This window comes from Pseudomonas sp. QLc11A, assembly GCF_052112305.1.
Lineage (GTDB): Bacteria > Pseudomonadota > Gammaproteobacteria > Pseudomonadales > Pseudomonadaceae > Aquipseudomonas > Aquipseudomonas laurylsulfatiphila.
Map to the genome: position 1 here is coordinate 1 of NZ_JAVAJJ010000004.1, position 57,267 is coordinate 57,267.

Here is a 57,267-nt window from a genome sequence, read left to right on the forward strand (position 1 = left end):
GTATGAAAGTCTTATGGGGGCTGGGGCGGTTGTTGACCCTGCTGTTCTGGTTGGTGGTGCTGGTCAATCAGCTCACGCCATTTGTCTTTCCGCTGCACCTGTTGGTCAATCTGGCCGGCGGCCTGTTGGGGTTCATCCATCTTCTGGAAGCACTGTTGTGCTATCGCAGCCTGCGAGGTCGCGCCCATCCCTGGCTTGACCGCCTGAAGATCGTCATTTTCGGTGTATTCCACCTGCAAACCATTCCAGCCCCCGGCGCTTCGAAGGCTTCCCATGCGTAAACTCTGTCTGCTCGCTGCACTCATCAGTCCATTGGCCAGCGCACAGGTGGTGAGTGTCGAACCCAACTCGCTGATGCGCTTGCCCAACACCGCCAGCACCCTGCAACTGGAACGTCTGGAAGTGGCCGATTACGGCACTTTGCTGATTCCTTCGAACGTCACCGAAGTCACCGTGGGTGAGTTGCATCTGGGACGTGAAGCGCGCATCGCCATTGTGCCGGGAGAGCAGGCGCTGGCGCTGAAGGTCCGTCGCGCTGATTTGTCCGAAGGCAGCCAGATCACCGCGCGTGGCGCGCCCGGGACCTATCAGAAAGCCGCCCGCTCCGGGCGCAATCTTGATTTGCAGATCAGGACACTGAATGCACCGCAATTGTTGGTGGACGCACGAGGCGGCGCAGGCGCACCGGGATTTGTCGGCCTGGATGGCGCCAACGGTCAGGACCCTGGCTGCACCTGGGGCCAGGCCGGTCGCGGTGCCGATGGCAGTGATGGCAGCAATGGTCAACCAGGCGCGCCGGGTGCGTTGGTCAGGCTGGCAGTGCCCCACGACTTTCCGGCAGACCGGATCAAGGTGCAGGTGGCTGGCGGTGCCGGTGGCCTGGCCGGCCCGGGCGGCAAACCGGGGGCGGGCGGCAAGGCCAAGGGCTGCCTGGTCTACAAGGCCGATGGCGGCAAGAGCGGCAAACCTGGCGTCGACGGGCAGCCGGGGTCTGAAGGTGCCGCGGGTTCAGTGACGGTTCAGCGGTTATAAAGTTAACCAAGAACTACTGTGGCGAGGGAGCTTGCCTGTGGCGAGGGGGCTTGCCCCCGTTGGGCCGCGAAGCGGCCCCAATTCCGGCAATCGCAATACTGCTGAAGGTTAGCGGTGTCTGGTTTTACGACTGCTTCGCAGCCGAACGGGGCGGTGCGGCGATCCGACAAGCCCCCTCGCCACAAAAGCGCTTTAGATTCAAAACATCGGTCGAGCCGCCGCAATCGCCACCACAGCCAACCCCACCAACAGATTGATCCCCACCAACCGGCGAATCTGCCCCAGTATCGCAGCACCCGCCGGCCAATCCTGTTCGGCCACGGCGGTGCGCAGTTCCGGCAGCATCAGCGCCTGAATGCGGATAAACAGCGCGGTCATTACCACATACAGGCCCATCATCACTTGCACATAGCGCGGTGCGGCTTCAAAGCCGTTGAAGTGCATATGCAGCATGCCCACTCCGCTGACCGGCAACAGCACCACCGCCACCCAGACCCAGCGGAAAAAACCTTGAAACACTTCTACCCACAACTTCAGCCGGGCAGGGCCTTCAAGTGCCGTGATTGCGGCGGGGCGCAGGACCATCCAGGCGAAAAACATGCCGCCGACCCAGACCAGGGCAGCCAGTACATGCAGGCTATATATGAGGCTAAAAGGTGTCATTCGGGTACTCCGTTCTGCGCAGGATTCATTAGCGGGGTATGATAGCCGTCGATCCGAACCACTGAAAATTTATCCAGCGTTTTTTGCGCCCGACAATCCATGATCAGCACCGAACTCAAAACCACGATCCAGGGCGCCTACTCGCGTTTTCTCGAAGCCAAGAGCCTCAAGCCGCGCTACGGCCAACGCCTGATGATCGCCGAAATCGCCAAGGTCCTGGGTGACATCGACACCGACGACGAAGGCCGGCGCAGTGGCGACCCCGCGATTGTCGCGGTGGAAGCCGGCACCGGTACCGGCAAGACCGTGGCCTATAGCCTGGCGGCGATTCCCACGGCCAAGGCCGCCGGCAAGCGCCTGGTGATCGCCACGGCCACCGTGGCCCTGCAGGAGCAGATCGTCTACAAGGACTTGCCCGACCTGATGCGCAACAGCGGGCTGAACTTCAGCTTCGCCCTGGCCAAGGGGCGCGGGCGCTACATGTGCCTGTCCAAACTCGACATGTTGCTCCAGGAAGGCCACGCGCAGACTGCCACTGCGCAACTGTTCGAAGAAGAAGGCTTCAAGATCGAGGTCGACGAGGCCAGCCAGAAGCTGTTCACCAGCATGATCGAGAAGCTCGCCGGCAATAAGTGGGACGGCGACCGAGACAGTTGGTCCACCGCCCTGGAAGACGCCGACTGGGCGCGCCTGACCACCGATCACAGCCAGTGCACCAACCGTCATTGCCCGAACTTCGGCCAGTGCGCTTTCTACAAGGCCCGCGAAGGCATGGGCAAGGTCGACGTGATCGTCACCAACCACGACATGGTCCTGGCCGACCTGGCCCTGGGCGGCGGCGCCGTACTGCCGGACCCGCGCGACACCATCTACGTGTTCGACGAAGGCCATCACCTGCCGGATAAAGCCATCGGCCACTTCGCCCATTACACACGCCTGCGCTCCACTGCCGACTGGCTGGAAACCACCGCCAAGAACCTCACTAAACTGCTGGCCCAGCACCCGTTGCCAGGCGACCTGGGCAAGTTGATCGAGCAGGTACCTGAGCTGGCGCGGGAGATCAAGACTCAGCAGCAGTTCATGTTCACCGCGTGTGAGCAGATCGCCGATTTCAAACCCGGCGAAGACGTCGAAGGCCGCGAGCGCCCGCGTCACCGATTCGTCGGCGGGGTGATTCCCGAGCACATGCGTGAAATGGGCATCGAACTGAAGAAAGGCTTCGCTCGGCTGACCGACGTGTTCACCCGCCTGACCGACCTGCTCAAGGAGGGTATGGACGGCGAGGTCAACATTGGCATCGCCAGCAACCAGGCTGAGGAGTGGTACCCGCTGTTCGGCAGCCTGCTGTCGCGCTCTTCCGGCAACTGGGAGCTGTGGACCGCCTTCACCGTCGAAGACCCGGAAGACAACCCGCCCATGGCCCGCTGGCTGACCCTGGCCGAAAGCGGTTCGCTGTTCGATATCGAGGTCAACGCCAGTCCCATCCTCGCGGCGGAAATGCTCCGGCGCAACCTGTGGAACGTGGCGTATGGCTGCCTGGTGACGTCGGCGACCTTGACCGCCCTCGGTACCTTCGACCGCTTCCGCATGCGCGCCGGGCTGCCGAAAAAAGCCGTGACGGCGGTGGTGCCGAGCCCCTTCCATCATGCCGACGCCGGTGTGCTGCGGGTGCCGAACCTGAACGCCGATCCCCGTGATGCAGCGGCACATACTGCCGCGATCATTCGTGATCTGCCGGAACTGGTCGAGGGCTCGCGGGGCACGCTGGTGCTGTTTTCCTCGCGTAAACAGATGCAGGACGTGTTCGATGGCCTGGACCGCGACTGGCGCAAGCAAGTGTTCATTCAGGGCAACCTGTCGAAGCAGGAAACCCTGAACAAGCACAAGGCGCGGGTCGATGGCGGGGATTCCAGCGTGCTGTTCGGCCTGGCGAGCTTCGCCGAAGGGGTCGACTTGCCTGGTGCCTATTGCGAGCACGTGGTCATTGCCAAGATTCCATTCTCGGTACCCGATGATCCCGTTGAGGCGGCGCTGTCGGAATGGATCGAAGCACGGGGCGGCAATCCGTTCATGGAAATCTCCGTACCGGACGCTTCGCTGAAACTGGTCCAGGCCTGCGGTCGCTTGCTGCGCACCGAAGAAGACCGCGGCACCATCACCTTGCTCGACCGGCGCCTGGTGACCCAGCGCTATGGCAAAGCCATCCTCAACGCGTTGCCGCCGTTCCGTCGAGAAATTTCCTGAAGCACCGGTGGGCAGTTTTGCCCACCGCGTTGTCTATCTCTCTGCCACCGCTTTTTCACTGGCCCATTGAGGTCGTTAGGGAGAATTTCGTTCTCATGATTTGCCGTTCGTTGCCTGCCGTATTTGCCCTGTTGTTCGCAACACCGCTGTTGGCCGCCCCCGCCAGCCAGCAGACGCTGTTCAACTTTGTGCGCCCCGCCGACGTGGTCCAGGTGGCGACACAGGACGCCAGCCTGCCGCAATCCAACGCCGAGCAAACCCCTGAAGGCGAAGTGTTGCGCCGGGTGACATTCAACCCGGTCGCCCGGCCGACGTTGCGCCTGACCCCGCAAACCGGTGCCTGGGACTGGTCGCAGTCGGGTGTGATGAGCCTGCGGATCCAGAGCGCGATGAACTGGGCGTTGACCCTGTACGTGACCATCCAGAGCAACGACGGCAAGACCCTGGTCAGTCGCGTCGATTTGCCAGCCGGGCCTGCGCAAACCCTGTTGGTGCCGCTGCAAGCGACATCACCGCTGAGCCAGGGCATGAAGGCCGGCCCGCCGATGCCGATGACCGTTGAGGGCCAGCGTGTGTTGCTGGCCAGCAGCACCGGTGAACTGGATCGCAGCCAGGTGGTGTCCGTGACGTTGTCGATGGACCAGCCCAAAGCCGCGCAAAGCATCCTGTTGGAGCGCTTTGGTGTGCAGGACGGCGAGTCTGTCAGCCAAGTCGTGTATGGCGGGTTGGTGGATGCGTATGGCCAGTCGACCCGGGCCAGATGGCCGGAAAAAGTCAGCAGCGACGAGCAGATGAAAAGCGCCGCCGCCAAGGAGCAGCAACAACTGAAAACCTGGCTCGCTGAGCGTCAGAAGTCTTCGCTGGACAAATTTGGCGGATTGACCAAAGGCCCGTCGTTCAAGGCCAGCGGCTTTTTCCACACCGAGAAGCGCAACGGTCGCTGGTATCTGGTGACACCTGAAGGCCATCCGTTCTATTCCCTTGGGGTCAATACCCTGGCCCCGGATGTCAACCAGACCTATGTGGCCGGTCGCGAGTGGATGTTCGAGTCCCTGCCCAAGGCTGACGAGGCGCTGGCCAGCCACTACGGCGAAGGCGACAACCGCGGCGGCAATGGTGCCGATCAAGGGCGCGGCTACAATGCCGGGCGCTGGTACGACTTCTACGGTGCCAATCTGCAACGTTTGTATGGTGATCCTTGCGCGTTGGGCAGCGAAACCAAAGCGGGAGTCGCCGCAGCAGCCAAGGCGGATGCGGTTGAAGCGACAGCGACCAAGGCTGCGGAGCAACCCGTCGCTCCTGCAACCGTCGAGTCCGGCGTCGCCGAAGCGGCCAAGACTGAAGCGACGGTAGCAACAGCGGCAGAGCCAACATCTATCGAACCGTGCAAAACGTTGTTCGACGAGCAGCGCTGGGCCAGTCACACCCTTGATCGCCTGCAGGCCTGGGGCTTCAACACCATCGGCAACTGGAGCGCCCCGGTACTGGGCAACGCCGATCGCGTGCCATACACCTTGCCGCTGTCGATCGTCGGCGACTACGCCAGCATCAGCACCGGTACCGACTGGTGGGGCGGCATGCCCGATCCGTTCGACCCGCGTTTTGCCATGGCCACCGAGCGTGCAGTGGCGATTGCCGCCCGCGACCATCGTGACGATCCGTGGCTGATCGGTTACTACGCCGACAACGAACTGGCCTGGGCCGGTCCCGGGGATGATCCCAAAGCCCGTTATGCCCTGGCGTACGGCACCTTGAAAATGACCACCGACGTGCCGGCCAAACGTGCATTCCTCAAGCAATTGCGTGACAAGTACCGCAATCAGGCGGGCCTGTCGAAGGCCTGGGGCATTGATCTGCCCGCCTGGGAATTGATGGAAGATCCGGGATTCGTGCCACCGCTCCCGAGCCCCGAGCACCCGGAAATCGAAGCCGACTTCAAATACTTCCAGAAGGTCTTCGCCGACACTTACTTCAAGACCATTTCCGACTCACTCAAGTGGCACGCGCCAAACCAGCTGCTGCTCGGTGGCCGTTTCGCCATCAGCACGCCGGAAGCCGTGGAGTCCTGCGCCCAGTATTGCGACGTGCTGAGCTTCAACATGTACACCCTGCAACCCCAGGATGGTTACGACTTCGCCAAACTGCGCAGTCTCGACAAACCGGTGCTGATCACCGAGTTCAATTTCGGCTCGGCTGATCGTGGGCCGTTCTGGGGCGGCGTCACGCCGTTGGCGAAAGAGGAGGACCGTGGTGCGGCGTATGCCAACTTCCTCAAGCAGGCAATGAGCGAGCCGTCGATTGTTGGCGTGCATTGGTTCCAGTATCTCGATCAACCGGTCACCGGGCGCCTGCTTGACGGTGAAAACGGTCACTTCGGGTTGGTGGGCATCACGGATCTGCCGTTCCAGGGCTTTGTCGACAGTGTGCGCAAGAGCAACCTGGCGACGGTTGAACAATTGGGCAAAGAGGTCGGGAAGGCTGCAGTTGACGCCGACAAAGCCAGCCACGACGCCGAGGGCGGTCGCAAGGCCGAGGCCGGCAAGGGGCCGGGGAAGGGCGCGGGTGGGCATTCCGGCAAAGGCCATTAATCGCTGAAACCGCGTCATCGTTCTTCGCGAGCAGGCTCGCTCCCACTTTGGAATGCATTCTCCTGTGGGAGCGAGCCTGCTCGCGAAGGCGTCATTAGCATCACCACCGCATTTCAAGTTGATGTCAGAGCGACCGCCCAGCCCAACCCTGTTCCCAAAACCCTCAAGGGCTGGAACAATGCCCGCCACTTTGTAGAGCGTTAATCCGGGGAGTTGCGGGTGCAGATTCAGGGTCATTACGAGCTTAAGTTCGAAGCGGTGCGAGAGGCTTTCGCAGCGCTGTTCGACGATCCCCAGGAGCGTGGCGCAGCATTGTGCATTCAGATTGGTGGCGAAACCGTCCTTGATCTGTGGGCCGGCACCGCCGACAAGGACGGGGCCGAGGCTTGGCACAGCGACACCATCGCCAACCTGTTCTCCTGCACCAAGACCTTTACCGCCGTCACCGCGCTGCAACTGGTCGCCGAAGGCAAGCTGCAACTGGATGCGCCGGTGGCGCGCTACTGGCCAGAATTTGCCGCTGCCGGCAAAGCGTCCGTCACCTTGCGTCAACTGCTCTGCCATCAAGCCGGCCTTCCGGCATTGCGCGAGCTGCTGGCCCCCGAAGCCCTCTACGACTGGCAAACCATGGTCGACGCCCTGGCCGCCGAAACGCCGTGGTGGACGCCGGGCGAAGGCCACGGGTATGCGGCGATCACTTATGGCTGGCTGATCGGCGAATTGCTGCGCCGTGCCGACGGTCGTGGGCCGGGGGAATCCATTGTCGCGCGGGTCGCCAAACCGTTGGGCCTGGACTTCCATGTGGGGCTGGCCGACGAAGAGTTCTATCGCGTGGCCCACATTGCGCGGGGCAAGGGCAATGTCGGCGATGCCGCCGCCCAGCGCCTGCTGCAAGTGACCATGCGTGAGCCAACGGCCATGACGACTCGGGCGTTCACCAACCCGCCGTCGATCATGACCAGCACCAACAAGCCCGAGTGGCGACGCATGCAGCAGCCGGCCGCCAATGGCCATGGCAATGCCCGTAGCCTGGCCGGTTTCTACGCCGGTCTGCTCGACGGCAGCCTGCTGGAAAGCGAAATGCTCGATGAATTGACTCGTGAGCACAGCCTCGGCGAGGACAAGACTTTACTGACCCGAACCCGTTTCGGCCTGGGTTGCATGCTCGATCAACCGGACGTTGCCAATGCCACCTTCGGCCTTGGCCCGCGGGCGTTTGGTCATCCTGGTGCCGGCGGCTCCATCGGCTTTGCCGACCCGGAGCACGATGTAGCCTTCGGATTTGTGACAAATACCCTGGGCCCCTACGTCTTGATGGACCCGCGTGCGCAAAAGCTGGTGCGGGTTCTGGCCACTTGTCTGTAAGGGCGGCTATCGGTCACCAGGGCTGGAACCCGATAGCCTTTTCAGTTTCCAAGCGTCAGTTTGTACGGGCCGACGTGGCCTGATTTTTTTGACTTCATTCTTGTGGATATCCAATGTCATCCAATAAAACCCTCGCCTTGGCCCTGTGCTTCGTCATTACCGGCTGCGCACAGACTCCACAGAAAGACGCGACGGCACCTGTCGCCAAGACTGAAAGCGGCAGCCACTGGTACTGGCCATTCGGTTCCGACGACAGCGCCGGCAAGCCCGTGGCCAAGCCGGAGGTGAAACCTGAAGTCAAACCCGTGGAGGTGGCCAAGGCCAAGGCCGAAACCGATAGCGGCAGCAAGTGGTGGTGGCCGTTCGGCGGCAGCAAGCAGAGCGCCGCCAAGGCTGTGCCGATGCCAGACCCGAAAGTCACCCAGGCCTGGCTTGACGACTACGAACCGCGCCTGCGCGAGGCGGTCAAGGGCAGCAACCTGCAACTCGAGCGCCGCGAAAACGTGCTGGTGGTGACTGCGCCGGTCGAAGGCTCGTTCAACCCTGATCGTCCGGCCATGCTGCTGCCGGTCACACTCGGTCCGTTTACCCGCGTTGCCAAGATCCTTGAAGCCGATCCAAAGACCGCTGTCTTGATCCTCGGCCACAGCGATACGTCCGGCGCGGCGCCTGCCAACGTCAAACTGAGCCAGGAGCGTGCCCAGTCCGTTGCGGCGATTTTCCGTCTCAGTGGTTTGCAGCGTGATCGCCTGATGCTGCGAGGCCTGGGCGGTGATGCGCCGCGTGCCGCCAACGACAGCGTGGAAGGTCGTGCGTTGAACCGCCGCGTGGAGTTGCTGGTGACCCCGCAAAACACCATGGCCGCACTGCTGAGCAAGTACAACATGCCGGCACCGGCCCCTGTGACCAAGGTCACTACCGCTGACGCCAAGCCGGTCGCCAAACCGGTTACACCGGCCCCGGCGGCTAAAAAGGCTGCTGTTCCAGCAGCGAAAAAAGCCCCCGCGAAAAAAGCACCGGCCAAGAAAACACCTGCGAAAACCGCAACGCCGGCAAAAAAGACCACGCCAGCCAAAGCCTCCGCGGCTGACAAGAAAGGCGCCGCCACCGATACTGCAAAGCAGTGATTCGTTAACCAAAAGGAATGCGCCATGACCCAGGGCCTGGCTGATATGCGTCGTGACTACACCCGTGATGGCCTGACCGAGGCGCAAGCCCCGGCCGAGCCGTTTGCGTTGTTCCACCATTGGTTCGCCGACGCGGTGAAAACCGAACAGGCACCGGTGGAGGCCAACGCCATGACCCTGGCCACCGTCGACCAGGACGGTCGACCGCACTGTCGCATTCTGTTGCTCAAGGGCCTGGACGAACTGGGTTTCACCTTCTTCACCAACTACGAAAGCGCCAAGGGCCAGCATCTGGCCGCGAATCCGTTCGCGGCCATGACGTTTTTCTGGCCGGCGCTGGAGCGTCAGGTGCGCATTGAAGGGCGGGTGGTGAAGGTGACGCCTGAGGAGTCCGATGCCTATTATCAGGTCCGTCCTCTGGGCAGTCGCCTGGGAGCCTGGGCATCGCCGCAAAGCCGCGTGATCGCCGATCGTGGCGAGCTCGAAGCGCTGCTCAAGGACACCGAGCAACGTTTCAGCGACTCCCAGCCGCATTGCCCGGAACACTGGGGCGGTTATCGCCTGTTGCCGGAGCGCATCGAGTTCTGGCAGGGCCGCCCAAGCCGCCTGCACGACCGCCTCAATTACCGCCAGCAGGGCGCCGACTGGATTCTTGAACGTCTGGCACCCTGAGCAGTCTACCGATCGGGATAGCCTGCCGCAGCGGCCTCCAGCCACTTCGGCAGGTCTCGACGCTTGATCTTGTGCGCCTGAGCACTCGCCAACTGTTCGAGCATGAAGGCTTTTTTCTGCTCGTCCTTGCCCGCCAGCGCTAGCGCCAGGTCGCGGTCCATCCAGCGTTTGATTCGCACGTACAGCCACCAGTGGAAGTACAGTCCAGCGACGGTAGTAACGAAAATGATAAAGTAGTCCATGAAAGTCCTTGGCCGGTAGGGCAGTTTCCGATTTTGCCGCTACTGTGCGAGTTCGTGAAGGCACCTTAACGGAGCCTGAATCAAAGCAATTTTACCTGGGCGGTGCCGTGACAAGCGTCAAGCTGCGGAGTTTAATGAACATCTGTTTCTTTGGAGTTGATGCTATGCGTAAGTCTGTTCTGCTGGTTGCTTCCTTTTCCACGATGGCGATGTTGCTCACTGGTTGCCAATCGAGCCTGACCGGTGACTCCTACTCCCGTGACGAGGCGCGTCGGGTGCAGACCGTTCGCATGGGTACCATCGAAGCATTGCGTCCGGTGAAAATCGAAGGCACCAAAACCCCGATCGGTGGCGCTGCAGGCGCAGTGGTTGGCGGCGTTGGCGGCAGCGCCATCGGTGGCGGCAAAGGCAGTATCGTCGCTGCGGTCATCGGCGCAGTCGCTGGCGGCCTGATCGGTTCGGCCGCAGAAGAGGGCATGACCCGCACCCAGGGCGTGGAAATCACCGTGCGCGAAGACGATGGCAGCATGCGCGCCTACGTTCAGGAAGTTCAGCCGAACGAAGTGTTCCGTGTTGGCGAGCGTGTTCGCATCGCCAGTGTGAATGGCACCAGCCGCGTTTCGCACTAAGCGCAAACACCGGATAAACAAAAACCCGATCAGGTGACTGATCGGGTTTTTTGTTTTCGCGGTTTATCAGGAGGCCAGGTCGGAGCTCTTGCGACTCGCCATCGCGGTCACCCCATAACCGATCAGTGCGGCGAGAATCGAACCGGTCAGGATTCCCATGCGATCCATTCCGGCGAAATCGCTTACACCCGGTTCAAAGGCCAGTGAGCCGACAAACAGACTCATGGTGAAACCGATACCGCAGAGAATCGCTACGCCCAATATCTGGCCCCAATTGGCGCCTTGGGGCAGGGCGGCGATACCGGTTTTCACGGCCAGCCAGGTCAGGCCGAAGACACCGACAGCCTTGCCCAGCAACAGCCCGATGGCGATACCCATGGGAACGTGATGAGTGAAACTTTCGACGGTGACGCCGCTCAGGGACAGGCCGGCGTTGGCGAAGGCGAACAGCGGCAGGATGCCGTAGGCGACCCACGGATGCAGGGCGTGTTCCAGGGTCAGCAGTGGCGAAGGTTCGGCATTTTTTGTGCGCAGTGGAATGCAGAAAGCCAGGGTTACGCCGGCCAGCGTGGCGTGGACACCGCTCTTGAGCACGCAGACCCAGAGAATCAGACCAATGATCATGTACGGCCCGAGCTTGACTACGCCAAGCCGGTTCATCCCGATCAGCGCAGCAATACAGGCGGCGGCCAGCGCCAGGGACAGGGTCGACAGGGCACCGGAATAGAAGATCGCAATGATGATGATCGCGCCGAGGTCGTCGATGATCGCCAGGGTCATCAGGAACAGTTTCAGCGAAACCGGAACCCGTTTGCCAAGCAACGCCAGCACGCCAAGGGCGAAGGCAATGTCGGTCGCGGTCGGGATCGCCCAGCCGTTGAGGGCCGGTGGCGTGTCGCGGTTGAGGTACCAGTAGATCAGCGCCGGCACCACCATGCCGCCAATGGCCGCCGCGCCAGGCAGGACGATTTGCGACGGTTTGGACAACTGGCCGTCGAGGACTTCGCGCTTCACTTCCAGGCCGATCAGCAGGAAGAACAGCGCCATCAGGCCGTCGTTGATCCATAGCAGCAACGGCTTGGCGATTTTCAGTGCGCCGACCTGGGCCACCACCGGAGTGTCCAGCAGGCCGTTGTACAGCCACGACAGCGGTGAGTTGTTGATAATCAGAGCCAGAACGGCAGCGGCGATCAGTAACAGACCGCTGGCAGCTTCCAACTGAAAGAAACGCGTGAAAGTGCTACGCAGAGGCAAGGTCGCTCTCCATCTGTAAATTCAAAAGGTGTTACACCCTAACAAGTACTGTTAGTTGTTAAAACAAAAGTTATATTCTTTTTTGTTATATCCCGTTACAGGGCGATCCTTCGCCACCGAGCTGAGCCTAGCAGTTGCCGGACGTATTGGATCGCAGCTGTACCTGTGCCGGATGCAGGATTTTTCCTAAGCTGGTTGGATGGGCCTCGTACATAGGCCAACTCCTGCCCGATTCAACGAGAAAACCATCATGAGCGACAACCGACAGTGGTCCCGCGAGGCGATCCGGATCATCGAAGCTGATTATCAGCGCAGCGCCGACACCCACTTGATCCCCTTGCCGCTCCCGGGTTTTCCGGGCATCGAGTTGTATTTCAAGGATGAGTCCAGCCATCCCACGGGCAGCCTCAAGCACCGCCTGGCCCGATCGCTGTTCCTGTATGCGCTGTGTAACGGCTGGCTCAAACCCGGTGCACCGGTCATTGAGGCTTCCAGCGGTTCCACGGCGATTTCCGAAGCGTACTTTGCACGCATGCTGGGCTTGCCGTTCATTGCGGTGATGCCGGCGACAACCTCAAAGGAAAAGATCGCGCAGATCGCCTTCTACGGTGGCCAAAGTCATCTGGTCGACGACCCGACCCAGATCTACGCCGAATCCGAGCGTCTGGCTCGTGAGCACGACGGGCACTTCATCGATCAGTTCACCTACGCTGAGCGCGCCACCGACTGGCGAGCGAACAACAATATTGCCGAGTCGATTTTTCAGCAGATGCGATTCGAGCAGCATCCCGAGCCGAGCTGGCTGATTTCCAGCCCCGGTACCGGAGGCACCACGGCCACACTGGGCCGATACGTGCGTTATCGCCAGCATTGCACTCGCGTGCTGTGTGCCGATGCCGAGCGTTCGGTGTTCTTCGATTACTACCAGACTGGCGATGCCAGCCTGCGACTGGACCACGGTTCGCGCATCGAGGGCATTGGCCGGCCGCGTGTGGAGGCGTCGTTTCTGCCCAAGGTGATCGACGCCATGGTCAAGGTGCCGGATGCCCTGTCACTGGCGGCCATGCACTACCTGGCGGAACGCCTGGGACGCCATGTGGGCGGGTCGAGCGGGACCAACCTGATCGGCGCCCTGATGGCCGCTCAGCACATGAAAGCGGCAGGGGAGACGGGGTCGATGGTGGCGATTCTGTGTGACAGCGGCGAACGCTACGCCACGACCTATTACGATCCGCAGTGGCTCAAGGCCCAAGGGTATGAGTTGAGTGGTTTGATGGCTGCGGTCGCGGCGACGGTGGAGCGGGGTGAGCCGCTGCCGGACTCGGTTCTGCGCGCCAATATCTGACACACAGAAGATCAAATGTGGGAGCGGGCTTGCTCGCGAAAGCGGTGGATCAGCCAACACATATGTTGGATGTGAAACCGCCTTCGCGAGCAAGCCCGCTCCCACATCAGGCTGGTATCAGGCGTCGAGACCGAGGATATCCCGGGCCACTGCTTCTGCAATCCGAATCCCGTCCACACCCGCCGACAGAATCCCGCCCGCATAACCGGCACCTTCACCGGCCGGGAACAAGCCTTTCACGTTCAGGCTCTGCATCGACTCATTGCGGGTAATACGCAGCGGCGAGGAGGTGCGGGTCTCGATGCCGGTCAACACCGCGTCGTGCAGCGAGTAGCCACGAATCTGCTTCTCGAACGCCGGCAAGGCTTCGCGAATCGCTTCGATGGCGAACGCCGGCAGTGCCAGCGCCAGATCACCCAGGGCAACGCCTGGCTTGTAGGACGGCTCGACACTGCCCAGTTCGGTGGACGGCTTGCCTGCGATGAAATCGCCGACCAGTTGCGCCGGGGCTTCGTAGTTGCTGCCACCCAGCACAAAGGCGTGGGATTCCAGGCGTTCCTGCAGTTCGATACCGGCCAGCGGGCCGCCCGGATAATCGACTTCCGGCGTGATGCCGACAACGATTCCGGAGTTGGCATTGCGCTCGTTACGCGAGTACTGGCTCATGCCATTGGTGACCACGCGGTTCGGCTCGGACGTCGCCGCCACCACGGTACCACCCGGGCACATGCAGAAGCTGTAGACCGAACGGCCGTTCTTGGCGTGGTGCACCAGTTTGTAGTCGGCGGCGCCGAGTTTCGGGTGCCCGGCGTACTTGCCCAACCGCGCGCGGTCGATCAGCGACTGTGGGTGCTCGATACGGAAACCCACCGAGAAAGGCTTGGCCTCCATGTACACGCCACGGCCGTGGAGCATGCGGAAGGTATCGCGGGCACTGTGGCCGAGGGCGAGGATCACATGTTTCGAATGGATCTGTTCGCCGCCATTGAGCTCGACGCCGACCAGTTGGCCGTCTTCGATCAGCACGTCGGTGACACGCTGCTGGAAGCGCACTTCACCACCCAGTGCACGAATCTGCTCACGCATGTTTTCCACCACGCCGGTCAGGCGGAACGTACCGATGTGCGGCTTGCTGACGTAGAGGATTTCTTCCGGTGCGCCGGCCTTGACAAACTCGTGCAGGACCTTGCGACCAAGGAACTTCGGATCCTTGATCTGGCTGTAGAGCTTGCCGTCGGAGAATGTCCCCGCGCCGCCTTCGCCGAATTGCACGTTGGATTCCGGGTTGAGCACGCTTTTGCGCCACAGGCCCCAAGTGTCCTTGGTGCGCTGGCGGACTTCGGTGCCGCGTTCGAGGATGATCGGCTTGAAGCCCATTTGCGCCAGCAGCAGCCCGGCGAAAATCCCGCACGGACCGAAGCCGACGACGATCGGACGTGCGCTCAGGTCGGCCGGTGCCTGGCCAACCATTTTATAGCTGACATCCGGCGCTACGTTGACGTTACGGTCATCGGCGAACCTGTGCAGCACCGCCGCCTCGTCGCGAACTTCAAGGTCGATGGTGTAGATGAAGCACAGCTCGGAGGACTTTTTACGCGCATCGTAGCTGCGCTTGAACAAGGTGAAGTCGAGCAGGTCATCGCTGGCAAGCCCTAAGCGCTGCACGATGGCAGGGCGCAGGTCTTCATCGGGATGGTCGATCGGCAACTTGAGTTCGGTGATTCGTAACATGGCGGGATCCGGTTCGCGGGGCGCACAACTGCGCCAGGGCGTTTGAAACCCGCGATTATAAGCCGCAAAGGCGCAGGCCCGTGAGGCTTAAACGATCAGTCGTCGCGCGATCCGCCGAAATACCCGCAGCCGCGCTGTACCTGACCGTCGATGCGCAGCTCGGCGCTCATGTGCTGGATGCTGGCGGTGCTGCTGTCGACGCAGCGTTGCGGTGCAACCCACAGTTCGATGTGCTGGTTGTTGGCTTCGGTGCTGAGGTTGAAACGGCCATCGCCCAGTTGCTCTTCGACGTAAGGCAGGGCCAAGGGTGGCTGGCCGGCCCGGTCGATGACCATGCCTTTGCCGCTGACTTTCACGCTCCATTCCGGGCTGTGGCCGGCGGCACGCAGGATCAGCAGCTTGAAATTCGGATCGTCGCACGCGTTGCTCGAGCGCTCGACGCGGTACAACTGCTCCAGATCGAGCTGGCCGTCACCACCGCTGCCGGCCACAACCCGTCCACGCACGTCGGCAAACAGTTTGCCTTGCTTGTCCGCCAGGCTGGCGGCCTGCTGCAGGACGCTGGTACCGCCGGTGTCGTTGACCACGTAGCGGGTAGTCTGGTTGCACGGCTGGAACAGCAGTTTGCCGTCCACCGCAGTCAACTGGCCTTGCATGCGTGTCTGGCCGACGTGGGAGGCGTTCTGCCGCTCACCCTCGAACAACTGGCAAGCGGCGAACAGCGGAAGCAGGGCAACGAGGACTAAGGAACGGGCAACACGCATCTTGGGGTCTCCTGACAAGTGCTGCCACGTTACTCAGGCTGACCGTTCATCACAAGGCTGGAGTAGGTCTCTGGCAAAGCAGAGGACGATTTCCGGCAACATCTTGTGAATTATTCCGATGCCGAGTATCAGGATGCCAAAGGTAAGCTGCCGCTTTTTTGCAGGAAGCGGATATGAAACAGGCAATGGGCTGGAAGATCGGGTTGTTTCTGTTGGTGATGACGGGGGCCACGGGCAGTCACGCTGCCGAGATCAATTTGTCTTCGGCTACCGACTTCACCCGAATGGAGTTGCTGTTGAAGGACCACGACAGACTTCATTCGGTGCTGGAGATGAATGTCACGCTCAGTCCTGAGGCAGCTGAGCGTATGCATCGCATTACCCGTGAGTCGATAGGCCAGAAATTGACGCTGTCGATCAATGGCTGGAAGATTTCTACGGCGAGGGTGCAATCGGCCTTGGGCTCGCAGTTCCAGGTGTCCATCCCGAAAGCCATCGCCAAAGACCTATTGCCCACGTTGGTTGAATGAGCTTGAACCGACTCAGCCTACGTGAAAGGTCTGACCCGTTTGCAGGCCTTCTACGCTTTTGGCGTAGGCCAAGGTCACATCTACTGCTGGCACCGGCTTGAAGCCTCGGAAGTACGGTGCGTATTTGCCCATGGCTTCGACCAGGACGTTGGGGCTGATCGAGTTCACCCGCAGACCGCGCGGCAGCTCGATGGCGGCGGCGCGAACGAAGCTGTCCAGTGCACCGTTGACCAGTGCCGCCGAGGCGCCACTGCGAATCGGGTCGTGGCTGAGTACGCCGGTAGTGAAGGTGAACGACGCACCGTCATTGGCGAAGTCGCGCCCGATCAACAGCAAATTGACCTGGCCCATGAGCTTGTCTTTCAGGCCCAGGGCAAAGCTTTCTTCGGTCATCTCGTTGAGCGGTGCGAAGGTCACGTTGCCGGCGGCGCAGATCAGCGCATCAAACTTGCCGGTCTGCTCGAACAATTTGCGAATCGAGGCGCTGTCACTGATGTCCACCTGAAAATCGCCGCTGTTGCGGCCAATCCGGATGATTTCGTGGCGTTGCGACAGTTCCTTGTCGACTGCCGAACCGATGGTGCCGTTTGCGCCGATCAAAAGAATTTTCATGGGGCTGATCCTCGTATGGGTTGAACGAGGTATCAGTTTAGGGTGGTTTTTTTCGTAGATAAGCGAGCTAATAGGCAACCTTTGGTTTTCAAATGGAAACAATCCATGAGCGAGATGGATGACCTGGCCGCGTTCGCCGTATTGATCGAAGCGGGAAGTTTCACCCTGGCGGCGCAGCAGCTCGGTTGCAGCAAAGGCCAGCTGTCCAAGCGCATCAGCCAGCTGGAAGCGCAGTTTTCCGTGGTGCTGTTGCAACGTACCACTCGCCGCTTGAGCCTGACCGCCGCTGGCGCTGCGTTGTTGCCCCAGGCCCAGGCGCTGGTGGTGCAAGTCGAGCGGGCGCGCCAGGCCCTGGCGCGACTGAAGGACGACATGGCCGGACCGGTGCGGATGACGGTGCCGGTGTCGCTCGGGGAAACCTTCTTCGATGGCCTGTTGCTGGAGTTCTCGACCCAGTATCCCCAGGTGCAGATCGAGCTGGAGCTCAACAACAGCTACCGCGACCTGTCCCGCGACGGCTTCGACCTGGCGATTCGCTCTGAGGTGGACCTTGACCAGAGACTGGTCGCGCGCCCGTTGCTGGCGTGGCAGGAACTGACCTGTGCCAGCCCGGCTTATCTGGAGCAATACGGTGAACCACAAACCCCCCAGGCGCTGGCCGAACATCGCTGCCTGCTCAACAGTCATTACAGCGGCCGCGAAGAATGGCTGTATCACCAGCAGCATGAGTTGTTGCGGGTGCGGGTGTCGGGGCCGTTCGCCAGCAACCACTACAACCTGTTGAAGAAAGCCGCACTGGTTGGCGCCGGTATTGCGCGCCTGCCCTCCTACTGTTTGCCAGCGGAGCTGGCTGACGGGCGTTTGCGATGGCTGCTGCGCGACTATCAGACCCGCAGCATGCCGATGTACCTGGTGCATCCGTATCAGGGTGGTTTGCCCAAGCGTACGCAGGTGCTGGCGGATTATTTGATTGGCTGGTTCAAGCGTAGTGGGGAGGTTTTGGACAGACTATAAATCTTCACGCGCACCTCCTGTGGGAGCGAGCCTGCTCGCGATGGACGTTAACGATGACGAGGGCTGTCTGAATGAACGCGGCGCCCTTCAGTTCTTCGCGAGCAGGCTCGCTCCCACATTGGATTTCCATTGCTGTTGGGGGGGTGGTGACCATAAAAAAAACGGCCCGCAAAGGCCGTTTTTGTTTACCGCAAAGGCTCAACCACCGAGGTACGCTTCGCGCACTTTCGGATCGGTCAGCAGCGCTTCACCAGTGCCTTGCATCACTACCCGGCCGTTCTCCAGAACGTAGGCGCGGTCAGCGATTTTCAGTGCCTGGTTGGCGTTTTGCTCGACCAGGAACACCGTCACACCGTCCTTGCGCAGCTGTTCGATGATGTCGAAGATCTGCTGGATGATGATCGGCGCCAGACCCAGCGACGGCTCGTCGAGCAGCAACAGCTTGGGCTTGCTCATCAGTGCACGGCCGATGGCGAGCATTTGCTGTTCGCCGCCGGACATGGTGCCGCCACGCTGGTTGAAACGCTCTTTCAGGCGTGGGAAAAGTCCGAGGACCTTGTCCATCTGTTCCTGATAGTCGCCCTTGGCGGTGAAGAAACCGCCCATCGACAGGTTTTCTTCCACGGTCAGCCGGGAAAACACCCGACGACCTTCCGGCACCACGGCAATGCTCTTGCGCATGATCTGCGAGGAGTCCTGGCCGACCAGTTCCTCACCCATGTAGCGGATGCTGCCACTGTGGGCCCGCGGCGAACCGCAAAGCGTCATCAGCAGCGTGGACTTGCCGGCACCGTTGGCGCCGATCAGGGTCACGATCTCGCCCTGGCGGACTTCGACGTTGACGCTGTGCAGGGCCTGGATCTTGCCGTAGAAGGTGGAAACGTTTTCGAACTGCAGCATTTACGCTTCCCCCAGGTAGGCTTTGATCACTTCAGGATTGTCGCGGATCTGTTCCGGCGTGCCGTTGGCCAGGGGCGTGCCCTGGTTGATCACGACGATGTGGTCGGAAATGCTCATGACCAGTTTCATGTCGTGTTCGATCAGCAGCACGGTCACGTTGTGCTCTTCACGCAGCACACTGATCAGCGCCTTGAGGTCTTCGGTTTCCTTCGGGTTCAGGCCTGCGGCCGGTTCGTCGAGCATGAGGATCCGAGGACGGGTCATCATGCAGCGGGCGATTTCCAGGCGACGTTGCTGACCGTAGGCCAGGGTGCCGGCCGGACGGTTGGCGAACTCACGCAGATTGACCTTGTCCAGCCAGTATTCGGCGTACTCCATGGCCTCGCGCTCGCTCTTGCGGAACGACGGGGTCTTGAACAGGCCGGACAGGAAGTTGGTGTTCAGGTGACGGTGTTGGGCGATCAAGAGGTTCTCGACCGCGGTCATGTCCTTGAACAACCGTACGTTCTGGAAGGTCCGCACTACGCCTTTGAGGGCGATCTTGTGACCCGGCAGGCCTTCGATCGGCTCGCCGTCCAGCAGGATGCTGCCGCCGCTTGGCTTGTAGAAGCCGGTCAGGCAGTTGAACACCGTGGTCTTGCCGGCGCCGTTAGGGCCGATCAATGCAACCACTTGTTTCTCTTTCACGCTCAAGGCCACGCCATTGACCGCCAGCAAGCCGCCGAAGCGCATGCTCAGGTTTTCTACTTTAAGGATCTCGCGGCTCATTTGCGCAGCTCCATGTGAGGACGTTGCATGGGCAGCAGACCCTGAGGGCGCCAGATCATCATCAGTACCATCAAGGCACCGAACATCAACATGCGGTACTCACTGAACTCACGCATCATTTCCGGCAGCAGGATCATCACCACGGCAGCCAGGATCACGCCCAGCTGTGAGCCCATGCCACCGAGCACCACGATGGCGAGGATGATCGCCGACTCGATGAAGGTGAAGGACTCAGGTGTCACCAGGCCCTGGCGAGCGGCGAAGAAGCTGCCGGCGAAACCGGCGAAGCTCGCACCCAGGGTGAAGGCCGACAACTTGATGATGGTCGGGTTCAGGCCCAGCGCACGGCAGGCGATTTCGTCTTCACGCAACGCTTCCCAGGCACGGCCCAGCGGCATGCGCAGCAAACGGTTGATGACAAACAGCGCAGCCAGTGCCAGGAACAGGGCAACGAGGTAAAGGAAAATCACCTTGTTGATCGAGTTGTATTCCAGACCGAAGTACTCATGGAAGGTTTGCAGGCCTTCCGCGGCCTTGCGTTCGAAGGTCAGGCCGAAGAACGTCGGTTTCTCGATGTTGCTGATGCCGTTAGGACCGCCAGTGATGTCGGTCAGGTTGCGCAGGAACAGACGGATGATTTCACCGAAGCCCAGGGTCACGATCGCCAGGTAGTCACCACGCAAGCGCAACACCGGGAAACCCAGCAGGAAGCCGAAAGTGGCCGCCATCAGGCCGGCAATCGGCAGGCAGATCCAGAAGCTCAGGCCGTAGTAGTGCGACAGCAGCGCGTAGCTGTAGGCGCCGACGGCATAGAAACCGACGTAACCGAGGTCGAGCAGGCCGGCCAGGCCTACCACGATGTTCAGGCCGAGGCCGAGCATCACGTAGATCAACACCAGGGTCGCGATATCCACCGCACCGCGAGAGCCGAAGAACGGCCAGACCAGGGCACCGGCGATCAGCGCGATGATGATCCAGCGTTGCGTGGTCGGCAGGGTCAGGAAGTTGCTGGCCTTGGCTGGAATCAGCGGCATGCTTGGCGACGAACGCCAGGCCGAGCTGATCTGCTGGTCGAACAGCACACGCAGGAACATCAGCACCGAACACACGGCGATGGTGATCAGGGTGGCGTCGCTGGTGCCATGAACTTCGAGGTTGATGCCGACGATGGTCAGCTTCAGACCGAGTACCGGGTAGGCCACGGCCCACACCAGCAAGGCGCTGAACAGCGCCTGTTTAAGATTCCTAGTCATACCTTCTCAACCTCCGGACGGCCCAGCAGGCCGGTTGGCCGGAACAACAGCACCAGAACCAGCAGGCCGAACGCCACGACGTCCTTGTACTGGTCGCCGAAGATATCGGCACCAAAGGCTTCCGCCACACCCAAAACGAGCCCGCCGAGCATGGCGCCCGGAATGCTGCCGATACCGCCCAGTACCGCTGCGGTGAAGGCCTTGAGGCCGACCAGGAAACCGGCGTTCGGGTTGATCACGCCGTATTGCATGCTCAGCAGCACGGCCGCGATGGCCGCCAGCGCGGCACCGATGACGAAGGTCAGGGCGATGATGTTGTTGGTGTTGATACCCAGCAGGTTGGCCATCTTGATGTCTTCGGCGCAGGCACGGCAGGCGCGACCCAGGCGAGAGCGGGAGATGAACAGCGTCAGGCCGAGCATGGCGACCAGGGTCACCACGAACACCACGATTTGCATGTAGGAAATCAGCACTTCATGTGCGCCACCTGGGCCAAAGGCAATATTGCCCGGAATCAGGTTGGGAATGGATTTGTCCTTGGAGTCTTGCGCCAGCAGAACGGTGTTCTGCAGGAAGATCGACATGCCGATGGCGGAGATCAGCGGGATCAGACGGTTGCTGCCGCGCAAGGGGCGGTAGGCGATCCGTTCGATGCTGTAGCCATAGGCACTGGTGACAACGATGGTTGCAAGGAAAGCGGCGGTCATCAACAGCGGAACGCTGTCGAGTCCCAGCATGGCCAGCCCGGCGATGGCGATGAACGCCACGTAGGAGCCGATCATGTACACCTCGCCGTGGGCGAAGTTGATCATTCCAATGATGCCGTAGACCATCGTATAGCCGATGGCGATCAGGGCATACGTGCTGCCAATGGTCATGCCATTAACCAGCTGTTGGAAAAAGTGATAGATGTCAGGCATTACAGCGCTCCTAAAAACCTGATACGCATTTCACTGGTGGAGTCATTTTCCCGCCCGAGCCCCGTGGATCTGCATCCACTTCGAATTCGGGGTTTGCCAGCGAACCGCTGATGACGGTTTTGAGATTTTCAGGTGGGGAGACTGGCGGATCACGCCAGCGCGGCCCAAGTACGTTCGTAAAACAAAGCCCACGGCACGCCGTGGGCTTTATTGGCAGTCAGTCAGGCAACGCCTTACTGAGGCTTGGCTTCAGTTTTTGGTTTGCCGAAGTGCCACTCGTAAACCACAAATTTGAAGTCCTTCAGGTCACCTTTCTCGTCGAAGCTCAGGTCGCCGGTAGGGGTCTTGAAGGTGCCTTTGTGGATGGCTTCAGCCACTTTGGCGGAGTCTTCGGATTTGGCAGCCTTGATACCGTCGGCAATCACGGTCACAGCCGAGTAGGCCGGGAACACGAATGGACCGCTCGGGTCTTCTTTCTTGGCTTTGAACGCATCAGCCAAGGCAACGTTGGCCGGATCCTGGTCGAAGGATTTCGGCAGGGTCACCAGCAGACCTTCGGAAGCGTCCTTGGCGATCTGCGAAATGGAGTCGTTACCCACGCCTTCCGGACCCATGAACTTGGCTTTCAGGCCTTTTTCCTGGGATTGACGCAGGATCAGACCCAGCTCAGGGTGGTAGCCGCCGTAGTAGACGAAGTCGACATTGGCTTGCTTGAGCTTGGCGATCATCGAGGAGAAGTCTTTGTCGCCGGCGTTGACGCCTTCGAACACGGCAACCTTGACGCCTTTGCCTTCCAGGGTTTTCTTCACGGCGCTGGCGATGCCTTCACCGTACTGCTGTTTGTCGTGCAGGACAGCAACGATTTTCGGTTTGACGAAGTCGGCGATGTAGTTACCGGCGGCAGGGCCTTGGGCGCTGTCCAGACCGATGGTACGGAAGACCATTTTGTAACCACGGGCGGTGATGTCCGGGCTGGTGGCAGCCGGGGTGATCATGATCACGCCTTCGTCTTCGTAGATGTCCGAAGCCGGTTGAGTGGAGCTGGAGCACAGGTGACCAACCACGAACTTGACGCCGTCGTTGACGACTTTGTTCGCGACCGCCACGGCTTGTTTTGGATCACAGGCGTCATCGTATTCAACGGCTTCGAGTTTCTTGCCGTCTACGCCGCCCTTGGCGTTGATCTGCTCGATGGCCATTTTGGCGCCACTGAACTGCATGTCGCCGTATTGGGCTACAGGACCGGTTTTAGGGCCGGCGATGCCGATCTTGATGGTGTCAGCTGCGAACGAATGGCTGGCAACCCCGGCCAGAACCATAGCGGCAAACAGTTTGGAAATCTGCTTAGTAGCCTTAGTCATAGTGCTCCACTCTTACTGTTGTAGTTTTTATAGTCCTGGCGCCGTTGGCAGCAGAACCGGGTCAGATATCTACGACATCCCCCGGAAATGCCCCCCGGCAACTGTACCGGTACAGTGTAGAGCGCCGATTGTCAGCCTGGGAAGGCAGCGCCGAGGGGCAAAACCTGCAAGTGTCGCTTTATTGAAAGAAAAAGACAGAATTGCGGCGGGGCGTTGAGGGGCTTATAGCCGGATTCACTGCATTCCCTGGCTTTCCTGCGCTTTTCATTTCGGTCACTCAATTGCATCCGGGTTTTTCTGCCAGTCCACCGACGTTATCATCTGCGTCGATTTCTTTTCCGGACAGTCCCATGAATCAAGAACCTAGCACCCTCTATGCCAAGCTGCTTGGTGAAACCGCATCTATTACCTGGAAAGAGTTGGAGCCGTTCTTTGCCAAGGGTGCCCTATTGTGGGTCGATCCTGGCCTGGATCTGATCGCCGCCGCCGAAGCCGTGGCCCAGGATGAAGGGGAGAAAGTGGCTGCCTGGCTGGCCGCTGACAAGCTCGCCAAGCTGTCTGAAACGCGGGCGCTGGATCTTTTTGAACGTGATCCGCAGTTGTGGGCGGTGGTTGTTTCGCCGTGGATTCTGATCCAGGAAAGGGCGCAGGTTTAAAAGGTTGCACCGGTTTGGTGCGCTCCTTTCAGGCAGGAAAGTGTGTAGCCGAGTAGCGTGATGGCATGTTGCCGTAGAGAAAGGCCACAGCCTCACGGTGACGTAAACGTAACGGGAACAGTTGGGAGAGCAGTTGAACGGCTGCTCAATTGTTTCTGGATGTTGATTTGCGGTGATTTTGAGGCCGCCTTCGCGAGCAGGCTCGCTCCCACTGAGATCGCGGTCAACTGTGGGAGCGAGCCTGCTCGCGATGCGGGCGACGCGGTTTTGCGCCTTAGTAAGCCGTCTTGCCCGTATGGTTATTCAGCGAAATAACCTTGGTCTTGCCGATGCGGTGGCGATAGATCTCGCGCAGGTACTTGATCGATTTCTTCACGCAGTCCCGGGACAGGCGGATGTCGTTGATCGAAACGAACTTGTCCTTGTCGTTGATCAGTTCACGGTACTTCTTCTCGTACATCGGCTTGATCGCGTACCAGTTGGTATCGAGGATCTTCGCCGGATTCTCGAATTCGTTGAGCAACTCGTCGATCCGGTCTTCATCGAACTGTTCGTTGATGATGAAGTCCAGGATCGAGTTATCCAGAGTCTCGTCGAAGCGGTACGGATTCTTCGCAAAGCAGCGCTTGATGAAGGCCACGATCAACGTCAGGAAATCGTCCGACAGGCACGGGCTCTTGGCGATCAGGGTGGTCAGGGACAGGTTGGCCGAGGCACCGATCACCAGCGCGTACCGCTTGAGCGTGGTGTTGGGGAACAGGCTGTTGAGGTGGGTCTTCAACCGGTTCAGGTCCATGTAGGACAGCTTGTAGTCCTTCGGCAAGGAAACGATCGACACGACCGACGAGCAATTCTTGAAGAAGTGCAAGTCATGCAGGGCCGCCGCGTCGTAACCCGAGTTCTTGTACTGCTCCAGCGACGCGCGATAGCGCTTGGACTCGATCGGCAACAGGCTGATGCCTTCGATGGCCTGGGTGACCTTGTTGAAGTGCGGCAGGTCGATCGAACGGAAGAACAGGTCGTCGATGTTCAGGCGCTGCGGCTCTTTTTCGAACACCTTGAATTTGTCGCTGCTCGGCGGCGGGGTTTCCGGTACCACGGACTCGGCATAGGCAATCGCCACCGGGCCGGCCAGGCTCATGAACAGGTCGTTGGCGTCCAGGCGAATGGTTTCGCCGATGTCGATGCCGGCCCGACGGAAATAGTTCTGGTCGTAGTCGGTGGTGACCGCCTGAGCCGTCAGAATGTTGAATATCTGCTGCGAGATGTACTGGTTGGCGTGCTTTTCCATGGCATTGACATCAATGTTTTGGATATTGCCGTCATCGTTCTCTTCGGCGTAACGCATGATGTCGTTGGAAATCAGCATCATCGCGTTCCATGGGCGGATGCGACCCATGACGCTGGCTTCGCTGCTGTCTTCGTTGGCGAAGTTGTAGGAAAAATCCCACTCTTCCGACAGGTATTTGCACAGCAGGCGGCCGGCGTTGATGTGCAGCGCCTCGGACATTTCACTGCGGTGGTCGGAAATGTTCGGCAGTACACAGATGCCGCTGGTGAAGATCGGTTCGAAGACGAAGGAGTGGCCGCTCTTGCTGTCGTGCTCGTCCATCGGTTTGGTGTCGAACGTCTTGTTCATGTACGAGTGCTGCTGGGCCAGGCCGAATTCCGAGGCCATGCCGGAGCCGGTACCGCCGCCAGCACTGAAGATCGAGAAATACAGGCGCGATTGGTTGGCCTTGATGCCGCAGCTGTCGATCAGGTACGAGTGAATCATTTTCCAGTCAGGGCTGGAGAAACGCTGGGTGTCCTTGTTCAGGATGATCTTGGCCAGGTACTGGCCCAGGATCGGCGCGTTACCGGCGCCACCGGCGTGGACTTCCGACAGGTCCATGATTTTCATTTTGCTGTAGTCGCGCAGGAAGCCGCTTTTTTCGCCCTTGCGCGAGAAGCGGATGCGTCCGGCGATGTCCTTGTCCAGGTCGCCGAGCATCACCAGCGGCTCGACCAGAAACACCGGTTTGGTGTTCTTGTTCTGACCCAGGCGCAGGTTGTTGCGGATCCACTGGGCCGGGCTGTAGCCCTTTTCGGCAAAACGCTTGTCCGGTGACAGGCGATCTTCGTTGTTGAATTCGTTGAGGTAGAACTTGCGGGCGTTGTACACCAGTTCTGCCACGTCCAGCGCAATGTTCGAGCCGCAACGGCCCAGGCCGATCAGGCACACCGAGGGGAATTCCTGGTCGCTGTGCTGCTCGCTGTCGCCTTCCAGATGCGGTGGGCGCGGGAACACCATGTCGCGCAGGCCATCGAGGTTATCGAGAATGCGGTCGGTGTTGGTTTCGGTGAAGTAGAGGTATTGCTGGGTCGCCAACGGGCGGGATTGAATCAATGGCTTCGGTGATGACGGGCTGTTGGCCGCGGGGCTCAGCGTCAGATCGGTTATCGCAGTGGCCGGGTTGTTTTTAGAAGTCATTGTTCGCCATCTACCTGGGCTGATTGGTTGGCCGACTGACTGTCGTCGAACCGTCACGGAATAGAGTCGCGTCTTTTTTCAGCGCGTACCTGGACCATGCCTTGGTCATTGGCCTGAGCATTGCTCGGGGGGAATCCTTTCCCAAGTCATGATGAATCGGCCAGTATTTGGCGATCTTTAATCAAAAGGAGGCTAAATGATGTCAACGCTACCTTCACTAGGGTTTGCCGGGATCGGCCTGATGGGGTTGCCGATGTGCCGGCGGCTGCTGGCCGCGGGTTATCCGCTGGCGGTATGGAATCGCAATCCGGAAAAGTGCAAACCACTGGTCGAGGCTGGCGCACGCCAGGTCGCCAGCCCGGCCGAACTGTGCCAGCACGCTGACGTGGTGATGTTGTGCCTGGCGGATACGGCAGTCGTACGCGAGGTGGTGTTTGGTCCGGCAGGCATTGTCGAGGGGGCAAGAAAAGGCCAGCTGCTGGTGGACTTTTCCAGCCTGGAGCCTAACGCCACGCGGGAGATGGCCGCAGACCTCGTCGGTAGAACCGGCATGCACTGGCTCGACACGCCGGTGTCCGGTGGCGTGGTCGGTGCAGAAGCCGCAAGCCTGGCGATCATGGTCGGCGGTGACGCAAAGGATCTGGAACGGGTCCGGCCTGTCTTGTTGAACCTGGGGCAACGTGTGACACACATGGGCGGTGTCGGGGCAGGGCAGGTGACCAAGGCGTGCAATCAGATGATCGTCGCCTGCAATGCATTGGTGATCGCCGAAGTGGTCGCGCTGGCGGAACGTTCCGGAGTTGATGCAAGCCTGATCGCCGAAGCGCTGGCTGGCGGTTTTGCCGATTCCAAACCCCTGCAGTTCCTGGCCCCGCAGATGGCTGAAAACCGTTTCGAACCGGTCAAGTGGCACGTGCGCACCTTGCTCAAGGATCTGGATGCCGCGGTGAAGTTTTCCCGTGAACAGGGCTCGGCGACACCGATCAGCGGTCTGGCCGCGCAGTTGATGCGCCTGCACGGGAGTCAGGGTTTCCTTGAAAAAGATCCGTCTACATTAGTGCAGATGTACCGTGAGCCAGACCCAGCGCCGTGACCGTGTAGGCGTGCTTGCGCTGGTTGATTTCGTTCAGCACCGGGAGTAACTCGGTCAGCGGTACCGGCCGACTGAGCAAATAGCCCTGAACGAAGTCACAGCCATGGTCTTCCAGGAACTGGTATTGCTCGAAGGTTTCGACCCCTTCGGTGACCACTTGCAGTTGCAGGGTATGGGCCATGACGATAATGGCCTGGACAATTTCCATGTCCTGAGTCGCCTTGGGAATGTCCTGGATGAAGGAGCGGTCGATTTTCAGGGTGTTGAGCGGTAGGCGCTTGAGGTAGGCCAGGGATGAATAGCCGGTGCCGAAGTCATCGATAGACAGCGATACGCCGAGGGCGCGTATCTGGCGCAGCAACACCAGTGTGTTGGCGATATTGCCCATCAAGGCGTTTTCCGTGACTTCCAGCTCCAGCCGATGGGGCTCCACACCGGCGGCCCGCAACGCGTACTCGATCTCATCGGCCAGTTCTTCGCGCGCCAGGTTCAGGGGCGAACAATTCACGGCGATCTTGAGGTCTTCACAGCCTTGGCGGGACAGCTCGCCCAGATCCTCGCAGGCTTTGCGCAGCACCCAGTTATCCAGCTCGGCGATCAGGCCGTTGGCCTCGGCGATGGCGATAAAACGATCCGGCACGAGGAAACCGTGGACCGGGTGTTGCCAGCGGATCAAGGCTTCGAGCTTGCTGACCTGACCGGTCTTGAGGTCATAGATCGGCTGGTAATAGAGCATCAGGCCGGTGTCTTCACGCAACGCGTGGCGCAACTCCTCTTCCAGTTGCAGCTCAAGCGTTGCGCGGGTTTTCAGGTTGGCACTGAAAAAATTCAACCCGTTGCGGCCGCTGCCCTTGGACTGATACAGCGCGAGGTCGGCGTTCTTCAAGAGTTCCTCACACGTCTTGCCGTCTTCCGGAAACAGGCTGATACCGATGCTGGTGGTCATCACCATGCGCCTGCCGGCCAGTTCGATGGGCTCCTTCATTTTCAGCATGATGCGTTGGGCCAACTGTCGCGCCTCGTCACGATCATGCAGGTCGATGAGCAGGCAGAACTCGTCGCCGCCGAAGCGTGCGACCACATCCTCTTGACTGCGAACCGTGCTCTTGATGTGCGCGGCAAGCACTTTGAGCAGTTCGTCTCCGGCATCGTGGCCAAGGCTGTCGTTGATCCGCTTGAAATGGTCGATGTCCAGGAACAGGACTGCCAACATCCCGCCCTCGTTGGTTTTCTCGATGAGTTTTTCGGCGAAGATCTGGTTGAACCCGCGACGGTTGATCAGGTTGGTCAACGCGTCGTAGTGCGCCACCTGCTGCAGCGACATGCGCGCCTGGTCCAGTTGGCTGAGCAGGGAGTTGACCCGCTGCAGGTCGTGGTCCTTGTGTTGCAGTTTCTTGTCCGCCAGTGCCGCGCTGATGCTGCTTCCGATGATCAGCAGGGCCATGACTGTCACGGTCAGCGCCAGTTGCAGGTGGCTGTGTTCGCCGGTTTGCGCTGGCAGGCTGTCGCTGGGCAACACCAGATTGAAGGCGGCCATGGCCGTGAGGTGCATGCTCAGGATGCCTGCCCCAAGCAGCAGGCTGGCGCCGTATTTGAAGAGCTGATGCAGCATCCCGGCGCCGTTGCGCAGATACCATGCCAGCAACAAGGCTGCCAGCGCGGCACCGATCGCGATCGCGATGGAAAGGGCAAACAGGCCCGGATGGTAGTAGACCGAAGCGCTGGAGTGCATGGCCGTCATGCCCACGTAATGCATGGTCGCGATACCCAGGCCGATCCCGATCGATGCCTTGAGGCACTGTCGAAAACTCAGCTCGGGAAGGCTTAGGGTATGCATGGCCAGCCACGCGGCGAGCAGCGCGATGGTTAGCGAGAACACCGTAACGGGCAGTTGGTAGTGAAGGTCGACAGGCGCCTGGAATGCCAGCATCCCGACGAAGTGCATGGCCCAGATACCGCCCGCCAGGCAGCCGCTGCCCACCCAGCGCCAGCGCGTTTGGGACGCGGTTTTTTCAGCGTGGGCCACCCGTTCGGCCATGTCCAGTGTCGCGAAACAGCCGACACAGGCGACCAGATAAGCCAGCAGCACCAGAAAAGGGTCATGTGTGCAATTGAGTATGACCAGCCCACTCTCTGGTAGCTCGGTAATGAAATGCAGACCAAGCCACTCCATAGCACGCCCCATCGTTATTACTCAGGCCGGAGCAAGAGCGCCAGCGAATGTCATGGAGTATAGAGGGCATGGATGGAGCGCAAGGGGTAATGGCATATCGATATCAAATATTTTGACATTAACCTGATAGCGATTGGTGCTATTACTTAGGCGATTTGCTTCTGAGGCGTCTCGAACACCGGTTGCAGGGCCGGCAAGCCGAATGCGGCACGGGCCGCGTCGCAATCGGGATTGGCCTGACCATCGACCCATGAAGCCTCGAACTCGCGGCAGGTGCTGGAGCGTTTTTCGTAGATCGAGCACTGCACCGTACTGCCCACCTCTCCGACCAGGCTGGTGCAGCGCACGGGTTTGCAGCCGGTGCCGATCATCGCGACCCGGCTGGGGCTGATCTGCTCGACAAGTTCATCGGGTACCGTCCCCCCGGACGAGGCGCACTCACCCCAGAAAAATGACACGCGAAAATGAGAACAGCAGGCACCGCAATTCAGACACGGACTGGCTTCGGACATGGGCGATTATCGTGAGGAGGAGTGGAGACACGGGGGGGAATCAAGGCCGCTATTCTAGGCTTCGGCAACGGCTTGGGAAGGGGGGGCGAGAGGTATTTTTCATCGACCGGACGAGTTGCGAAATACCCGCCCTGCGAAAGCTCCTACGGGTTGCGTCCCATGGGCAGGTATCAGCCTGGCGAATAATGAAAGACAGGTGCGTCCGGCCTGTCTAGATTGCAAAGTCCGGGGGCAGTGACGCCCCAAAAACAATAAAAGAGACGGATCCATGCAGAACTCGACCCAAGCGGCCAATGCCTGGCGCATCTTGTTCCTGTTGTTCCTGGCCAACCTGTTCAATTTTTTCGACCGCACCATCCCGGCCATCATCATCGAGCCCATTCGCATGGAATGGCACCTCAGTGATTTCCAGTTGGGGATCATCGGTACGGCATTCACCATCGTCTACGCCATTGCCGGCTTGCCGCTGGGGCGCATGGCCGATACTGGCTCGCGCAGCAAGCTGATGGGCTGGGGACTCGCGGTGTGGAGCGGGTTGACAGCCGTCAACGGTATGGTGGGCAGTTTCTGGAGCTTCCTGATCGTGCGCATGGGCGTCGGCATCGGCGAAGCCAGTTACGCGCCAGCCGCCAACTCGTTGATCGGCGATTTGTTTCCGGCTCACCGCCGGGCACGGGCCATGGGCATCTTCATGCTGGGGCTGCCGTTGGGGCTGTTGCTGGCGTTCTTCACCATCGGCGCGATGGTCAAGGCCTTCGATAGCTGGCGCGCGCCGTTCTTTATCGCGGCGGTGCCCGGGCTGGTCCTGGCGATCTTCATGTTTTTCATCAGGGAACCGAAACGCGGTGCCGCCGAGAGCGTTCAGGTTTCGCAGGAAAAGATCGATCGACCGATCCGTCGGGTCCTGGCCGTACCAACCTTCCTGTGGCTGGTGATGGCGGGCCTGTGTTTCAACTTCGCCACCTATGCCTGCAATTCGTTTCTGGTGCCGATGCTGCAACGCTACTTCCTCATGCCGTTGCAGGAAGCCGCAGTGGCGACCGGGGTTATTGTCGGTGTGACCGGTTTGGTCGGCCTGACCCTCGGTGGCTGGATCGCGGACAAGATTCACCAGCGGGTCGCCAACGGGCGGCTATTGTTTGCCGCCTTCAGCCTGGTGATATCGACGATCTGCACCGCGTGGGCGCTGCATTCCGGGCGAATCGAGATCGGTGTGTTCGTCGCCGTATTCAGTGTTGGCTGGCTGTTTGCCTACAACTTCTACACCTGCGTGTACACGGCGATTCAGGACGTGGTCGAACCGCGCTTGCGGGCGACGGCAATGGCGCTGTTCTTTGCCGGGCTGTACCTGTTGGGTGGTGGCCTGGGGCCGGTGGTGGTCGGGGCCTTGTCCGATCACTTTGCCCACACGGCGATGCTTGCCGCCGGTGCCGAGCAGATGACCGAAGCGTTCAAGGCGGTTGGCCTGCATGACGCGATGTACCTGATTCCGGTGGCGCTGTTGCTTACCGTGGTGTTTCTGTTCCTGGCTTCGCGGTGTTTTGTGCGCGATGCCAAGCGGATGAAGGAAGGGTTGGTGGCGGTGGGTGAGCCTGAAGGTTCTGTGGTGACTGCCTGATCCCTTTCGCGGGCAAGCCCGCTCCCACATGTTTAGTGTTGTTCACGAGATTTGTATTCGACACTAACAATTGTGGGAGCGGGCTTGCCCGCGAAGAGGCCATTAGCAGCACTACTGAAATTGAATCAAACAAAAAGGCCCGCATCGCTGCGGGCCTTCTTTATTTGTGAGTCGGGGAGGGGATTAACCCGCCACCAACACCCGAATCGCTTCCAGTCGCAGCGCAGCCTTGTCGAGCATGGCCAGGCCTTGCTCGCGCTGTTTGCGCAGGGCCACCAGTTCGCTGTCGCGCACGGTCGGGTTGACCGCTTGCAAGGCGGTCAGGCGCGCCAGTTCTTCGTCGGTATCGGCGGCCAGGCGACGCTGCGCCTCGGCGACACGTTCAGTGTGGCGCGGCAGGATCTTCGCCTCACCGGCGTTGATCCGCGGCGTCAGTTGGTCACGCTGGGCCTGGATGAACTTGTTGGCGCTGGCACGTGGCACGCTTTCGAGCTGGTCGTTCAAGGTTTCGAACGACACGCGGGCCGACAGGTCGTTGCCGTTGGTATCGAGCAGGCAGCGCAGGGCGGCCGGCGGCAGGTAGCGGCCCAATTGCAGCGAGCGCGGGGCAACCACTTCGCTGACATACAACAGTTCCAGCAACACGGTGCCCGGCTTCAGCGCCTTGTTCTTGATCAGCGCCACGGCGGTGTTGCCCATGGAACCGGACAGCACCAGATCCATGCCACCCTGCACCATCGGGTGCTCCCAGGTAATGAATTGCATGTCTTCGCGAGACAGCGCCTGGTTGCGGTCGTAAGTGATGGTCACGCCTTCGTCGTCGCCCAGCGGGAAGCTGGCGTCGAGCATTTTTTCGCTCGGCTTGAGGATCAGGGCGTTTTCCGAATGGTCTTCGCTGTCGATGCCAAAGGCGTCAAACAGGGTTTCCATGTAGATCGGCAGCGCGAACTGGTCGTCCTGCTCAAGGATATCTTCCACCAGTGCATCGCCTTCGCCCGCGCCACCGGAGTTCAGCTCCAGCAAACGGTCACGGCCGGTGTGCAGCTCGGCTTCCAGGCGTTCACGCTCGGTACGGGCTTCGTCGATCAGCGCTTGCCACTCGCCATCGTCGGCTTCTTCGAGCAGCGGCAGCAGGCGCGGGCCGAACTGGTGCTGCAAGGCGTTGCCGGTCGGGCAGGTGTTGAGGAATGCGTTCAGCGCTTCGTGGTACCACTGGAACAGGCGCTCTTGCGGGCTGGTTTCCAGGTACGGCACGTGCAGTTCGATGATGTGCTTCTGGCCGATCCGGTCCAGACGACCGATGCGTTGCTCCAGCAAGTCCGGGTGGGACGGCAGGTCGAACAGCACCAGGTGATGGGAGAACTGGAAGTTGCGGCCTTCACTGCCGATTTCCGAGCAGATCAGCACTTGCGCGCCAAACTCTTCGTCGGCGAAGTAGGCGGCGGCGCGGTCACGCTCGAGGATGTTCATGCCTTCGTGGAACACCGTGGCCGGGATGCCGGAACGCACGCGCAGGGCGTCTTCCAGGTCCATGGCGGTTTCGGCGTGGGCGCAGATCACCAGCACTTTGGTGCGCTTGAGCATCTTCAACTGGTCGATCAGCCACTCGACGCGCGGGTCGAACTTCCACCAGCGCTCTTCTTCGCTGGCGTCCGGCTGGGCCTGGAAGCTGACTTCCGGGTACAGCTCGGCGTGATCGCCCAGCGGCAGTTCGAGGTATTCGTCCGGGCACGGCAGCGGGTACGGATGCAGCTTGCGTTCCGGGAAGCCTTGCACGGCGGCGCGAGTGTTGCGGAACAGTACGCGGCCGGTACCGTGACGGTCGAGCAATTCGCGCACCAGGCGCGCGCTGGCTTCGGTGTCGCCATCGTTGACGGCGGCCAGCAGGGCTTCGCCTTCGTTGCCGAGGAAACCGTGGATGGTCTTGTGGGCTTGCGGCGACAGGCGTCCCTGATCCAGCAACTCCTGAACGGCTTCGGCCACCGGGCGATAGTTTTCGCTCTCGGCACGGAAGGCTTGCAGGTCATGGAAACGGTTCGGGTCGAGCAGGCGCAGACGGGCGAAGTGGCTGTCCTGGCCCAGTTGTTCCGGGGTGGCGGTCAACAGCAGTACGCCAGGAATGGTTTCGGCGAGTTGCTCGACCAGCGAATATTCAGGGCTGACCTGATCTTCATGCCACACCAGGTGGTGAGCCTCGTCGACCACCAGCAAGTCCCAGCCTGCCGCGAACAGCGCGTCCTGGGCTTTCTCGTCGTCCACCAGCCACTCAAGTGCGACCAGCGCGAGTTGGGTGTCTTCGAACGGGTTGCTGGCATCGCTTTCGATGAAACGCTCTTCGTCGAACAGCGCGACCTGCAGGTTGAAACGACGACGCATCTCGACCAGCCACTGGTGCTGCAGGTTCTCCGGAACCAGGATCAGCACACGGCTGGCGCGGCCCGAGAGCAACTGGCGATGGATCACCAGGCCGGCTTCGATGGTTTTACCCAGGCCCACTTCGTCGGCCAGCAGAACCCGCGGCGCGATACGGTCGGCGACTTCACGGGCAATGTGCAACTGGTGCGCGATCGGTTGCGCACGCACGCCGCCCAGGCCCCAAAGGGAGGACTGCAACTGACGGCTGGTGTGTTCCAGAGTGTGATAACGCAGGGAGAACCAGGGCAGCGGGTCGATCTGCCCGGCGAATAGACGGTCGCTGGCCAGGCGGAACTGGATGAAGTTCGACAGCTGGGTTTCCGGCAGGGTGACCACTTCGTTCTGCCCGTTGAGGCCGTGGTAAACCAGCAGGCCATCAATGTCATCGACTTCGCGGACGGTCAGCTTCCAGCCTTCGAAGTGAGTGATGGAGTCACCCGGCGAAAATCGCACGCGGGTCAGAGGCGCATTCCGTAGCGCGTACTGGCGGGTGTCGCCAGTGGCCGGGTAGAGCACGGTCAACAAGCGGCCGTCCTGTGCCAGAACGGTGCCTAAACCCAGCTCGGCTTCGCTGTCACTGATCCAGCGTTGCCCCGGTTGATACTGCTGCGCCATGCTGCCTGACTCCCACCTTGAAAAAGCCGGCTATCTTAACGGAATGAGGGCTTCAGGGCCAAAGGACTCTCAGAAAAACTCACAGTCAAACGTTAGCCCACCTGTGCATGACGCGCCGCTCAGTGCACTAATGAGTGCCAATTGGGTCACAGTTTGCGACCGATGGCTCAAGTCGCCATCCCCGCAGCCGACAGCCTGCTGACAGGAGACCGAAAACCATGCTGCCACCGATGCTTCCCTTGAGTGCCGTGCCGATCACTTCACAGACCGATCCGATCCGCCAGCGCCCGGATATTCCACCGGTGGTGCCAGTGCAGGAAAGCTCCAGTGAAAGCACCATCGACCTGCAAAAGCGCAATCCTGAAGAGGACGGGCTGGTGCTGCGCGAGGAGCAGCGGCGCAGGCAGGAGCAGGAACGGCGTCGCCACGAGGCTGATAATGATCCCGAGGCACACCTGGCGATTCCCGGCGATGAACTCAATGCCGACAACACCGTGCCGGTGGCGCCGCTGATGGAAGATCAGCCGCGGCAGGGGTTGTGGGTCGACATCGAGATTTGAGCACACGTCTGGTCAGCGCGGCCGTCAGGCCGCATTATTGGCGCAGGGTTGCCGAACGCTACGGTGGCTGAAACTCATTTCAAGCGATGCACTGACTGCCATGAGCCAAGACGACAAACTGATTGACCTCAACGCGGAACGCGCCAAGCGTGTTCATGACCTCAATGACAAACGACTCAATGAAGTTCGCCAGGCGTTCGAACAAGCCATGCCGTTGGGCAAGGTGAAGAAAAAGCCGAAAAACAAACCGAAAAAACGCTGACCCTCCTCCCCGCATTCATTGATGCGGGTCAAACTTTTCCCTTCCTCTTGCCCAGTCTCGGGTGACATTGATCCCGGTCAATATTCTCTCCTGCCCGTTTGGTTAACTTAGCCCTATCGCAACAGGGCAAGTGCAGGAGACGCGTCATGTTTTTCGACAACGTGGTGATCGCCGGAGTGCTGACTGTCAGCCTCATGTTTGTATTTTTTGCAGGTTTCGGACTTTTTATCTGGAAGGATTCGCACAAACGGAAATAACCGTGGTTCTTTCTGGATGTAATGAGCACGCAAGGCATTTTGGGCAACTTCGGTTGCCCTTTTTTTTTGCCTGTAAAACTCTATCGATACACGCAAACCCTGTGGGAGCGAGCTTGCTCGCGATGAGGCCATAACATTCAGCATCTATATTGACTGCAAGGCCGCTATCGCGAGCAAGCTCGCTCCCACAATGACTTGTGGTGTGGCGAAAATTATGACAATAAAAAAGGCGCGTTCCTTGCGGAGCGCGCCTTTTTCGTTTGGCTGCCTGTCAGCTGCCAAGCGCCTTCGAAGCGAGCCAGAACAACCCGGCCGACAGGGCCACGGTGGCTGGCAGGGTCAATACCCACGCCAACAGGATGGTTCTGACGGTGCCGCCTTGCAGGCCGCTCTTGTTGGCGACCATGGTGCCCGCCACGCCCGAAGACAGCACGTGGGTGGTGGAAACCGGCAGGCTGAAGATGTTTGCCATGCCGATCAGGCTGGCGGTGGTGATCTGCGCCGACATGCCTTGGGAATAGGTCATGCCCTGCTTGCCGATCTTCTCGCCAATGGTCAGTACCACGCGTTTCCAGCCGACCATGGTGCCCAGGCCCAAGGCCAGTGCAACCGCCAGAATCACCCAGAACGGGGCGTATTCGGTGGTAGTGGTCAGGTCTTTGCGCAACTTGTCCAGGTCAGCCTTTTCACGGGCCCCGAGAGTTGGCAACTTGCTGACTTTCTTCGCTGTATCGTCCAGGCAGAGCAGGTAGCGACGGACTTCGATACGGCTTTCCGCCGACAGCGAATGGTAGTCGGCTACACCCTTGAGGGTGCCGAGCAGGGCGGTGATGGTCGGTTCGGTCTGTTGCGGGTTGCAACGGAATTTCTCCGGCAGATCGCCATCCAGGCTCTTGCCCAGGGCCAGGAATTCACCCAGGGTTTCGGAATTGCGCTGGTAGAACTGGCTCAGGTGCAGGGTCGCGTCGCGAGTCCGCTCGATCTGATAGGTCGTGCTGTTCAGGTCGAGGACGAACTGGGCCGGCACGATACCGATCAGGACCAGCATGATCAGGCCGATACCTTTCTGGCCATCGTTGGAACCGTGCACGAAACTCACGGCCATGGCCGAGATCACCAGTACCAGGCGATTCCAGAACGGCGGGTGTTTCTTGTCGTCGATCTTGCGGCGCTGTTCCGGTGTCTTGTGCATCTTCGACAGCGGGCGCCACCATTTAAGGCCGATCAGGATCAGCGCGGCGATCAGGAAGCCGGCCATTGGCGAGAACACCAGTGACATGCCGATATCGATCGCCTTTTGCCAGTTCACCCCGTCGGCCAACGGAATTTCGTTGATCAGGGCGTTGGCCAGGCCTACACCGAGGATCGAACCGATCAGCGTGTGGGAACTGGAAGCGGGAATACCGAAGTACCAGGTGCCCAGGTTCCAGGTAATGGCGGCGGCGAGCAATGAGAACACCATGGCCAGTCCGTGACCGGTGTTCACATTGATCAGCAGTTCTACCGGCAGCAGGTGGACAATGGCATACGCCACGCCGACCCCGCCCAGCAGCACGCCGAGGAAGTTGAACACCCCGGAGAAAAACACCGCCAGGTGAGGCGGCATGGCTTTGGTGTAGATAACGGTGGCCACCGCGTTAGCGGTGTCATGAAAGCCGTTGATGAACTCGAAGGCGAGGACAAAGGCCAGGGCGAGCAAGAGGCTCACAAGCACCCAAGCATCCAGTCCGCTGAATAAATCGATCATGAAGGTTTTCTGACCCGGTCATAAGGGGGCGCGATTATGCCAGAAAAGACTGCTAATCAATGCACTAGCTGCTCATCGGTAACATTCTTCAACGAATTTTTTTGCTGCGGCACCCAAAACCCAAGGGTTTTGCTGTGTTTTTTAACTTGTTGATTTTGCTAGAAAAGATCGTCACAGCAAGGGGGGCGCATGGCTGAAGGATGGGGTCGAATGCCTGTACGAAATATCTGAGAAATACATCAGATATCAAAATCTGCCTTCATCCGGAGGAGGGCAGTGGCCGCTGCCCGCTCGTAGCGGGCGCGCAAGGCGACCTCCATACATCCCGCTTTTAACAGGTGCAGAGGCAGGTCCTTGTAAGGATCAGGCCGAAGCAGTCATGGCTCTTCGGCTTTGAGTTCCTTTTCCATTTTTTCAAGTTCTTGCTGGAAAACCTGATCCTGAACGGTGGCGCGTTTACGCCAGGGTTTGCGTTCCGGTTCGGGTTGAGCGGCGTAAGTGGTGACTTCTCCGCCGTAAACTTCCTTGTAGCGTTGTTCCTGGCGCTCTAGTTCCGCGCGCAGTTCGTCTTTCGTCACAGTGCTACCTGATTGAGTTGGGATAAATTCTGGTGAAAACGCGCTGCATCAAATCGATTGATCACGTCCGTCGAATGGCAATGCCCGTCAAGGCATCGTTTTGGCAACAACCGGGATCAATACTTCCATGTCGCAGGCGGCCACGGCACCAGAGATAAATAACTGACGTAGCTTCAGTTTCCTGTTTCAGCAAGCGCACGGGCAAGGCGGTGCAATGCAGATCTGGCGCTTGCAACGGGCAACGGCGATGGAACATCGCATTGCCGGGCAGCAGGTCCGGCAAGTAAAAAAACCGGAGCGCTACTGAATTGTATTATAGCGGCCTATTTGAAGAACACTATATCCAAAGAGTTAAAAGCGGGTCTTGGGCGGGGGAGTTTTGTTGTACGAAACTTTACGTCCCACTAGAGCGTCGACTGATCCCTGATTGCTGCGATGCCTTTCTGACGCCATTAAGTCGAACAAGTTACGGTATTTAGAATGCCTCATTAAGGCCCTGGGGCGATCGGCTGTAAACGTGTTCGTGATTCAGCGAAAAACGGATATCAGCGCATCCGGTGATTGATACGGTGGATTGCGATTATCGGTCGAGCGTTCGATAATCGCCCGGAGTTGGCGGGCCGGGCTTGAGCGTCAGGCGGTAGCCCTTTGTAATAGTCGCTGATCCGAGTGGGTAAAAGGACCTTGTATGAACGATCAAATGCGCAATTCCTTCGCTTCAGTGGCTCCCCCCATCGTTGCCTCACCGGCCAAACGGATCCAGGCACTGACCGGCGACCCGGATTTCATGACGTCCCTGGCCCGTGGCCTGGCTGTGGTGCAGGCGTTCCAGGAGCGCAAACGGCACCTGACCATCGCCCAGATCAGCCACCGCACGGAAATTCCCCGCGCTGCCGTGCGCCGTTGCCTGCACACCCTGATCAAACTCGGCTACGCCACCACCGACGGCCGCACCTATTCGCTGCTGCCCAAAGTACTGACCCTCGGCCATGCCTATGTGTCATCAACGCCGCTGGCGGTGTCCGCCCAGCCTTATCTGGACCGCATGAGCGAACAGCTGCACGAGGCCTGCAACATGGCCACGCTGGAAGGTGATGACATTCTGTACATCGCCCGCTCCGCGACCACCCAGCGCCTGATTTCGGTGGACCTGTCGGTGGGTGGGCGCCTGCCGGCCTATTGCACGTCGATGGGACGGATCCTGCTGGCCGCGCTGGATGACACCTCGCTGGGCGAATACCTGGAGCACGCCGAACTGCAGGCCAAGACGAGTCGCACGATTCACACCCCCGAGGCATTGCTCGAATGCCTGCAAGAGGTGCGACAGCAAGGCTGGTGCATCGTCGACCAGGAGCTTGAGCAGGGGCTGCGCTCGATTGCCGTCCCGGTGTACGACGCCTCCGGCCAGGTGGTCGCGGCCCTCAATGTCAGCACCCACGCCGGGCGAGTCAGTCGTAACGAGCTGGAACAACGCTTCCTGCCCGGACTGCTAAGTGCCAGCCGCGACCTCAGTACCCAACTGTTCACCTAAGCTGTTCGATAAACGCACAGAGTTGCGTCTGGCGAATTGACGCTGTTTCCTGTGGATCATTACTGTCGCGTCTGCGTCAGCCTCCGCTGGCCCCTTTTCGACTGTGATCCACGGAATAAAAATAATGAACCAGCCCCAGTCTGCTGTAGGAAACTGCCTTGACGTGCAGTCCTTCATCAATGCTCAACCCATTTCGCGCTACCAGTGGCGTGTAGTCATCCTGTGTTTCCTGATTGTCTTTCTCGATGGCCTCGATACCGCGGCCATGGGGTTCATTGCGCCGGCTCTTTCGCAGGATTGGGGAATCGATCGCGCCAGCCTCGGCCCGGTGATGAGCGCGGCTCTGATCGGCATGGTCTTTGGTGCACTGGGCTCCGGGCCATTGGCTGACCGCTTTGGGCGAAAAGTCGTACTGGTCGGGGCGGTGTTGTTGTTCGGTGCCTTCAGCCTGGCTTCGGCCTACAGCACCAACGTCGAGCAATTGCTGGTGTTGCGCTTTTTAACCGGGTTGGGCCTGGGCGCCGGCATGCCGAACGCCACGACCCTGCTGTCGGAGTACACCCCGGAGCGCAAGAAGTCCCTGCTGGTGACCAGCATGTTCTGCGGTTTCAACCTCGGCATGGCCGGTGGCGGATTTATCTCGGCCAAGCTCATTCCGGCCTTTGGCTGGCACAGCTTGCTGCTGATCGGTGGAGTCCTGCCGCTGATCCTCGCCGTCGTTTTGCTGTTCTGGCTGCCGGAGTCGGCGCGTTACCTGGTGGTGCGTAACCGCGGTACGGACAAAGTGCGCAGGGCACTGGCGCCGATTGACCCGACGGTGGTGGCCCAGGCGTCCAGTTTCAGCGTGCCGGAACAGAAAACCGTGAAGGCGCGCAATGTGTTTGCGGTGATCTTCTCCGGTACCTACAGCGTCGGCACCTTGCTGCTGTGGCTGACCTACTTCATGGGCCTGGTGATCGTCTACCTGCTGACCAGCTGGCTGCCGACGCTGATGCGTGACAGTGGCGCGAGCATGGAGCAGGCCGCCTTCATCGGCGCGCTGTTCCAGTTCGGTGGCGTGCTGAGTGCGGTGGGCGTGGGCTGGGCGATGGACCGGTTCAATCCGCACAAGGTCATCGGCACTTTCTACCTGCTGGCCGGGGTGTTTGCCTACGCGGTGGGGCAGAGCCTGGGCAACATCACAATACTGGCGACGCTGGTGCTGGTGGCGGGGATGTGTGTCAACGGTGCGCAATCGGCAATGCCATCGCTGGCGGCACGGTTTTACCCGACTCAGGGGCGGGCCACCGGCGTGTCGTGGATGCTCGGGATCGGCCGCTTTGGCGCCATTCTCGGGGCGTGGATGGGCGCGACGCTGCTGGGGTTGGGCTGGAACTTCGAGCAAGTGCTGACGGCGCTGGTGATTCCGGCGGCGCTGGCGACTGCGGCCGTTGTGATCAAGGGCATGGTCAGTCATGCGGATGCGACATGACCGCCTGATCTGGAATCTCGAGTGAAGTTGATGGCCTCTTCGCGAGCAGGGGATTGCAATCAACTGTGAGAGCGAGCCTTGCTCGCGAAGTTTTGGGGGATCGGTAGTCGAGTAACAATATGTTCGATTATCGAACAGTTAGTCGATTATCGGATTGTTTGACGTTTTGCACAGGCTTAACCTTCAGTCATTCCGGCGCTGCGCATCGGCGCCTTCTTCCACTGTCGGTTAACAACAAACGGGAGCCTGCCCCAATGGCTGAAATTCTTTCGCTGCACGACGCGGTGAAGCAATTCGTGAACGACGGCGATACGGTCGCACTCGAAGGCTTTACCCATCTGATCCCGACTGCCGCGGGTCACGAAATCATTCGCCAGGGCAAGAAAGACCTGACCCTGGTGCGGATGACCCCTGACCTGATCTACGACCAGTTGATCGGTGCCGGTTGTGCCCGCAAGCTGATTTTCTCCTGGGGCGGCAACCCGGGTGTCGGTTCCCTGCATCGACTGCGTGACGCCGTCGAGAAACAGTGGCCACACCCGCTGGAAATCGAAGAGCACAGTCACGCCGACCTGGCCAATGCCTACGTCGCCGGTGCTTCCGGCCTGCCGTTCGCGGTGCTGCGAGCCTACGCCGGTTCCGATCTGCCGAAGGTCAACCCGCTGATCAAGTCCGTTACCTGCCCGTTCACCGGCGAAGTGCTCGCCGCCGTGCCTTCGGTGCGTCCGGACATCACCGTGATCCATGCACAGAAAGCCGATCGCAAAGGCAACGTGCTGCTCTGGGGCATTCTCGGGGTGCAGAAAGAAGCCGCACTGGCAGCCAAGCGTTGCATTGTCACCGTTGAAGAGATCGTCGACGACCTCAATGCACCGATGAACGCCTGCGTGCTGCCGACCTGGGCCTTGAGCGCGGTTTGCCACGTACCTGGCGGTGCGCATCCGTCCTACGCCCACGGTTACACCGAGCGCGACAACCGCTTCTACCAGGCCTGGGACCCGATTGCCCGCGACCGTGAAACCTTCACCGCGTGGATCAACGAATACATCCACGGCAGCGCTGACTTCAGCGAGTTCCAGGCCAAACTGGCCGCCGCTTCGGAGGCGAAGTAATGACTTACACCACCAATGAAATGATGACCGTCGCCGCCGCTCGCCGCTTGAAGAACGGTTCTGTGTGCTTCGTTGGCATCGGCCTGCCGTCGAAAGCGGCCAACCTGGCGCGCCTGACGTCTTCGCCTGATGTGGTATTGATCTACGAATCGGGTCCGATCGGTGCCAAGCCGAGCGTATTGCCGCTGTCGATCGGTGACGGTGAATTGGCGGAAACCGCCGACACCGTGGTCCCGACCGGCGAGATTTTCCGCTACTGGCTGCAGGGCGGGCGCATCGACGTCGGCTTTCTCGGCGCGGCGCAGGTTGACCGTTTCGGCAACATCAACACCACCGTGGTCGGCGATTACCACGCGCCGAAAGTGCGTCTGCCAGGCGCCGGTGGCGCGCCGGAGATTGCCGGTTCCGCCAAGAGCGTGTTGATTATCCTCAAGCAGTCGGCGCGCTCCTTTGTCGACAAACTCGACTTCATTACCTCGGTCGGCCACGGCGAGGGCGGCGATTCGCGCAAGCGTCTCGGCCTGACAGGCGCCGGTCCGGTGGGGATCATCACTGACCTGTGCATCATGGAGCCGGAAGCCGGCACCCATGAGTTTGTGGTCACTGCACTGCACCCGGGCGTGACCCGCGAGCAAGTGGTCGCCGCCACCGGTTGGGCAATCCGTTTTGCCGACAACGTTGAGCAAACCGCCGAGCCGACCGACGTCGAGCTGACCGCGCTGCGCGATCTCGAAGCTCGTACCGCAGCGGCCCACGGCCAAGCCCCCGGAGAAGCGTGATGCGTGACGTTTTTATCTGCGACGCGATTCGTACCCCCATCGGCCGTTTCGGCGGCGGTCTGTCGACGGTGCGTGCCGACGACCTGGCCGCCGTGCCGATCAAGGCCTTGATGGAGCGCAACCCGTCGGTGGACTGGAGCGCCGTGGACGAGGTGTTCCTCGGCTGCGCCAACCAGGCTGGCGAAGACAACCGCAACGTCGCGCGCATGGCGCTGCTGTTGGCGGGGCTGCCGCAAAGCATTCCCGGCGTGACCCTCAACCGCCTCTGCGCTTCGGGCATGGATGCCATCGGCACCGCGTTCCGCGCCATCGCCAGCGGCGAGATGGAGCTGGCGATTGCCGGCGGCGTCGAGTCGATGTCCCGCGCACCGTTCGTGATGGGCAAGGCCGACGCGGCGTTCTCGCGCAACATGAAACTCGAAGACACCACCATCGGCTGGCGCTTCATCAACCCGCTGATGAAAGCCCAGTACGGCGTGGACGCGATGCCGCAGACTGCCGACAACGTCGCTGATGATTACAAAGTCTCTCGCGAAGACCAGGACGCCTTTGCTCTGCGCAGCCAGCAGCGCACCGCCGTCGCGCAAGCCGCCGGGTACTTCGCCGAAGAAATCGTCGAAGTGCGGATTGCCCACAAGAAGGGTGAAACCGTGGTCAGCCAGGACGAACACCCTCGCGCCGACACCACCCTGGAAGCCCTGACCAGACTGAAACCGGTCAACGGCCCCGATAAAACCGTCACCGCCGGCAATGCCTCGGGTGTGAACGACGGGGCCGCCGCGTTGATCCTGGCCTCGGCCGAAGCCGTGAAGAAACACGGCCTGACCGCCCGCGCCAAAGTGCTGGGCATGGCCAGCGCCGGTGTTGCACCGCGGGTGATGGGCATCGGCCCGGTGCCCGCGGTGCGCAAACTGACCGAGCGCCTCGGCGTGGCAGTCAGCGATTTCGACGTGATCGAACTCAACGAAGCCTTCGCCAGTCAGGGCTTGGCGGTTCTGCGTGAACTGGGGATCGCCGACGATGCCGCCCAGGTCAACCCGAACGGTGGCGCTATTGCCTTGGGCCATCCGTTGGGCATGAGTGGTGCGCGTCTGGTACTGACGGCGTTGCATCAGCTGGAAAAGACCGGCGGCAAGAAAGGACTGGCGACCATGTGCGTCGGTGTCGGCCAGGGTCTGGCTTTGGCAATCGAACGGGTCTGACACACCCTGTCGGCTAATAAGAACTGAGGAAAGAGTAATGACTGACAAGCCTGGTTACCGTCGCCCGCAGGAGGGTACTCAGCCGGAGTACCTGCATCCGACCTATCAATCCACCAACCTGCGCTCGCCGTCCAAGCCGTTGGTGTTTCTGCCCCATTCGTTGTCGGAAATCACCGGGCCAACCGTCGGCGCCGAGCGCGTCAACGAGAAGGACAATGACCTCACCGCTCAGCACGAAGGTCAGCCACAGGGCGAGCGCATCATCATTCACGGCCGCGTGCTGGACGAAAACGGTCTGCCGGTTCCGGGGATTCTGGTGGAGATCTGGCAGGCCAACGCCGCCGGTCGCTATGCCCATGCCCGTGACCTGCACGATGCGCCGCTGGACCCGAACTTCACCGGCACCGGCCGTACCGTGACCGACGCCGATGGCTGGTATCAGTTCCAGACCATCAAGCCCGGTGCGTATCCGTGGGGCAACCACCACAACGCCTGGCGCCCGGCGCACATCCACTTCTCGCTGTTCGGGCCGAGCATCCTGACGCGCCTGGTGACGCAAATGTATTTCCCGGGCGACCCGCTGCTGGCGTACGACCCGATCTACAACTGCGTGCCCGATACCCGCGCCAAAGAGCGCTTGATCGCCTCGTTCGACCTGGAAAAAACCATCCCGTCCTATGCCCTCGGTTATCGCTGGGACATCGTTTTGCGCGGCCGCGACGCCACGCCGATGGAGAAATAAGATGACGCTGACTGCGACCACGTCCCACACCGTCGGGCCGTACTACCACATCGGCCTGACCTGGCTGAACCGCGAAGACCTGACCGTCGAACAAACCCTGGGCGAGCGCGTGGCGATCACCGGGCAAGTGCTCGACGGTAATGGCGACATCGTCAACGATGCGATGCTGGAAGTCTGGCAGGCCAACGCCGCCGGTAAGTATGACCATCCGGAGGACGACCAGGAAAAACCCCTGGACCCGAATTTCGAAGGCTTTGGCCGGGTGCCGGTGGATGCCGAAGGGCGTTTTCGTTTCACCACCATCAAGCCGGGAACGGTCGAGGGACTCAAAGGCACGACTCAGGCACCGCACCTGGTGGTACTGGTGTTTGCCCGTGGTCTGGTGAAGCACCTGCTGACACGGATCTACTTTGAGGGGGAGGCGGCCAACGTGAATGATCCGCTGCTGGAATGCGTGCCGGCCGAGCGTCGCGGTACCTTGCTGGCCAGGAAGGATGCGTCGGGTGTCTATCAGTGGAATGTGATTCTGCAAGGCACTGATGCGGAGACGGTGTTCTTCGATTATTGAATGAACACCGCAAAACCTGTGGGAGCGGGCTTGCTCGCGAAAGCGGCATGTCAGGCAACATTTTTATCGACTGACACTACGCCTTCGCGAGCAAGTCGAATCGTCGCACCGCCGCTCCCACAGTGGATTTGTGTTGCCGATCTATCTGTGGAACGGGGCTGTTACAAGGCGTGTCTAGACTCTGACTGCCCCCATTGAGTGAAAAACAATGACAACGACCACCGCTATACACCGGTGAGGAGCGCAGCAAGCGGATCTTCGCCATCGTCGGTGCCTCGTCCGGCAATCTGGTCGAATGGTTCGACTTCTTGCCCAAACAGGCGAAGTATCTGCATCACGATCTTTGATCTTCATGCGCGGGTCGCAAAGGCCCGCGCCTTCAGGAACTGCTTATGAACCAGCGACCGGGCAATCAATTGTTCGATGCCTATTTCACTACCCGCGATATGCGTGAAGTGTTCTGCGATCAGGGCCGGGTCCAGGCCATGCTCGATTTCGAAGCAGCACTGTCCCGGGCACAAGCGCGAGTCGGCTTGATACCATCGAGTGCAGTCGCGCCGATTGAGGCGGCTTGTAGCGTCGGGCTCTATGACTTTGCGGCGTTGGGTGAGGCGATTGCCACGGCGGGTAACTCGGCGATTCCGTTGGTCAAGGCGCTGGGCAAGCAGATCGCTACGCAGAATGCCGAGGCCGAGCGTTACGTACATCTGGGCGCGACCAGTCAGGATGTGATGGACAGCGGCCTGGTGCTGCAATTGCGTCGTGCGCTGGAGCTGATCGAAAGCGATCTGGCGCAGCTGGGGCAGGTCCTCGCGTCCCAGGCCCGGCAATACGCGACCACACCATTGGCCGGGCGCACTTGGTTGCAACATGCAACGCCGGTGACCCTCGGCATGAAAATCGCCGGTTGGCTGGGCGCCGTGACCCGCAGTCGCCAACGCCTGGCCGAATTGAAACCGCGTTTGCTGGTGCTGCAATTCGGTGGTGCGTCCGGCACCCTCGCAGCACTTGGCGAGCAGGCCATGCCGATTGCCCAGGCGCTGGCCGAAGAGCTGAAACTGACCTTGCCTGAGCAACCCTGGCACACCCAGCGAGATCGTGTGGTGGAGTTCGGCGCGGTGCTCGGGTTGATCGCCGGCAGTCTCGGCAAGCTCGGTCGCGACGTCAGCCTGCTGATGCAAACCGAAGCCGCCGAAGTGTTCGAACCTTCGGCGCCGGGCAAGGGCGGTTCCTCGACCATGCCGCACAAGCGCAATCCGGTGGGCGCGGCGGTGTTGATCGGCGCGGCGACGCGTGTACCCGGTTTGCTCTCGACACTGTTCAGCGCCATGCCCCAGGAACACGAGCGCAGTCTTGGCCTGTGGCATGCCGAGTGGGAAACCCTGCCGGAGATTTGCTGCCTGGTGTCGGGCAGTCTGCAGCAAGCGTTGCTGATTGCCCAGGGACTGGAAGTGGATGCCGGGCGCATGGCGCACAACCTCGATCTGACCCAGGGCCTCGTGCTCGCCGAAGCGGTGAGCATCGTCCTCGCCCAACGGGTCGGCCGCGATACCGCACACCATCTGCTCGAACGCTGCTGCAAACGCGCGGTGGCCGAACAACGTCACCTGCGTGCGGTGCTCGGCGACGAACCGCAAGTGACCGCCGAGCTGTCGGCGGCTGAGCTCGATCATCTGCTGGACCCTGCCCAATACCTCGGCCAGGCCCAAACCTGGGTCGAGCGGGCGGTGGCCGAACATTCTGCATTGACTGCCTGAAGGAGAATTGCTGTGGCTTTTGTACAACTCGCCGAGGGCGAACTGCATTATCAACTGGATGGACCGGTCGATGCGCCGGTGCTGGTGCTGTCCAACTCTTTGGGGACCGACCTGCATATGTGGGACGCGCAAATCCCGGCGCTCTCCAAACATTTTCGCGTGTTGCGTTTTGACACCCGCGGCCATGGCCAGTCATTGGTGACGCCGGGGCCTTACAGCATCGAGCAACTGGGCCACGACGTGCTCGCCTTGCTGGATGCCTTGCACATCGAGCGCGCGCACTTCTGTGGCTTGTCCATGGGCGGACTGATTGGCCAGTGGCTGGGGATCAATGCCAGCGAGCGCCTGAACAAACTGATCGTGTGCAACACTGCGGCGAAAATCGGCGATTCTTCAGTGTGGAATCCGCGTATCGAAATGGTCCTGCGTGATGGTCAGGCGGCCATGGTTGCCTTGCGCGATGCCTCGATTGCCCGTTGGTTCACTCCGGACTTCTCTGCCGCCAACCCGGCGGCGGCCAAGCAGATTACCGATATGCTCGCGGCCACTTCGCCCGAAGGCTATGCGGCCAATTGCGCGGCGGTGCGTGATGCCGATTTCCGCGATCGGTTGTCCTCGATCAAGGCGCCGTTGCTGGTGATTGCCGGGACCGAAGACGCGGTGACGCCGCCATCCGGTGGGCATTTCATTCAGGAGCATGTGCGCGGGGCCGAGTACGCCGAGTTCTACGCCGCGCATTTGTCCAACGTCCAGGCAGGCGATGCGTTCACCGAGCGCGTGCTGGCGTTTCTGTTGGCTGATTGAGGGGATTCTCGTGGACGAAAAACAACGTTATGACGAGGGCATGAAGGTCCGTCGCGCGGTCCTTGGAGACGCGCATGTCGACCGCAGCCTGACGACCCTGACCGAGTTCAACTCGGAGTTTCAGGAGATGATCACCCGCCACGCCTGGGGCGACATCTGGACCCGCCCGGGCCTGCCGCGCCATACCCGCAGTCTGATCACCATCGCCATGCTGATCGGCATGAACCGCGAGGGCGAACTCAAACTGCACCTGCGCGCCGCCGCCAACAACGGCGTGAGCCGTGGCGAGATCAAGGAAGTGATCATGCAGAGCGCCATCTACTGCGGCATTCCGGCGGCCAATGCGACTTTCCACCTGGCCGAGTCGGTGTGGGATGAGTTGGGGGTCGAGTCGCGGGAGTAAGCGGTAAAACGGTGAACAACCTGTGGGAGCGAGCTTGCTCGCGATGGCGTCGGCACATTCACTATTGATGTCGCCTGATACACCGCCATCGCGAGCAAGCTCGCTCCCACATTTGTTTTGTGTTTACAGCAAGCTGATCGGATAGCTGATGATCAACCGGTTCTCATCGAACTCGTTATTGCTGTAATCCCGGCGCATGGTCGAGTTGCGCCATTTCAGATTCAAGTCTTTCAGCACGCCGCTCTGCACGGTGTAGCCCAGTTCCGATTCACGTCCCCATTCCTTGCCGTCGGTGATGTTGCCGGTGTGCACATTGTCGCCGCTGATATAGCGGTTCATCAGGGTCAGGCCCGGTACGCCAAGGGCGGCGAAGTTGTAGTCGTGGCGTACTTGCCAGGATTTCTCCCGGGCATTGTCGTAGCTGGAGTTGTAGCTGTCGTTGGCCAGAGTGCCGCCGCTGGTGCCGTTGACCCGCATCCAGGCGCTGTCGCCGGTGAGTTTCTGCAGGCCGACGTAGAAGGTGTTGCCGCCGTACTTGGCCGAGAACAAACCGTACAGGGTTTTGTTGTCCAGCTCGCCGGCCTGGGCGCTGCCGTCATCCTTGCCGTAGAAGAAACCCAGGTTGGCGCCCAGGGTCCAGTCGCCAAGCGGTTGGCTGTGGACAAGGTTGACGAATTGCTGGCTGTAGATGTCCTTGAGCTCGGCATTCCACAGACCAATCTGGGTGCGCTTGTCATTGAACACGTACTCACCGCCCTGGAAGTTAAAGCGGTCGGAGGTGAACGCAGCTTTGCCGGTCATCGACATGTCGCTCATGCTGCTGTCATCGCGCGGGCTGTTCTGGCGGAACTGGCCGCCGTAGAGCGTCAAGCCATCGATTTCCTTCGACGTGATCTGGCCGCCGCGGAAGGTTTGCGGCAGCGAACGACCGTCGTCGGAACGCAGGATTGGCAGCACCGGCATCCATTCCCCAGCCTTGACTTCGGTCTGCGACAACTTCGCCTTGAACGCCACGTTGGTGCGGCCGAAGTTGTCTGCAGGGCGGCCGTCATGGTCCAGCGGCAGCAGTTGCGTCCCACCGGTGCCTTTGCCACCGTCGAGTTTCACCGAATACAAACCCAGCACATCCATGCCGAAGCCGACAGTGCCCTGGGTGAACCCGGATTTGGCATCGAGGATGAAACTCTGCGTCCACTCCTCAGCCTTGCCCTGGGCCTTGGTCGGGTTGGTGAAGTTGCGATTGATGTAGAAGTTGCGCAGGTTCAGGTTGACCTTGGCGCCCTCGACAAAACCCGACTCCTCGGCGCTGGCGGGCAGGGCCGCGCAGGCCAGGGCAATGGCGATCAGGCTGGGAACGAAGTACGGCGCGGGAGAAGGCGTCATGGGCTCGGGTCTCTCTAATTCTTGGAAATGAAACGGGGTAATGCCGCAACCCGGGGTTGCAGACGAACAGTCAGCACAAATGAAGCGGATCAGCCGGAGAGGGCAGGGCGCGGGGGCATGGTGTCGAACCTGTTGTTATTGGTTTTGTGGCTCGGATGGTGCGTGGAATGTACTGAATGGTTCAATCGTAAAAAACGGGTTTTGGGCGATTATCGAACGAAAGAATGAGCATTCGCGCAGGTGTGCTTTCGATTCGGCTAATTAGGGCGTGCAAGGGATTAAGCAGAATGTTCTGGTGTTGGCGTATGTCAACCTAGTAGATCTGATAGTTGTAAAAAGAAAGGCTGCGGCATAGGTTTAATGTGTTGTCTGGTTGTTAATGATCGCTTGAGGTAATGGTGACCTATGGAAGCCTTAAAGAAAAAGATAGTTGTTAAAAGAAATAATGGAAAGTTTGCTGTTGAAAGCGGAAGAATTTCCGTGCCGGATATCCCCGCTGCGCGGGGGGTGATAAACGGGAACCTTAAAATTGACGATGAGGACGATATTAATATTGAGTTTCGTGGGGATGATGTCCGTGAGGAGCTATATTTTTTACGGAAGCCTAATTATTTCTTTTTGCTCGCCAAGAAGGAAGAAGCCCCATATACGCAGTTGATTATTACTGGGGATGAGTTAAAGGTTGGCTCTCATCAAATAGGATGGGAACCCCATGAGGTAAAAGCAGAGTTTTTGAGGGACGGCAGCACGGGCGAGCATCAGATGGAATCGCGTGGTTTGCTTACTGTTTTATCCATTACCGAGCAAGGTGAGCTGGATGTCATTGAAGGGCATTTTAGTTTTAATTATATTGATATCAATCAGGAGAAACCGCGGGATGTGGTTGTCTCATGTCCGCTTTTTCGATTGAGAGTGCTGAGATTAAAGGGTTTGGAGACGCGTGACCAGGCGTAATAAGTGCGTGAGATGGTCGAGCTAAAGCTCTGATCGAAAACCCAAGTCATGGCGCACTGACATGGGTTTTTTCTTACTTGTGAAACAGACTTACTTGAGCACTATGACGAGGCTTTTTCATCGGCTCATTCGTCACCGTCTGGCGCTTATCGTTCGTACGGCGGGGCAGGCATAAAAAATCCGGAATCCTTGGCGGGATTCCGGATTTTCGTGAGCCTCAAGGATCAGTCAATCATCCTTGTGAACGCATGCCGATCAGAACATCTTCATCTTCGGCGCTTCTTCCTTCAACGGCTCGTTCTTCGCCGTCTGTTCGTTCCAGCCACCACCCAGTGCCTTGTACAGGTTGACCTGACTGATCAGCTGCGCCAGGCGATCGGTGATCAGATTCTGTTCGGAGTTGAACAGCTGACGCTGGGCATCGAGGAACGTCAGGTTGCTGTCGACACCGATGCGATAACGACGCTCGGCCAGGCGGTAGTAGTCCTGGTTGGCGCTGACCAGATTACGCTGTGCCTGTACCTGGTCGGTATAGGTCCCGCGTGCGGCCAGGCCGTCGGCGACTTCCTGGAAGGCCGTTTGAATGGACTTCTCGTAGTTCGCCACACCAATGTCTTTCTGGATCTTCGAGTAATCCAGGCTGGCGCGCAGGCTGCCGGCGTTGAAGATCGGCAGGTTGATCTGCGGCTGGAACAGCCAGGTACCCGAACCGCCCTTGAACAGGCCGGACAGGTCCGGGCTCAGGGTTCCGGCGTTGGCGGTCAGGCTGATGCTCGGGAAGAACGCTGCCCGTGCCGCGCCGATGTTGGCGTTGGCCGCCTTGAGGTTGTGCTCGGCCTGGAGGATGTCCGGACGACGTTGCAGCAAGTCCGACGGCAGGCCGGCCGGTACTTCGGCCAACAGATCGTCGTTCAACGGTTTGGCCGCTGGCAGGTTGGCCGGGACGCCGGTACCCAACAGCAGTACCAGGCTGTTTTCATCCTGGGCGACCTGGCGGGTGTAACGGGCCAGTTGCGCACGGGCGTTTTCCACCGAGGTCCGCGACTGCGCCAGGTCCAGGGCGGAGGCGACTCCCACTTCGTTGCTGCGCGCGGTGAGCTTGTAGCTCTCTTCGAACGCGGCGAGGGTGTCCTGGGTGACTTTCAGCAGTTCCTTGTCGGCCTGCCAGGTCAGGTAGGCGTTGGCGACGCTGGCCACCAGGCTGAGCTGCGTGCTGCGCCGGCCTTCTTCGGTGGCGAAGTACTTCTGCAACGCTTCCTCGTTCAGGCTGCGAACCCGACCGAACAGGTCGAGTTCGTAGGCGTTGACGCCAACCGTTGCCGAGTAGGAACTGGTGATGCCGGCTTCGCCGGTCTGCGACGCGTTAGCCGGAAGGCGCTGACGGCTGCCGGTGCCGTTGGCCGAAACGGCCGGGAACAGATCGGCACGGGAGATGCGGTACTGAGCCGCAAAGGCGTCGATGTTCAGGGCCGCGACACGCAGGTCACGGTTGTTTTCCAGGGCGACCTGGATCAGCTGTTGCAGCGCCGGGTCATGGAAAAACTGCTTCCAGCCCTGCTCGGCCGCCGCTTGCGCCGGTGCCTGGGCCGGCGAATACGCCGGGCCCTGCGGGTATTGCCCCGCCACTGGTGCTTCGGGCTGCTGATAATCAGGTATCAGCGAGCAGCCACCGAGCACGAAGGCGGCGACTGCCAGGGAGAGTAGCGACTTGCTCATTAGCCAGCCTCTTTAGGAGTTTCAGTAGCGTCATCCTGGTCGGCAATCTTGCGCTGGCCAATGGACGACACGGTGACGAAGAACAGCGGGACCCAGAAGATCGCCAGCACAGTGGCCGTGATCATACCGCCGATCACGCCGGTACCGATCGCATGCTGGCTACCCGAACCTGCGCCCGTGGATATCGCCAGTGGTACCACGCCCAGAACGAAGGCGAGGGAGGTCATGATGATCGGTCGCAGACGCATGCGGCAGGCTTCGATTGCCGCGTCGCGCAGGCTACGCCCCTGTTCGTGCAGTTCCTTGGCAAATTCGACAATCAGAATGGCGTTTTTCGCCGCCAGACCGATAGTCGTCAACAGGCCTACCTGGAAGTACACGTCGTTGGACAAACCGCGCAGGCTGGTGGCCATCAGTGCACCGATGATCCCCAGCGGTACCACCAACATCACCGCTATCGGAATCGACCAGCTTTCATACAGCGCCGCCAGGCACAGGAACACCATCAGCAGCGACAGGGCGTACAGCGCCGGCGCTTGCGAACCGGACAGACGTTCCTCGTACGACAGGCCGGTCCAGGAAATACCGACACCGGCCGGCAGTTTCCTGGCAATGGCTTCGACTTCGAGCATGGCTTCACCGGTGGAGTAACCCGGTGCCGGGGCGCCGAGGATTTCCATCGCTTCCACGCCGTTGTAACGGGCCAGTTTCGGCGAACCGTAGATCCACTCGCCCTTGGCGAATGCCGAGAACGGCACCATGGTTCCCTGGGCGTTGCGCACGTACCACTTCTGCAAGTCTTCCGGGCCCATTCGAGAGCCTGGCTGGCCTTGCACGTAAACCTTCTTCACCCGACCACGGTCGATGAAGTCGTTGACGTAGCTACTGCCCAGGGCAATCGACAGGGTGTTGTTGATGTCGGCGATGGTAATGCCCAGGGCACTGGCCTTCTCGTCATCGATTTCAAGTTGGTATTGCGGTTCGTCGTTCAGGCCGTTCGGACGCACCTGAGACAGGATCTTGCTTTGTGCGGCCATGCCAAGGAACTGGTTGCGCGCTTCCATCAGTTTTTCGTGGCCGATACCGGCGCGGTCCTGCAGGAACACGTCGAAACCGGTGGCGTTACCCAACTCCAGTACCGCCGGCGGTGCAAAGGCGAACACCATGGCATCGCGGAAGGTGAAGAAGTGCTGCTGGGCACGGGCCGCCACCTTGAACACGTTGTTGTCGGCGTTACGTTCGTCCCACGGACGCAGCATGATGAACGCCATACCCGAACTCTGGCCACGGCCGGCGAAGTTGAAACCGGTCACGGTAAACACCGAGTTCACCGCATCGCCTTCGCCGCCATCCTTGCCCGGGCGCAGCAGGAATTCACGCATTTCATCCACGACCACCTGGGTACGCTGGGCTGTGGAGCCGGCCGGGGTTTGCACCTGGGCGAACAGTACACCCTGGTCTTCTTCCGGCAGGAACGCGGTTGGAATGCGGGTGAACAGCCAGATCATGCCCACCACGATCAGCAGGTACGCCAGCAGGTACGGGATCTTGCGCTGCAGGATATTGCCGACACCACGTTCGTAGCCGCGCACGCCGCGGTCGAAATTGCGGTTGAACCAGCCAAAGAAACCGCGCTTGGGTACGCCGTGCTCGCCTTTCGGAATCGGCTTGAGCATGGTGGCGCAAAGCGCCGGGGTGAAGATCAGCGCAACCAGTACCGACAGGGCCATGGCCGAGACGATGGTGATCGAGAACTGCTTGTAGATCACACCGGTGGAACCGCTGAAGAACGCCATTGGCAGCAGAACCGCCGACAACACCAGGGCGATACCGACCAGTGCGCCCTGGATCTGGCCCATGGACTTCTTGGTGGCTTCCTTCGGTGACAGGCCTTCTTCGCTCATCACCCGTTCGACGTTTTCCACCACGACGATGGCGTCGTCCACCAGCAAGCCGATGGCCAGCACCATACCGAACATGGTCAGGGTGTTGATGCTGAAACCGGCGGCCGCGAGGATCCCGAATGTACCGAGCAATACCACCGGCACAGTCATCGTGGTGATCACGGTGGCGCGGAAGTTTTGCAGGAACAGGAACATCACCAGGAACACCAGCGCGATCGCTTCGACCAGGGTGTGCACCACACCTTTGATCGACTCGGTCACCACCGGCGTGGTGTCGTACGGGAACACCACTTCCATCCCTTGCGGGAAGAAGGGCTTGAGGCTGTCGATTGTCGTGCGCAGGGCCTTGGCGGTATCGAGCGCGTTGGCACCGGTGGCCAGTTTCACCGCCAGGCCGGAAGCCGGGGCGCCGTTGAACTGGGCGTTGATGCTGTAGTTCTCGCCACCCAGGCCGACTTCGGCAACATCTTTGAGGCGAACCTGGGAGCCGTCCTTGTTGACCTTGAGCAGGATCTTGTCGAATTGCTCCGCGGTCTGCAGGCGGGTCTTGCCGATGATCGTCGCGTTCAACTGGGTGCCGGGCAGGGCAGGCAGGCCGCCGAGCTGACCGGACGACACCTGGACGTTTTGCGCCGCGATGGCGGTCTTGACGTCGATCGGGGTCAGGTTGTAGTTGTTCAACTTGGCCGGGTCGAGCCAGATACGCATGGCGTATTGCGAACCGAACACCTGGAAGTCACCGACACCGGCGGTCCGCGAGATCGGGTCTTGCATGTTCGACACGATGTAGTTGGACAAGTCGTCCTTGGTCATGCTGCCGTCACGCGACACCACGCCGATCACCAGCAGGAAGTTCTTCACCGCCTTGGTGACGCGGATACCTTGCTGTTGCACTTCCTGCGGCAGCAGCGGGGTGGCCAGGTTCAGCTTGTTCTGCACCTGAACCTGCGCGGTGTCGGAGTTGGTGCCTTGCTCGAAGGTCGCGGTAATGGTCATGGTGCCGTCGGAGTTACTTTCCGACGAGACATAACGCAGGTTGTCGATACCGTTGAGCTGTTGCTCGATCACCTGAACCACGGTGTCCTGTACCGTTTGTGCCGAAGCGCCCGGGTAGGTCACGGAAATGGCGATCGCCGGAGGCGCAATGCTCGGGTACTGGTTGATCGGCAAGCGCAGGATCGATAGTGCCCCGACCAACATGATCACCAGGGCAATCACCCAGGCGAAAATCGGACGGTCGATAAAAAATCTCGACATGGTTTACTCCCCTTTTCCGCCAGAGGCTTTATCAGCTGTCTGAGCGGGGGCCGGGTTCTTTACGGCTACGTTGGTCGCTTCACTGGCCTTGACTTCGATGCCGGGCTTGACGAATTGCAGACCTTCGGTAATCAGGCGATCGCCGGCCTTCAGGCCATCTTCGATCAGCCACTGGTTGCCGACGGTGCGGTTGGCCTTGAGTTGACGCAGTTCGACCTTGTTGTCCGGGCCGACAACCAGAGCGGTCGGGGTACCCTTGAGGTCGCGGGTCACGCCTTGTTGCGGGGCCAGAATCGCCGCGCTGTTCACACCGGCCAGCAACTTGGCGTGCACGAACATGCCCGGCAGAAGGGTGTGGTCAGGGTTCGGGAAAATGGCGCGCAGGGTGACGGAACCGGTGGTCTGGTCAACCGAGATTTCGGAGAACTCCAGCTTGCCGTCCAGCTTGTACTCGCTGCCGTCTTCCAGGGTCAGCTTGACCGAGGCCGCGTTGTCGCCGGCTTTTTGCAGGCGACCGCTTTCCAGTTCGCGGCGCAGTTGCAACAGCTCGACCGAAGACTGCGTCACGTCGACGTAGATCGGGTCGATTTGCTGAATCACCGCCATCGCATCGACCTGGGCATTGCTGACCAGCGCTCCTTCGGTCACCGAGGAGCGGCCGATGCGGCCGGTCAGCGGGGCATAGACCTTGGTGTAGCGCACGTTGATCTGTGCCGTTTGCAGTGCGGCTTCCGATTGCAGGCGATTGGCCACGGCGGTGTCGTATTCCTGACGGCTTACAGCCTGCTCGTCGACCAGTTGCTTGTAGCGGTCGGAAATCGACTTGGTCGAGCGCAGGTTGGCTTCGGCGCTTTTCAATGTCGCTTCATAGACCGACGGATCGATCTGATAGAGCTGCTGGCCGGCCTTGACGTCGCTGCCTTCCTTGAACAGGCGCTTGAGAATGATGCCGTTGACCTGAGGACGGACTTCGGCAATGCGGAACGCACTGGTACGGCCGGGCAGATCGGAGGTCAGGGTGAACGCTTGCGGTTGCAGAGTCACGACGCCGACCTGAGGCGGTGGGGCGGCCGGTGCTGCCTCTTCCTTTTTGCATCCGCTGAGCAGCGATGCCAGGGCGACGGCGGCGACCAGAGCGGTAACAGCTGGCTTGAATTGCATGAAAATCCTCGGGTCAGGCGCGCAACGTGCGCACTAGAAAGGTGGAAGGTTGAAATATGGTTGCCGAGTGGATAAGTAGCTTGCTAAGTAATATACTTACGTACATGGTTGTTTGTAAATACCCAGGCTGCGTATCAAGGTCGTTACAAAGCCCGTTACACAAACTGTTGAAAGATTGGAATTGTAGGCCGGGGACGAACCCCCAGAACGTTCGCCCCACTTTTGTTCAGCTGATGTTCAGACATCGCTGAAGCACCCTGATTGAGGTTGTACTGCCATGGTCCGTCGTACCAAAGAGGAAGCTCAGGAAACCCGCGCGCAAATTCTCGTGGCGGCCGAAAAGGCCTTTTACGAGCGAGGCGTGGCGCGTACGACCCTGGCGGATATCGCCACCCTGGCCGGCGTCACTCGTGGGGCCATTTACTGGCATTTCAGCAACAAGGCGGATCTGGTGCAGGCCATGCTCGACACCTTGCATGAGCCGCTGGAAGAAATGGCCAAGGCCAGCGAGAGTGAAGACGAACTCGATCCCCTGGGCTGCATGCGCAAG

50 protein-coding genes and 1 pseudogene (1 of these 51 only partly in view) are annotated in these 57,267 nt (G+C 60.2%); 30 read left to right on the plus strand and 21 right to left on the minus strand.

Annotated elements, in window-relative coordinates:
• Positions 1-2: 2 nt before the first annotated feature.
• A complete protein-coding gene (locus tag Q8X48_RS07520) occupies positions 3-281 on the plus strand; it encodes a DUF1145 domain-containing protein (RefSeq protein ID WP_015093819.1) in 279 nt (92 codons plus the stop codon).
• The gene (locus tag Q8X48_RS07525; protein WP_407802485.1) at positions 274-1,032 is read left to right on the plus strand and encodes a collagen-like protein; all 759 of its coding nucleotides are present in this window, start codon (positions 274-276) and stop codon (positions 1,030-1,032) included. The genes Q8X48_RS07520 and Q8X48_RS07525 overlap by 8 nt, the downstream gene beginning before the upstream one ends.
• A gap of 198 nt (positions 1,033-1,230) precedes the next feature.
• Here Q8X48_RS07525 and Q8X48_RS07530 read toward each other — a convergent pair whose 3' ends face one another.
• Positions 1,231-1,695 (minus strand): CopD family protein, encoded by a 465-nt coding sequence (locus tag Q8X48_RS07530; RefSeq protein ID WP_407802484.1) that lies wholly within the window; start codon positions 1,693-1,695, stop codon positions 1,231-1,233.
• 99 nt (positions 1,696-1,794) lie between these two features.
• On the opposite strand from Q8X48_RS07530, the gene dinG reads away from it, so the two are divergent.
• The 5 genes from dinG (at position 1,795) to pdxH (ending at position 9,691) form a co-directional block, all read left to right on the plus strand.
• Positions 1,795-3,939 carry an ATP-dependent DNA helicase DinG gene (gene dinG / locus Q8X48_RS07535; RefSeq protein WP_095965083.1) on the plus strand — a complete coding sequence of 715 codons (2,145 nt, stop codon included), beginning with the start codon at positions 1,795-1,797 and terminating at the stop codon, positions 3,937-3,939.
• Between the two features lie 95 nt (positions 3,940-4,034).
• Positions 4,035-6,527, plus strand: a complete 2,493-nt coding sequence (locus Q8X48_RS07540) for a beta-agarase (protein ID WP_407802483.1) — start codon at positions 4,035-4,037, stop codon at positions 6,525-6,527.
• 219 nt (positions 6,528-6,746) lie between these two features.
• A complete protein-coding gene (locus Q8X48_RS07545) occupies positions 6,747-7,892 on the plus strand; it encodes a serine hydrolase domain-containing protein (RefSeq protein WP_015093823.1) in 1,146 nt (381 codons plus the stop codon).
• Between the two features lie 113 nt (positions 7,893-8,005).
• On the plus strand, positions 8,006-9,019 hold the full coding sequence (locus tag Q8X48_RS07550) for an OmpA family protein (protein WP_126049732.1): 1,014 nt from the start codon (positions 8,006-8,008) through the stop codon (positions 9,017-9,019).
• Between the two features lie 24 nt (positions 9,020-9,043).
• A complete protein-coding gene (gene pdxH, locus Q8X48_RS07555; RefSeq protein WP_095965087.1) occupies positions 9,044-9,691 on the plus strand; it encodes a pyridoxamine 5'-phosphate oxidase in 648 nt (215 codons plus the stop codon).
• 5 nt (positions 9,692-9,696) lie between these two features.
• Here pdxH and Q8X48_RS07560 read toward each other — a convergent pair whose 3' ends face one another.
• Entirely contained in the window at positions 9,697-9,933 is a 237-nt protein-coding gene (locus tag Q8X48_RS07560; protein ID WP_407802482.1) for a hypothetical protein, read from the minus strand.
• A gap of 164 nt (positions 9,934-10,097) precedes the next feature.
• Here Q8X48_RS07560 and Q8X48_RS07565 point away from each other — a divergent pair, with 164 nt between their 5' ends.
• The gene (locus tag Q8X48_RS07565) at positions 10,098-10,562 is read left to right on the plus strand and encodes a glycine zipper 2TM domain-containing protein (RefSeq protein ID WP_007971612.1); all 465 of its coding nucleotides are present in this window, start codon (positions 10,098-10,100) and stop codon (positions 10,560-10,562) included.
• A gap of 66 nt (positions 10,563-10,628) precedes the next feature.
• On the opposite strand, the gene nhaA is transcribed toward Q8X48_RS07565, so the two are convergent.
• Positions 10,629-11,816 (minus strand): Na+/H+ antiporter NhaA, encoded by a 1,188-nt coding sequence (nhaA, locus tag Q8X48_RS07570; protein WP_126049734.1) that lies wholly within the window; start codon positions 11,814-11,816, stop codon positions 10,629-10,631.
• A gap of 247 nt (positions 11,817-12,063) precedes the next feature.
• Between nhaA and Q8X48_RS07575 the strand changes: the two genes are divergently transcribed.
• Complete coding sequence (locus Q8X48_RS07575) at positions 12,064-13,161, plus strand: PLP-dependent cysteine synthase family protein (protein ID WP_172435695.1); 1,098 nt, start codon at positions 12,064-12,066, stop codon at positions 13,159-13,161.
• Between the two features lie 117 nt (positions 13,162-13,278).
• Here Q8X48_RS07575 and Q8X48_RS07580 read toward each other — a convergent pair whose 3' ends face one another.
• Both Q8X48_RS07580 and Q8X48_RS07585 read right to left on the minus strand, forming a co-directional pair.
• Positions 13,279-14,892 (minus strand): NAD(P)/FAD-dependent oxidoreductase, encoded by a 1,614-nt coding sequence (locus Q8X48_RS07580; RefSeq protein ID WP_407802481.1) that lies wholly within the window; start codon positions 14,890-14,892, stop codon positions 13,279-13,281.
• Positions 14,893-14,987: 95 nt separating this feature from the next.
• Positions 14,988-15,656: a COG3650 family protein gene (locus Q8X48_RS07585; RefSeq protein ID WP_407802480.1), complete on the minus strand. Its 669-nt coding sequence runs from the start codon at positions 15,654-15,656 to the stop codon at positions 14,988-14,990.
• Positions 15,657-15,829: 173 nt separating this feature from the next.
• Here Q8X48_RS07585 and Q8X48_RS07590 point away from each other — a divergent pair, with 173 nt between their 5' ends.
• Positions 15,830-16,186, plus strand: coding sequence for a SecDF P1 head subdomain-containing protein (locus Q8X48_RS07590; RefSeq protein ID WP_407802479.1), 357 nt, complete (start codon positions 15,830-15,832; stop codon positions 16,184-16,186).
• Positions 16,187-16,198: 12 nt separating this feature from the next.
• On the opposite strand, the gene Q8X48_RS07595 is transcribed toward Q8X48_RS07590, so the two are convergent.
• The gene (locus Q8X48_RS07595; RefSeq protein ID WP_407802478.1) at positions 16,199-16,798 is read right to left on the minus strand and encodes a short chain dehydrogenase; all 600 of its coding nucleotides are present in this window, start codon (positions 16,796-16,798) and stop codon (positions 16,199-16,201) included.
• Between the two features lie 105 nt (positions 16,799-16,903).
• Here Q8X48_RS07595 and Q8X48_RS07600 point away from each other — a divergent pair, with 105 nt between their 5' ends.
• Positions 16,904-17,812 carry a LysR family transcriptional regulator gene (locus tag Q8X48_RS07600; RefSeq protein ID WP_407802477.1) on the plus strand — a complete coding sequence of 303 codons (909 nt, stop codon included), beginning with the start codon at positions 16,904-16,906 and terminating at the stop codon, positions 17,810-17,812.
• A 198-nt stretch (positions 17,813-18,010) separates the two neighbouring features.
• On the opposite strand, the gene Q8X48_RS07605 is transcribed toward Q8X48_RS07600, so the two are convergent.
• The 5 genes from Q8X48_RS07605 to Q8X48_RS07625 form a co-directional block, all read right to left on the minus strand.
• Positions 18,011-18,712, minus strand: a complete 702-nt coding sequence (locus Q8X48_RS07605) for an ABC transporter ATP-binding protein (RefSeq protein ID WP_015093834.1) — start codon at positions 18,710-18,712, stop codon at positions 18,011-18,013.
• Positions 18,713-19,480, minus strand: coding sequence for a high-affinity branched-chain amino acid ABC transporter ATP-binding protein LivG (livG, locus tag Q8X48_RS07610; protein WP_007976644.1), 768 nt, complete (start codon positions 19,478-19,480; stop codon positions 18,713-18,715).
• On the minus strand, positions 19,477-20,733 hold the full coding sequence (locus Q8X48_RS07615) for a high-affinity branched-chain amino acid ABC transporter permease LivM (protein WP_407802476.1): 1,257 nt from the start codon (positions 20,731-20,733) through the stop codon (positions 19,477-19,479). The genes livG and Q8X48_RS07615 overlap by 4 nt, the downstream gene beginning before the upstream one ends.
• Positions 20,730-21,653 (minus strand): high-affinity branched-chain amino acid ABC transporter permease LivH, encoded by a 924-nt coding sequence (livH, locus tag Q8X48_RS07620; RefSeq protein WP_007976647.1) that lies wholly within the window; start codon positions 21,651-21,653, stop codon positions 20,730-20,732. The genes Q8X48_RS07615 and livH overlap by 4 nt, the downstream gene beginning before the upstream one ends.
• Before the next feature lie 233 nt (positions 21,654-21,886).
• Positions 21,887-23,014: a branched-chain amino acid ABC transporter substrate-binding protein gene (locus tag Q8X48_RS07625; RefSeq protein ID WP_095965097.1), complete on the minus strand. Its 1,128-nt coding sequence runs from the start codon at positions 23,012-23,014 to the stop codon at positions 21,887-21,889.
• Positions 23,015-23,364: 350 nt separating this feature from the next.
• Between Q8X48_RS07625 and Q8X48_RS07630 the strand changes: the two genes are divergently transcribed.
• Positions 23,365-23,670, plus strand: coding sequence for a DUF2288 domain-containing protein (locus tag Q8X48_RS07630; RefSeq protein ID WP_102674187.1), 306 nt, complete (start codon positions 23,365-23,367; stop codon positions 23,668-23,670).
• A gap of 274 nt (positions 23,671-23,944) precedes the next feature.
• Here Q8X48_RS07630 and Q8X48_RS07635 read toward each other — a convergent pair whose 3' ends face one another.
• A complete protein-coding gene (locus Q8X48_RS07635) occupies positions 23,945-26,143 on the minus strand; it encodes a hypothetical protein (RefSeq protein WP_126049744.1) in 2,199 nt (732 codons plus the stop codon).
• Between the two features lie 196 nt (positions 26,144-26,339).
• Between Q8X48_RS07635 and Q8X48_RS07640 the strand changes: the two genes are divergently transcribed.
• Positions 26,340-27,236, plus strand: coding sequence for an NAD(P)-dependent oxidoreductase (locus Q8X48_RS07640; RefSeq protein WP_407802475.1), 897 nt, complete (start codon positions 26,340-26,342; stop codon positions 27,234-27,236).
• Here Q8X48_RS07640 and Q8X48_RS07645 read toward each other — a convergent pair.
• Complete coding sequence (locus Q8X48_RS07645) at positions 27,193-29,409, minus strand: putative bifunctional diguanylate cyclase/phosphodiesterase (RefSeq protein ID WP_407802474.1); 2,217 nt, start codon at positions 29,407-29,409, stop codon at positions 27,193-27,195. The genes Q8X48_RS07640 and Q8X48_RS07645 overlap by 44 nt on opposite strands.
• Before the next feature lie 146 nt (positions 29,410-29,555).
• Positions 29,556-29,921, minus strand: a complete 366-nt coding sequence (locus tag Q8X48_RS07650) for a YkgJ family cysteine cluster protein (protein WP_407802473.1) — start codon at positions 29,919-29,921, stop codon at positions 29,556-29,558.
• A 268-nt stretch (positions 29,922-30,189) separates the two neighbouring features.
• Here Q8X48_RS07650 and Q8X48_RS07655 point away from each other — a divergent pair, with 268 nt between their 5' ends.
• The gene (locus Q8X48_RS07655; RefSeq protein ID WP_407802472.1) at positions 30,190-31,539 is read left to right on the plus strand and encodes a spinster family MFS transporter; all 1,350 of its coding nucleotides are present in this window, start codon (positions 30,190-30,192) and stop codon (positions 31,537-31,539) included.
• A 183-nt stretch (positions 31,540-31,722) separates the two neighbouring features.
• Here Q8X48_RS07655 and rapA read toward each other — a convergent pair whose 3' ends face one another.
• Positions 31,723-34,569, minus strand: a complete 2,847-nt coding sequence (rapA, locus tag Q8X48_RS07660; RefSeq protein WP_407802471.1) for an RNA polymerase-associated protein RapA — start codon at positions 34,567-34,569, stop codon at positions 31,723-31,725.
• Between the two features lie 218 nt (positions 34,570-34,787).
• Here rapA and Q8X48_RS07665 point away from each other — a divergent pair, with 218 nt between their 5' ends.
• The 3 genes from Q8X48_RS07665 to ccoM all read left to right on the plus strand — a co-directional run bounded on the left by Q8X48_RS07665 (position 34,788) and on the right by ccoM (position 35,648).
• The gene (locus Q8X48_RS07665; protein ID WP_008054180.1) at positions 34,788-35,129 is read left to right on the plus strand and encodes a hypothetical protein; all 342 of its coding nucleotides are present in this window, start codon (positions 34,788-34,790) and stop codon (positions 35,127-35,129) included.
• Between the two features lie 100 nt (positions 35,130-35,229).
• Positions 35,230-35,391 (plus strand): hypothetical protein, encoded by a 162-nt coding sequence (locus tag Q8X48_RS07670; RefSeq protein WP_086776977.1) that lies wholly within the window; start codon positions 35,230-35,232, stop codon positions 35,389-35,391.
• Between the two features lie 146 nt (positions 35,392-35,537).
• Positions 35,538-35,648 (plus strand): cytochrome c oxidase subunit CcoM, encoded by a 111-nt coding sequence (gene ccoM / locus Q8X48_RS07675; RefSeq protein WP_007976669.1) that lies wholly within the window; start codon positions 35,538-35,540, stop codon positions 35,646-35,648.
• 271 nt (positions 35,649-35,919) lie between these two features.
• Here ccoM and Q8X48_RS07680 read toward each other — a convergent pair whose 3' ends face one another.
• Entirely contained in the window at positions 35,920-37,395 is a 1,476-nt protein-coding gene (locus Q8X48_RS07680; RefSeq protein ID WP_057400798.1) for an inorganic phosphate transporter, read from the minus strand.
• 377 nt (positions 37,396-37,772) lie between these two features.
• Positions 37,773-37,973 (minus strand): hypothetical protein, encoded by a 201-nt coding sequence (locus Q8X48_RS07685; RefSeq protein WP_007976673.1) that lies wholly within the window; start codon positions 37,971-37,973, stop codon positions 37,773-37,775.
• A gap of 688 nt (positions 37,974-38,661) precedes the next feature.
• On the opposite strand from Q8X48_RS07685, the gene pcaR reads away from it, so the two are divergent.
• The 11 genes and pseudogenes from pcaR to pcaC all read left to right on the plus strand — a co-directional run bounded on the left by pcaR (position 38,662) and on the right by pcaC (position 48,342).
• A complete protein-coding gene (gene pcaR / locus Q8X48_RS07690; RefSeq protein ID WP_095965104.1) occupies positions 38,662-39,504 on the plus strand; it encodes a pca regulon transcriptional regulator PcaR in 843 nt (280 codons plus the stop codon).
• A 124-nt stretch (positions 39,505-39,628) separates the two neighbouring features.
• Positions 39,629-40,975 carry an MFS transporter gene (locus Q8X48_RS07695; protein WP_015093846.1) on the plus strand — a complete coding sequence of 449 codons (1,347 nt, stop codon included), beginning with the start codon at positions 39,629-39,631 and terminating at the stop codon, positions 40,973-40,975.
• Positions 40,976-41,229: 254 nt separating this feature from the next.
• Positions 41,230-42,087, plus strand: coding sequence for a CoA transferase subunit A (locus tag Q8X48_RS07700; RefSeq protein ID WP_007976681.1), 858 nt, complete (start codon positions 41,230-41,232; stop codon positions 42,085-42,087).
• The gene (locus tag Q8X48_RS07705; RefSeq protein WP_407802470.1) at positions 42,087-42,866 is read left to right on the plus strand and encodes a CoA-transferase subunit beta; all 780 of its coding nucleotides are present in this window, start codon (positions 42,087-42,089) and stop codon (positions 42,864-42,866) included. Before Q8X48_RS07700 ends, Q8X48_RS07705 begins: the two co-directional genes overlap by 1 nt.
• Positions 42,863-44,068: a 3-oxoadipyl-CoA thiolase gene (gene pcaF, locus Q8X48_RS07710; protein ID WP_172435688.1), complete on the plus strand. Its 1,206-nt coding sequence runs from the start codon at positions 42,863-42,865 to the stop codon at positions 44,066-44,068. The genes Q8X48_RS07705 and pcaF overlap by 4 nt, the downstream gene beginning before the upstream one ends.
• 37 nt (positions 44,069-44,105) lie before the next feature.
• Complete coding sequence (pcaH, locus tag Q8X48_RS07715) at positions 44,106-44,810, plus strand: protocatechuate 3,4-dioxygenase subunit beta (protein ID WP_007976686.1); 705 nt, start codon at positions 44,106-44,108, stop codon at positions 44,808-44,810.
• Between the two features lies 1 nt (position 44,811).
• On the plus strand, positions 44,812-45,378 hold the full coding sequence (gene pcaG, locus Q8X48_RS07720; protein ID WP_015093849.1) for a protocatechuate 3,4-dioxygenase subunit alpha: 567 nt from the start codon (positions 44,812-44,814) through the stop codon (positions 45,376-45,378).
• 208 nt (positions 45,379-45,586) lie between these two features.
• Positions 45,587-45,686, plus strand: a pseudogene (locus Q8X48_RS07725) (hypothetical protein); the annotation flags it as partial.
• Between the two features lie 84 nt (positions 45,687-45,770).
• On the plus strand, positions 45,771-47,135 hold the full coding sequence (locus Q8X48_RS07730) for a 3-carboxy-cis,cis-muconate cycloisomerase (RefSeq protein ID WP_407802469.1): 1,365 nt from the start codon (positions 45,771-45,773) through the stop codon (positions 47,133-47,135).
• 12 nt (positions 47,136-47,147) lie between these two features.
• The gene (pcaD, locus tag Q8X48_RS07735) at positions 47,148-47,939 is read left to right on the plus strand and encodes a 3-oxoadipate enol-lactonase (protein ID WP_407802468.1); all 792 of its coding nucleotides are present in this window, start codon (positions 47,148-47,150) and stop codon (positions 47,937-47,939) included.
• Positions 47,940-47,949: 10 nt separating this feature from the next.
• Complete coding sequence (gene pcaC, locus Q8X48_RS07740) at positions 47,950-48,342, plus strand: 4-carboxymuconolactone decarboxylase (RefSeq protein ID WP_007976697.1); 393 nt, start codon at positions 47,950-47,952, stop codon at positions 48,340-48,342.
• 123 nt (positions 48,343-48,465) lie between these two features.
• Here the strand turns inward: pcaC and Q8X48_RS07745 are convergent, their stop codons facing one another.
• Positions 48,466-49,725, minus strand: a complete 1,260-nt coding sequence (locus tag Q8X48_RS07745; protein ID WP_407802467.1) for an OprD family porin — start codon at positions 49,723-49,725, stop codon at positions 48,466-48,468.
• Positions 49,726-50,130: 405 nt separating this feature from the next.
• Here Q8X48_RS07745 and Q8X48_RS07750 point away from each other — a divergent pair, with 405 nt between their 5' ends.
• On the plus strand, positions 50,131-50,679 hold the full coding sequence (locus Q8X48_RS07750; protein ID WP_407802466.1) for a hypothetical protein: 549 nt from the start codon (positions 50,131-50,133) through the stop codon (positions 50,677-50,679).
• A 255-nt stretch (positions 50,680-50,934) separates the two neighbouring features.
• Here the strand turns inward: Q8X48_RS07750 and emhC are convergent, their stop codons facing one another.
• The 3 genes from emhC to emhA are packed head-to-tail and all read right to left on the minus strand — an operon-like array spanning position 50,935 to position 56,717.
• The gene (gene emhC / locus Q8X48_RS07755; protein ID WP_015093854.1) at positions 50,935-52,395 is read right to left on the minus strand and encodes an efflux RND transporter outer membrane subunit EmhC; all 1,461 of its coding nucleotides are present in this window, start codon (positions 52,393-52,395) and stop codon (positions 50,935-50,937) included.
• On the minus strand, positions 52,395-55,556 hold the full coding sequence (emhB, locus tag Q8X48_RS07760) for an efflux RND transporter permease subunit EmhB (protein WP_095965113.1): 3,162 nt from the start codon (positions 55,554-55,556) through the stop codon (positions 52,395-52,397). Before emhB ends, emhC begins: the two co-directional genes overlap by 1 nt.
• A gap of 3 nt (positions 55,557-55,559) precedes the next feature.
• The gene (gene emhA, locus Q8X48_RS07765) at positions 55,560-56,717 is read right to left on the minus strand and encodes an efflux RND transporter periplasmic adaptor subunit EmhA (protein WP_015093856.1); all 1,158 of its coding nucleotides are present in this window, start codon (positions 56,715-56,717) and stop codon (positions 55,560-55,562) included.
• 277 nt (positions 56,718-56,994) lie between these two features.
• Here emhA and emhR point away from each other — a divergent pair, with 277 nt between their 5' ends.
• A protein-coding gene (emhR, locus tag Q8X48_RS07770) for an efflux system transcriptional repressor EmhR (protein ID WP_407802465.1) crosses the window boundary here: on the plus strand, positions 56,995-57,267 show its 5' portion. It continues 360 nt past the right edge of the window; only the first 273 of its 633 coding nucleotides appear in the window; it begins with the start codon at positions 56,995-56,997; its stop codon lies beyond the right edge, outside the window.

Excerpts from the sequence above, each read along its gene's own strand:
- Q8X48_RS07520 (WP_015093819.1), top strand. The coding sequence starts at position 3 with ATGAAAGTCTTATGGGGGCTGGGGCGGTTGTTGACCCTGCTGTTCTGG.
- Q8X48_RS07525 (WP_407802485.1), top strand. The coding sequence starts at position 274 with ATGCGTAAACTCTGTCTGCTCGCTGCACTCATCAGTCCATTGGCCAGC.
- Q8X48_RS07530 (WP_407802484.1), bottom strand. The coding sequence starts at position 1,695 with ATGACACCTTTTAGCCTCATATATAGCCTGCATGTACTGGCTGCCCTG.
- dinG (WP_095965083.1), top strand. The coding sequence starts at position 1,795 with ATGATCAGCACCGAACTCAAAACCACGATCCAGGGCGCCTACTCGCGT.
- Q8X48_RS07540 (WP_407802483.1), top strand. The coding sequence starts at position 4,035 with ATGATTTGCCGTTCGTTGCCTGCCGTATTTGCCCTGTTGTTCGCAACA.
- Q8X48_RS07550 (WP_126049732.1), top strand. The coding sequence starts at position 8,006 with ATGTCATCCAATAAAACCCTCGCCTTGGCCCTGTGCTTCGTCATTACC.
- pdxH (WP_095965087.1), top strand. The coding sequence starts at position 9,044 with ATGACCCAGGGCCTGGCTGATATGCGTCGTGACTACACCCGTGATGGC.
- Q8X48_RS07560 (WP_407802482.1), bottom strand. The coding sequence starts at position 9,933 with ATGGACTACTTTATCATTTTCGTTACTACCGTCGCTGGACTGTACTTC.
- Q8X48_RS07565 (WP_007971612.1), top strand. The coding sequence starts at position 10,098 with ATGCGTAAGTCTGTTCTGCTGGTTGCTTCCTTTTCCACGATGGCGATG.
- Q8X48_RS07580 (WP_407802481.1), bottom strand. The coding sequence starts at position 14,892 with ATGTTACGAATCACCGAACTCAAGTTGCCGATCGACCATCCCGATGAA.
- Q8X48_RS07585 (WP_407802480.1), bottom strand. The coding sequence starts at position 15,656 with ATGCGTGTTGCCCGTTCCTTAGTCCTCGTTGCCCTGCTTCCGCTGTTC.
- Q8X48_RS07590 (WP_407802479.1), top strand. The coding sequence starts at position 15,830 with ATGAAACAGGCAATGGGCTGGAAGATCGGGTTGTTTCTGTTGGTGATG.
- Q8X48_RS07595 (WP_407802478.1), bottom strand. The coding sequence starts at position 16,798 with ATGAAAATTCTTTTGATCGGCGCAAACGGCACCATCGGTTCGGCAGTC.
- Q8X48_RS07600 (WP_407802477.1), top strand. The coding sequence starts at position 16,904 with ATGAGCGAGATGGATGACCTGGCCGCGTTCGCCGTATTGATCGAAGCG.
- Q8X48_RS07605 (WP_015093834.1), bottom strand. The coding sequence starts at position 18,712 with ATGCTGCAGTTCGAAAACGTTTCCACCTTCTACGGCAAGATCCAGGCC.
- livG (WP_007976644.1), bottom strand. The coding sequence starts at position 19,480 with ATGAGCCGCGAGATCCTTAAAGTAGAAAACCTGAGCATGCGCTTCGGC.
- Q8X48_RS07615 (WP_407802476.1), bottom strand. The coding sequence starts at position 20,733 with ATGACTAGGAATCTTAAACAGGCGCTGTTCAGCGCCTTGCTGGTGTGG.
- livH (WP_007976647.1), bottom strand. The coding sequence starts at position 21,653 with ATGCCTGACATCTATCACTTTTTCCAACAGCTGGTTAATGGCATGACC.
- Q8X48_RS07625 (WP_095965097.1), bottom strand. The coding sequence starts at position 23,014 with ATGACTAAGGCTACTAAGCAGATTTCCAAACTGTTTGCCGCTATGGTT.
- Q8X48_RS07630 (WP_102674187.1), top strand. The coding sequence starts at position 23,365 with ATGAATCAAGAACCTAGCACCCTCTATGCCAAGCTGCTTGGTGAAACC.
- Q8X48_RS07635 (WP_126049744.1), bottom strand. The coding sequence starts at position 26,143 with ATGACTTCTAAAAACAACCCGGCCACTGCGATAACCGATCTGACGCTG.
- Q8X48_RS07640 (WP_407802475.1), top strand. The coding sequence starts at position 26,340 with ATGATGTCAACGCTACCTTCACTAGGGTTTGCCGGGATCGGCCTGATG.
- Q8X48_RS07645 (WP_407802474.1), bottom strand. The coding sequence starts at position 29,409 with ATGGAGTGGCTTGGTCTGCATTTCATTACCGAGCTACCAGAGAGTGGG.
- Q8X48_RS07650 (WP_407802473.1), bottom strand. The coding sequence starts at position 29,921 with ATGTCCGAAGCCAGTCCGTGTCTGAATTGCGGTGCCTGCTGTTCTCAT.
- Q8X48_RS07655 (WP_407802472.1), top strand. The coding sequence starts at position 30,190 with ATGCAGAACTCGACCCAAGCGGCCAATGCCTGGCGCATCTTGTTCCTG.
- rapA (WP_407802471.1), bottom strand. The coding sequence starts at position 34,569 with ATGGCGCAGCAGTATCAACCGGGGCAACGCTGGATCAGTGACAGCGAA.
- Q8X48_RS07665 (WP_008054180.1), top strand. The coding sequence starts at position 34,788 with ATGCTGCCACCGATGCTTCCCTTGAGTGCCGTGCCGATCACTTCACAG.
- Q8X48_RS07670 (WP_086776977.1), top strand. The coding sequence starts at position 35,230 with ATGAGCCAAGACGACAAACTGATTGACCTCAACGCGGAACGCGCCAAG.
- ccoM (WP_007976669.1), top strand. The coding sequence starts at position 35,538 with ATGTTTTTCGACAACGTGGTGATCGCCGGAGTGCTGACTGTCAGCCTC.
- Q8X48_RS07680 (WP_057400798.1), bottom strand. The coding sequence starts at position 37,395 with ATGATCGATTTATTCAGCGGACTGGATGCTTGGGTGCTTGTGAGCCTC.
- pcaR (WP_095965104.1), top strand. The coding sequence starts at position 38,662 with ATGAACGATCAAATGCGCAATTCCTTCGCTTCAGTGGCTCCCCCCATC.
- Q8X48_RS07695 (WP_015093846.1), top strand. The coding sequence starts at position 39,629 with ATGAACCAGCCCCAGTCTGCTGTAGGAAACTGCCTTGACGTGCAGTCC.
- Q8X48_RS07700 (WP_007976681.1), top strand. The coding sequence starts at position 41,230 with ATGGCTGAAATTCTTTCGCTGCACGACGCGGTGAAGCAATTCGTGAAC.
- Q8X48_RS07705 (WP_407802470.1), top strand. The coding sequence starts at position 42,087 with ATGACTTACACCACCAATGAAATGATGACCGTCGCCGCCGCTCGCCGC.
- pcaH (WP_007976686.1), top strand. The coding sequence starts at position 44,106 with ATGACTGACAAGCCTGGTTACCGTCGCCCGCAGGAGGGTACTCAGCCG.
- pcaG (WP_015093849.1), top strand. The coding sequence starts at position 44,812 with ATGACGCTGACTGCGACCACGTCCCACACCGTCGGGCCGTACTACCAC.
- Q8X48_RS07730 (WP_407802469.1), top strand. The coding sequence starts at position 45,771 with ATGAACCAGCGACCGGGCAATCAATTGTTCGATGCCTATTTCACTACC.
- Q8X48_RS07745 (WP_407802467.1), bottom strand. The coding sequence starts at position 49,725 with ATGACGCCTTCTCCCGCGCCGTACTTCGTTCCCAGCCTGATCGCCATT.
- Q8X48_RS07750 (WP_407802466.1), top strand. The coding sequence starts at position 50,131 with ATGGAAGCCTTAAAGAAAAAGATAGTTGTTAAAAGAAATAATGGAAAG.
- emhC (WP_015093854.1), bottom strand. The coding sequence starts at position 52,395 with ATGAGCAAGTCGCTACTCTCCCTGGCAGTCGCCGCCTTCGTGCTCGGT.
- emhB (WP_095965113.1), bottom strand. The coding sequence starts at position 55,556 with ATGTCGAGATTTTTTATCGACCGTCCGATTTTCGCCTGGGTGATTGCC.
- emhA (WP_015093856.1), bottom strand. The coding sequence starts at position 56,717 with ATGCAATTCAAGCCAGCTGTTACCGCTCTGGTCGCCGCCGTCGCCCTG.